At 56.1% G+C, this 55,543-nt stretch carries 50 protein-coding genes; 31 read left to right on the top strand and 19 right to left on the bottom strand.

The features are described from left to right. Positions 1-557: 557 nt before the first annotated feature. The 4 genes from hemY to hemC are packed head-to-tail and all read right to left on the bottom strand — an operon-like array spanning position 558 to position 4,651. Positions 558-1,754: a protoheme IX biogenesis protein HemY gene (gene hemY, locus NNN71_RS05010; RefSeq protein WP_163448165.1), complete on the bottom strand. Its 1,197-nt coding sequence runs from the start codon at positions 1,752-1,754 to the stop codon at positions 558-560. 3 nt (positions 1,755-1,757) lie between these two features. Next, positions 1,758-2,951 carry a uroporphyrinogen-III C-methyltransferase gene (hemX, locus tag NNN71_RS05005; RefSeq protein ID WP_271458003.1) on the bottom strand — a complete coding sequence of 398 codons (1,194 nt, stop codon included), beginning with the start codon at positions 2,949-2,951 and terminating at the stop codon, positions 1,758-1,760. 21 nt (positions 2,952-2,972) lie between these two features. Next, positions 2,973-3,713 carry a uroporphyrinogen-III synthase gene (hemD, locus tag NNN71_RS05000; RefSeq protein WP_223803527.1) on the bottom strand — a complete coding sequence of 247 codons (741 nt, stop codon included), beginning with the start codon at positions 3,711-3,713 and terminating at the stop codon, positions 2,973-2,975. Further along, a complete protein-coding gene (gene hemC, locus NNN71_RS04995) occupies positions 3,710-4,651 on the bottom strand; it encodes a hydroxymethylbilane synthase (RefSeq protein ID WP_163448168.1) in 942 nt (313 codons plus the stop codon). Before hemC ends, hemD begins: the two co-directional genes overlap by 4 nt. Positions 4,652-5,058: 407 nt before the next feature. Between hemC and cyaA the strand changes: the two genes are divergently transcribed. After that, positions 5,059-7,605, top strand: coding sequence for a class I adenylate cyclase (gene cyaA / locus NNN71_RS04990; RefSeq protein ID WP_064546437.1), 2,547 nt, complete (start codon positions 5,059-5,061; stop codon positions 7,603-7,605). A 43-nt stretch (positions 7,606-7,648) separates the two neighbouring features. Here the strand turns inward: cyaA and cyaY are convergent, their stop codons facing one another. Beyond that, the gene (cyaY, locus tag NNN71_RS04985; protein WP_163448169.1) at positions 7,649-7,969 is read right to left on the bottom strand and encodes an iron donor protein CyaY; all 321 of its coding nucleotides are present in this window, start codon (positions 7,967-7,969) and stop codon (positions 7,649-7,651) included. A 139-nt stretch (positions 7,970-8,108) separates the two neighbouring features. Here cyaY and lptM point away from each other — a divergent pair, with 139 nt between their 5' ends. The 8 genes from lptM to corA all read left to right on the top strand — a co-directional run bounded on the left by lptM (position 8,109) and on the right by corA (position 15,024). Beyond that, entirely contained in the window at positions 8,109-8,312 is a 204-nt protein-coding gene (gene lptM / locus NNN71_RS04980) for an LPS translocon maturation chaperone LptM (RefSeq protein ID WP_163448170.1), read from the top strand. Positions 8,313-8,344: 32 nt separating this feature from the next. Then, positions 8,345-9,169: a diaminopimelate epimerase gene (dapF, locus tag NNN71_RS04975; RefSeq protein WP_271458002.1), complete on the top strand. Its 825-nt coding sequence runs from the start codon at positions 8,345-8,347 to the stop codon at positions 9,167-9,169. Then, positions 9,166-9,873: a DUF484 domain-containing protein gene (locus NNN71_RS04970; protein WP_167577159.1), complete on the top strand. Its 708-nt coding sequence runs from the start codon at positions 9,166-9,168 to the stop codon at positions 9,871-9,873. Before dapF ends, NNN71_RS04970 begins: the two co-directional genes overlap by 4 nt. Beyond that, entirely contained in the window at positions 9,870-10,775 is a 906-nt protein-coding gene (xerC, locus tag NNN71_RS04965) for a tyrosine recombinase XerC (protein ID WP_167577158.1), read from the top strand. Before NNN71_RS04970 ends, xerC begins: the two co-directional genes overlap by 4 nt. Next, positions 10,775-11,491 carry a 5-amino-6-(5-phospho-D-ribitylamino)uracil phosphatase YigB gene (yigB, locus tag NNN71_RS04960; RefSeq protein WP_167577157.1) on the top strand — a complete coding sequence of 239 codons (717 nt, stop codon included), beginning with the start codon at positions 10,775-10,777 and terminating at the stop codon, positions 11,489-11,491. Before xerC ends, yigB begins: the two co-directional genes overlap by 1 nt. A 63-nt stretch (positions 11,492-11,554) precedes the next feature. Further along, a complete protein-coding gene (gene uvrD / locus NNN71_RS04955) occupies positions 11,555-13,717 on the top strand; it encodes a DNA helicase II (RefSeq protein WP_163448175.1) in 2,163 nt (720 codons plus the stop codon). 147 nt (positions 13,718-13,864) lie between these two features. Next, entirely contained in the window at positions 13,865-13,921 is a 57-nt protein-coding gene (gene ysgD, locus NNN71_RS25225) for a YsgD/CorL family protein (RefSeq protein WP_368301982.1), read from the top strand. Positions 13,922-14,073: 152 nt separating this feature from the next. Then, on the top strand, positions 14,074-15,024 hold the full coding sequence (gene corA / locus NNN71_RS04950; RefSeq protein ID WP_064546451.1) for a magnesium/cobalt transporter CorA: 951 nt from the start codon (positions 14,074-14,076) through the stop codon (positions 15,022-15,024). A gap of 42 nt (positions 15,025-15,066) precedes the next feature. On the opposite strand, the gene rarD is transcribed toward corA, so the two are convergent. Both rarD and yigI read right to left on the bottom strand, forming a co-directional pair. Then, the gene (gene rarD / locus NNN71_RS04945; RefSeq protein WP_163448176.1) at positions 15,067-15,960 is read right to left on the bottom strand and encodes an EamA family transporter RarD; all 894 of its coding nucleotides are present in this window, start codon (positions 15,958-15,960) and stop codon (positions 15,067-15,069) included. A gap of 50 nt (positions 15,961-16,010) precedes the next feature. Continuing rightward, entirely contained in the window at positions 16,011-16,478 is a 468-nt protein-coding gene (gene yigI, locus NNN71_RS04940) for an acyl-CoA thioesterase YigI (protein ID WP_106929870.1), read from the bottom strand. Positions 16,479-16,639: 161 nt separating this feature from the next. Between yigI and pldA the strand changes: the two genes are divergently transcribed. The 3 genes from pldA to rhtC all read left to right on the top strand — a co-directional run bounded on the left by pldA (position 16,640) and on the right by rhtC (position 20,159). Further along, complete coding sequence (pldA, locus tag NNN71_RS04935; protein WP_163448177.1) at positions 16,640-17,506, top strand: phospholipase A; 867 nt, start codon at positions 16,640-16,642, stop codon at positions 17,504-17,506. Positions 17,507-17,624: 118 nt separating this feature from the next. Continuing rightward, complete coding sequence (recQ, locus tag NNN71_RS04930; protein WP_163448178.1) at positions 17,625-19,454, top strand: ATP-dependent DNA helicase RecQ; 1,830 nt, start codon at positions 17,625-17,627, stop codon at positions 19,452-19,454. An 81-nt stretch (positions 19,455-19,535) separates the two neighbouring features. After that, entirely contained in the window at positions 19,536-20,159 is a 624-nt protein-coding gene (gene rhtC, locus NNN71_RS04925) for a threonine export protein RhtC (protein WP_065357470.1), read from the top strand. Between the two features lie 47 nt (positions 20,160-20,206). On the opposite strand, the gene NNN71_RS04920 is transcribed toward rhtC, so the two are convergent. Next, the gene (locus NNN71_RS04920; RefSeq protein WP_271458001.1) at positions 20,207-21,103 is read right to left on the bottom strand and encodes an Rpn family recombination-promoting nuclease/putative transposase; all 897 of its coding nucleotides are present in this window, start codon (positions 21,101-21,103) and stop codon (positions 20,207-20,209) included. Between the two features lie 154 nt (positions 21,104-21,257). Further along, positions 21,258-21,878 carry a homoserine/homoserine lactone efflux protein gene (gene rhtB, locus NNN71_RS04915; RefSeq protein ID WP_064546461.1) on the bottom strand — a complete coding sequence of 207 codons (621 nt, stop codon included), beginning with the start codon at positions 21,876-21,878 and terminating at the stop codon, positions 21,258-21,260. A gap of 109 nt (positions 21,879-21,987) precedes the next feature. Here rhtB and pldB point away from each other — a divergent pair, with 109 nt between their 5' ends. From pldB to NNN71_RS04900, 3 genes are all read left to right on the top strand, one after another. Continuing rightward, on the top strand, positions 21,988-22,980 hold the full coding sequence (pldB, locus tag NNN71_RS04910) for a lysophospholipase L2 (RefSeq protein WP_163448181.1): 993 nt from the start codon (positions 21,988-21,990) through the stop codon (positions 22,978-22,980). A 41-nt stretch (positions 22,981-23,021) separates the two neighbouring features. After that, a complete protein-coding gene (gene yigL, locus NNN71_RS04905; protein ID WP_163448182.1) occupies positions 23,022-23,822 on the top strand; it encodes a sugar/pyridoxal phosphate phosphatase YigL in 801 nt (266 codons plus the stop codon). Between the two features lie 85 nt (positions 23,823-23,907). Next, a complete protein-coding gene (locus NNN71_RS04900; RefSeq protein ID WP_271458000.1) occupies positions 23,908-24,807 on the top strand; it encodes a carboxylate/amino acid/amine transporter in 900 nt (299 codons plus the stop codon). Here the strand turns inward: NNN71_RS04900 and metR are convergent. Then, on the bottom strand, positions 24,695-25,648 hold the full coding sequence (gene metR, locus NNN71_RS04895) for an HTH-type transcriptional regulator MetR (RefSeq protein WP_163448184.1): 954 nt from the start codon (positions 25,646-25,648) through the stop codon (positions 24,695-24,697). The genes NNN71_RS04900 and metR overlap by 113 nt on opposite strands. A gap of 117 nt (positions 25,649-25,765) precedes the next feature. Between metR and metE the strand changes: the two genes are divergently transcribed. Further along, positions 25,766-28,027 (top strand): 5-methyltetrahydropteroyltriglutamate--homocysteine S-methyltransferase, encoded by a 2,262-nt coding sequence (gene metE / locus NNN71_RS04890; protein ID WP_271458004.1) that lies wholly within the window; start codon positions 25,766-25,768, stop codon positions 28,025-28,027. Between the two features lie 50 nt (positions 28,028-28,077). Here metE and NNN71_RS04885 read toward each other — a convergent pair whose 3' ends face one another. Both NNN71_RS04885 and NNN71_RS04880 read right to left on the bottom strand, forming a co-directional pair. Continuing rightward, positions 28,078-29,541 (bottom strand): glycoside hydrolase family 1 protein, encoded by a 1,464-nt coding sequence (locus NNN71_RS04885; protein ID WP_271457999.1) that lies wholly within the window; start codon positions 29,539-29,541, stop codon positions 28,078-28,080. Positions 29,542-29,974: 433 nt separating this feature from the next. Then, positions 29,975-30,787 carry a dienelactone hydrolase family protein gene (locus tag NNN71_RS04880; protein WP_163448186.1) on the bottom strand — a complete coding sequence of 271 codons (813 nt, stop codon included), beginning with the start codon at positions 30,785-30,787 and terminating at the stop codon, positions 29,975-29,977. 237 nt (positions 30,788-31,024) lie between these two features. On the opposite strand from NNN71_RS04880, the gene udp reads away from it, so the two are divergent. The 9 genes from udp (at position 31,025) to tatD (ending at position 38,899) form a co-directional block, all read left to right on the top strand. Continuing rightward, on the top strand, positions 31,025-31,786 hold the full coding sequence (gene udp, locus NNN71_RS04875; protein WP_064546475.1) for a uridine phosphorylase: 762 nt from the start codon (positions 31,025-31,027) through the stop codon (positions 31,784-31,786). Positions 31,787-31,926: 140 nt separating this feature from the next. Beyond that, the gene (rmuC, locus tag NNN71_RS04870) at positions 31,927-33,336 is read left to right on the top strand and encodes a DNA recombination protein RmuC (protein ID WP_271457998.1); all 1,410 of its coding nucleotides are present in this window, start codon (positions 31,927-31,929) and stop codon (positions 33,334-33,336) included. A 100-nt stretch (positions 33,337-33,436) separates the two neighbouring features. After that, entirely contained in the window at positions 33,437-34,192 is a 756-nt protein-coding gene (ubiE, locus tag NNN71_RS04865; RefSeq protein WP_064546477.1) for a bifunctional demethylmenaquinone methyltransferase/2-methoxy-6-polyprenyl-1,4-benzoquinol methylase UbiE, read from the top strand. 16 nt (positions 34,193-34,208) lie between these two features. Next, positions 34,209-34,814: a ubiquinone biosynthesis protein UbiJ gene (ubiJ, locus tag NNN71_RS04860; protein WP_163448188.1), complete on the top strand. Its 606-nt coding sequence runs from the start codon at positions 34,209-34,211 to the stop codon at positions 34,812-34,814. After that, complete coding sequence (gene ubiB, locus NNN71_RS04855; protein WP_271457997.1) at positions 34,811-36,451, top strand: ubiquinone biosynthesis regulatory protein kinase UbiB; 1,641 nt, start codon at positions 34,811-34,813, stop codon at positions 36,449-36,451. Before ubiJ ends, ubiB begins: the two co-directional genes overlap by 4 nt. Before the next feature lie 76 nt (positions 36,452-36,527). Continuing rightward, positions 36,528-36,782: a Sec-independent protein translocase subunit TatA gene (gene tatA / locus NNN71_RS04850; RefSeq protein WP_064546483.1), complete on the top strand. Its 255-nt coding sequence runs from the start codon at positions 36,528-36,530 to the stop codon at positions 36,780-36,782. 3 nt (positions 36,783-36,785) lie between these two features. Further along, positions 36,786-37,310, top strand: a complete 525-nt coding sequence (gene tatB, locus NNN71_RS04845; protein ID WP_167577151.1) for a Sec-independent protein translocase protein TatB — start codon at positions 36,786-36,788, stop codon at positions 37,308-37,310. A gap of 2 nt (positions 37,311-37,312) precedes the next feature. Beyond that, complete coding sequence (gene tatC, locus NNN71_RS04840) at positions 37,313-38,077, top strand: Sec-independent protein translocase subunit TatC (protein WP_064546487.1); 765 nt, start codon at positions 37,313-37,315, stop codon at positions 38,075-38,077. Between the two features lie 27 nt (positions 38,078-38,104). After that, on the top strand, positions 38,105-38,899 hold the full coding sequence (tatD, locus tag NNN71_RS04835) for a 3'-5' ssDNA/RNA exonuclease TatD (RefSeq protein WP_271457996.1): 795 nt from the start codon (positions 38,105-38,107) through the stop codon (positions 38,897-38,899). A gap of 1 nt (position 38,900) precedes the next feature. Here the strand turns inward: tatD and rfaH are convergent, their stop codons facing one another. Continuing rightward, positions 38,901-39,389: a transcription/translation regulatory transformer protein RfaH gene (gene rfaH / locus NNN71_RS04830; protein WP_163448192.1), complete on the bottom strand. Its 489-nt coding sequence runs from the start codon at positions 39,387-39,389 to the stop codon at positions 38,901-38,903. A 162-nt stretch (positions 39,390-39,551) separates the two neighbouring features. Here rfaH and ubiD point away from each other — a divergent pair, with 162 nt between their 5' ends. Together ubiD and fre are read left to right on the top strand one after the other, a co-directional pair. After that, the gene (gene ubiD, locus NNN71_RS04825; protein ID WP_065357458.1) at positions 39,552-41,030 is read left to right on the top strand and encodes a 4-hydroxy-3-polyprenylbenzoate decarboxylase; all 1,479 of its coding nucleotides are present in this window, start codon (positions 39,552-39,554) and stop codon (positions 41,028-41,030) included. An 86-nt stretch (positions 41,031-41,116) separates the two neighbouring features. Next, a complete protein-coding gene (gene fre / locus NNN71_RS04820) occupies positions 41,117-41,818 on the top strand; it encodes an NAD(P)H-flavin reductase (RefSeq protein WP_064546498.1) in 702 nt (233 codons plus the stop codon). Between the two features lie 33 nt (positions 41,819-41,851). Here fre and NNN71_RS04815 read toward each other — a convergent pair whose 3' ends face one another. The 6 genes from NNN71_RS04815 to fadB all read right to left on the bottom strand — a co-directional run bounded on the left by NNN71_RS04815 (position 41,852) and on the right by fadB (position 51,028). Continuing rightward, positions 41,852-42,499, bottom strand: coding sequence for a hypothetical protein (locus NNN71_RS04815; RefSeq protein ID WP_271457995.1), 648 nt, complete (start codon positions 42,497-42,499; stop codon positions 41,852-41,854). An 8-nt stretch (positions 42,500-42,507) separates the two neighbouring features. After that, complete coding sequence (locus NNN71_RS04810; RefSeq protein ID WP_271457994.1) at positions 42,508-44,658, bottom strand: hydantoinase/oxoprolinase family protein; 2,151 nt, start codon at positions 44,656-44,658, stop codon at positions 42,508-42,510. A gap of 9 nt (positions 44,659-44,667) precedes the next feature. Then, on the bottom strand, positions 44,668-45,963 hold the full coding sequence (locus NNN71_RS04805) for a hypothetical protein (protein ID WP_223803514.1): 1,296 nt from the start codon (positions 45,961-45,963) through the stop codon (positions 44,668-44,670). A 9-nt stretch (positions 45,964-45,972) separates the two neighbouring features. Further along, on the bottom strand, positions 45,973-47,319 hold the full coding sequence (locus tag NNN71_RS04800; RefSeq protein WP_223803513.1) for an FAD-dependent oxidoreductase: 1,347 nt from the start codon (positions 47,317-47,319) through the stop codon (positions 45,973-45,975). 346 nt (positions 47,320-47,665) lie between these two features. Continuing rightward, positions 47,666-48,829 (bottom strand): acetyl-CoA C-acyltransferase FadA, encoded by a 1,164-nt coding sequence (gene fadA / locus NNN71_RS04795; RefSeq protein ID WP_064546509.1) that lies wholly within the window; start codon positions 48,827-48,829, stop codon positions 47,666-47,668. A 9-nt stretch (positions 48,830-48,838) separates the two neighbouring features. Continuing rightward, positions 48,839-51,028, bottom strand: a complete 2,190-nt coding sequence (fadB, locus tag NNN71_RS04790; protein ID WP_163448200.1) for a fatty acid oxidation complex subunit alpha FadB — start codon at positions 51,026-51,028, stop codon at positions 48,839-48,841. 191 nt (positions 51,029-51,219) lie between these two features. On the opposite strand from fadB, the gene pepQ reads away from it, so the two are divergent. Genes pepQ through hemG form a run of 4 tightly spaced genes read left to right on the top strand, consistent with a single transcriptional unit; the run spans position 51,220 to position 55,205 of the window. Further along, on the top strand, positions 51,220-52,551 hold the full coding sequence (pepQ, locus tag NNN71_RS04785) for a Xaa-Pro dipeptidase (RefSeq protein ID WP_271457993.1): 1,332 nt from the start codon (positions 51,220-51,222) through the stop codon (positions 52,549-52,551). Continuing rightward, on the top strand, positions 52,551-53,165 hold the full coding sequence (locus tag NNN71_RS04780) for an IMPACT family protein (protein WP_271457992.1): 615 nt from the start codon (positions 52,551-52,553) through the stop codon (positions 53,163-53,165). The genes pepQ and NNN71_RS04780 overlap by 1 nt, the downstream gene beginning before the upstream one ends. Positions 53,166-53,207: 42 nt before the next feature. Then, a complete protein-coding gene (trkH, locus tag NNN71_RS04775; RefSeq protein ID WP_064546515.1) occupies positions 53,208-54,659 on the top strand; it encodes a Trk system potassium transporter TrkH in 1,452 nt (483 codons plus the stop codon). 12 nt (positions 54,660-54,671) lie between these two features. Then, complete coding sequence (gene hemG / locus NNN71_RS04770) at positions 54,672-55,205, top strand: menaquinone-dependent protoporphyrinogen IX dehydrogenase (protein ID WP_271457991.1); 534 nt, start codon at positions 54,672-54,674, stop codon at positions 55,203-55,205. Positions 55,206-55,543 lie beyond the last annotated feature (338 nt).

The raw sequence follows: 55,543 nt of genomic DNA, 5'->3' as shown, positions 1-55,543 counted from the left end.
GGCGTTGCCTGTGAAGAATCGTATACCTTAATTTCTTCTGCTGTAAATATAATGACAGCGCAGGTGCGATAATGGATTAATAATCAATTGTTACTAATTTCTAAATAATTTGCCGCATGAATGAGGCCGATATTGGTATCTGGTTTTATTATTTATATATTGCCGTGGATTATTATTATGGTTAAATAAAACGGCAAAGTGAAATGACTGCGATGGCATGTTTTTTGATGAGTTAAAAAAGAAGATATTGTCTTTAACCAGACATGTCATTTCTCAAAATTTTATGACATAATGCGCCGCGTAGATGCTCATTCCATCTCTTATGTTCGCTTTGTGCCTCATAAACTCAGGAATGACGCAGAGCCATTGACGGTGCTTATCGTCCACTGACAGATGTCGCTTTTGCCTCATCAGACACCATGGACATAACGTTGAGTGAAGCACCCATTAGTTGTCGAATTAAACCTGTATTGGCGCCTGCTCCCACAAAGAGCAGGCGTTTTTTTATGGGTAAAAAAGAAAAGGGGCCATTCGGCCCCTTTTTGCTAGCGCGTAGATTACGCTGGCGGGTTGTTCTGCAGCGTCAGCATCAGCCCGTCCCGGCGCATGGCAGCGGCTTCTTCCGGCTGTTTCAGGCGGTCAAGCGTGTCAGCCAACCAGGCATAGTCGAAAGCATCCGGACGCTGCTTAAGCGCGGCGCGAAACGCCAGACTCGCTTCCTGCCACTCGCCGTGCTTCATCAGCGACTGGCCCAGCGTGCTCCACAACAGCGGGCGGTCGCCCACGGTTTTGATCTGCTGGCGCAGCAGTTTTTCCATCTGCTCCGGATTATTGGTGTGCAGACGTGGAATCAACATCACCAGACGATCGTCATACTGACGCTTCAGGCCATCGATGATGATCTGCTGTGCGGTGTCATGATCGTCACACTCAATGAGGTGATCCGCCATGGCAACCTGCAGGGCCACCTGATGACGCGTTTTACGGCTTTGATTCTTCCACCAGTCACGCAGCCCTTCGCTGCCCTGGTCGGCGCGTACCTGGTCCATAAGACCAATCCACGCCTGCTGCTCCAGCGCCGCGCGATGGGCGTCATCGCCGACGTTGGCTTTCGCCATTGACGGGATGATATCCAGCAGCGAACTCCAGGCCCCGGTCTGAATATAGGCCTGCTCGGCCAGACGCAGGACTTCCGGATGGCGTGGGGCGATTTCCAGCAGCTTATCAATACCGTGGCGCGCCGCGTGGGTTTCATGACGCGCCAGCTGTAGACGGACGCGAGTGATCTCAACCGGGATCAAATCGTTACCGGCATTTTCCGCTGCACGCTGTAGGTGTTGATTGGCGCGCGCTTCGTCACCGCGCTGCTGCGCGGCTTCAGCCGCCAGCAGGTAGTTGACGACAGGCTGTTCCGCGTGATCGGCATTTTTCGACATCAGCTTTTCAACCTGCTGATAGTCGCCTTCCGCCAGTTTCAACAGCGCCTGCTCGGTCTGCTTGCGTGCGCGACGGCGTTTACGGCCCACGAACCAGCCGCGGGTATGGGCGCTGGTACGGAAAATGCGGCGCAGAATCCATTCCAGCGCGAACAGGACCACCATGATCAGAATCATGATGATGACCAACCCGGTGACGCTGGTTTCAATGTTGTAATTGTCGGTCTGAATTAGCACGTACCCCTGGTGACCTGCAATCATCGGGCCGACTACCACGCCGGCAATCAGCAGTGCGAAGAGTAATAAGACTTTAAGCATCGATTACTCTCCTTGCGCCGGGGCTGGCGCAGGCTCTGTGGCGGCCGGTTGCTCTGCCGTAGGCTGAGCGGCAGCGGGCTGCGCCATCAGGTTACGCACGCGGGTCTGCATCAGTTTTTCCAGAATCGGCTGGCTTTGCAGGGTGTCCGGAACGTCCATGGCGATACTCTGCTGGCTGAGTTGATCGATATCGTTCAGGAACGTTTTCGTGGCGGCATCATCGGTATCATAGTAGGCACGTACCCAGGTCGAGACGTTATCCAGCGCCTGCTTGTAGGTTTCCTGCTGATGACGTGGCACTGCCTGCGAGGCGGCAAGCAGTTGAGCGCGGATGTTCTCGCGCAGGTAGATATCCTGGTTCGGCGCCAGCAGCGGAACGGCGGTCTCGTCGCGGCGGCGAATGGTAATAAAGCTGTCCATAAAGTTCTGCCAGCTTTTTTGCAAATTGACGCGCCACTCGCTGAGCGAAGCCGACAGTTCGCCATCGTCGCTGTCCATCGGCGAATCGTCAGTATTGTTGTCCGCCAGACGCAGGTTATCCACCTGATTGGCGAGCTGGTTCACCTTCAGAATGATGCCGTCGAAATCAACCTGCGACACGGCGGAGAGGCTGGCGATATCTTCGGTAATTGCCCGGCGCGCGGTAATCAGACTGGGGTCGTTCATGTCCGCGAGACTGGCATCCGCGCTTTTCAGCAGTGCGGCAGCGGTGGTCACGTCCTGATCACTCCACAGCTTGCGCCCGGCCAGCTTCACCAGGAAATCGGACTGGGCCAGCAGCCAGGTTTTTGAATCGGTGCCGGAGATAGCAGCCACTTTTTGCTGCACTTCATCCAACTGTTTGGCCATTTCGCTCTGCTGGGCTTTCGCCGCATCAAGCTGTTCGGCCTGTTGTTTAATGGTGGTTTCCAGCGCCTCTTTCTGCGCATCCTGCGCTTTTTGCAGCGCGATGAGCTGATTGGCGAGAGTATCGCTGGTGGTGGATTGGTTGACGGCCTGCTGTTTACCCCAGCCGTACAGACCGATGCCCGCCGCCAGCGCGATGGCGATAGCAACGGCGCTTAGCACCAGACTGGTTTTCCCGCCGGTATTTTTCTTCTCAGCATTTTCTGGCTTACGGACCTCGGGTTGCGGCGTGGTGTTCACGACGTCCCCGGATTCTTCAACCACGGCGGAGTTTTCTTTTTGTTCCGTCATTATGGCTTCCAATTTTGAGAGTTATTGTAATGCGCGCAGCAGCGCATCGTTGTCTGCGCTATCGGCAACCTGAATTTCCTGCCAGCCCATCTCCCGGGCCAGTTTTGCAATGCGCTCACTCACCACCAGTAACCGACACTTGAGCAACCAGCTCTCCCGGTACCAGAGGGGAATCAGCGTCCAAAGCTGTTGCAGCATTTCGCCGCTGGTGACCACTATCGTCGAGACGCCTCGCGACTGCCAGCGCATGGCTTCTTCCGCGCCATCGTAGTGAATGGCGCTGCGCTGATAGCATTCACACAGCGTCACGTCGGCGCCACGGGCGGTAAGCGTTTCAGCGAGCAGCTCACGGCCACCGTTGCCGCGCAGAATAAGCGCCTTCTTTCCCGCAATATTTTGTAATTCAGGTAATTGTAGCAATACTTCGCTGATTTCCCGATCTAAAGGGTAGCGTACGTCGGCTCCGCTGACCTGATGCAGAGCCAGCGCCGTAGTGCGACCAATGGCAAAATAGCGGGGAGCCGTCGGCCAGCAAAGGCGCTGCTGCTGCAACTGCGATTGGGCAAAGCTCACCGCATGCTGCGACAACGCGAACGCTAAATCCCCATCGTCCAGCGCGCCAAGCGCCTGACCGAGCGTATTAAGTTCGCGACCGGGGGTGAATTCAATCAGCGGGAAACTCCAGGCTACTCGCCCCAGCGCGCGCAAACGGCTCACGAGCGCTTCACTTTGCGGGGCGGGGCGGGTAACCAGAATGGTCATACTGAGGCGTCTCCGTCGTAGACCGCGGCAAGAATTTCTCGCGCGCCGTTATCGAGCAGCTCTTCAGCCAGCGCAATGCCCATTTTCTCGGCCTCTTCCGGCTGGCCGCGACGCTCGCCGCAAACCATTTGACTGCCGTCCGGCGCGCCAACCAGCGCGCGCAGCCAGAGTTCTCCATCAATGAGTTCCGCATAGCTGCCGATAGGCACCTGACAGCCGCCTTCCAGCCGCGTGTTCATCGCCCGTTCGGCGCGCACGCGGACAGCAGTGTCGTCATGATTCAACGGCGCCAGCAGCGCACGCGTTTGTTCGTCGTCGAGGCGGCACTCAATGCCGACGGCGCCCTGGCCAACGGCCGGGAGCGACTCTTCCGGCGACATCGGCTGGCGGATGCGGGCATCCAGTTCCAGACGTTTAAGGCCAGCAACGGCGAGGATGATCGCATCGTAGTCGCCGTTGTCGAGTTTGCTCAGCCGCGTGCCGACGTTGCCGCGCAGCGAACGAATCACCAGGTCCGGGCGGCGTTTGGCCAACTGGCACTGGCGACGCAGACTGGAAGTGCCGACGACGCTGCCTGCCGGGAGGTCATCCATGCTGGCGTAATGGTTCGAGACGAAGGCGTCACGTGGGTCGTCGCGCTCGCAGATGGTCACCAGCCCCAGCCCTTCAGGGAATTCCACTGGCACATCTTTCATCGAATGCACGGCGATATCCGCGCGATTTTCAAGCAGTGCCAGCTCCAGTTCTTTGACAAAAAGCCCCTTGCCGCCCACTTTGGCCAGCGGCGTATCAAGGATCACATCACCGCGCGTGACCATCGGGACAAGCGTCACCGTCAGCCCAGGATGGCAGGCCTCCAGGCGTTCTTTTACATAGTGCGCTTGCCAGAGCGCGAGCGGGCTCTGACGTGTGGCAATTCTCAAAACTTTGTCTAACATGCTTGTTACCGTCATCTATCGTCCGTTGTCCATCCTAACATTGTTGCCTTAATGATGTTAGTTTTCAGGGATTCATACCCTGAACAATTCGCGATGCAGGAAACGTGCCTTCAGCCTAAACGGAGACAAGCATAAACGGGGTTGTGTTTACCGTTCATTACTGGCACTGTCTTGATCGTATGCCGGGGTTTACAGCAGCATTCAATGCTACACTTGTTGTAGTGCAACATTCTTTACGGTCAACCGGCAAGGTGTTAAATTGATCACGTTTTAAACCATTTTTTGTCCAGAATTCGATAATGACAACGGCGGACGAAAAACGGTAACGGTTCTTCTTGTTGAAATATTAAAACCTCCGTACCGCTTGAACAGGATACGTCGAGGTTTTGAACATCAGGCGATATGTCTTGTACCTCTATATTGAGACGCTAAAACAGAGACTGGATGCCATCAACCAACTGCGCGTGGATCGCGCGCTTGCAGCCATGGGCCCTGCTTTCCAGCAGGTATACAGTCTACTGCCGACATTATTACATTATCATCATCCGCTGATGCCGGGTTACCTTGACGGTAACGTTCCCAAGGGCATCTGCCTCTACACGCCTGATGAAACCCAACGCCATTACCTCGACGAACTCGAGCTGCATCGCGGCATGCCGCCGCAGAGCACTGCCAAGGGCGAACTGCCGATTACCGGCGTTTACACCATGGGCAGCACCTCGTCCGTTGGCCAGAGCTGTTCCTCCGATCTGGATATCTGGGTCTGTCACCAGTCGTGGCTCGACAATGATGAACGCCAATTGTTACAGCGCAAATGCAGCCTGCTGGAAAGCTGGGCGGCATCGCTGGGCGTGGAAGTCAGCTTCTTCCTGATCGACGAAAACCGTTTCCGTCATAACGAAAGCGGCAGCCTCGGTGGGGAAGACTGCGGTTCAACGCAGCACATTTTACTGCTCGACGAATTTTATCGTACGGCGGTGCGCCTGGCGGGCAAACGTATTCTGTGGAATATGGTGCCGTGCGAAGAAGAAGATCATTACGATGACTACGTGATGACGCTCTACGCCCAGGGCGTGCTGACGCCGAACGAATGGCTTGACCTCGGCGGATTGAGCTCGCTCTCCGCCGAAGAGTACTTTGGCGCCAGCCTGTGGCAGCTGTATAAGAGTATCGACTCGCCGTACAAAGCGGTGTTGAAAACCCTGCTGCTGGAAGCCTACTCGTGGGAGTATCCCAACACGCGCCTGTTGGCGAAGGACATTAAACAGCGCCTGCATGATGGCGAGATCGTCTCTTTCGGTCTTGATGCCTACTGCATGATGCTGGAACGCGTGACCGAATACCTGAAGGCCATCGACGACGAAACCCGTCTCGACCTTGTGCGTCGCTGCTTCTACCTGAAAGTGTGCGAAAAGCTCAGCCGTGAACGCGCTTGCGTTGGCTGGCGTCGCGAAGTGGTTGGGCAACTGGTGAAAGAGTGGGGCTGGAGTGAAGAGCGTCTGGCGATGCTCGATAACCGCGCCAACTGGAAAATCGACCAGGTCCGTGAAGCACACAACGAACTGCTCGACGCGATGATGCAGAGCTACCGCAACCTGATTCGCTTCGCCCGTCGTAACAACCTCAGCGTTTCCGCCAGCCCGCAGGATATCGGCGTGCTGACGCGTAAGCTGTACGCGGCGTTTGAAGCGCTGCCGGGCAAAGTGACGCTGGTGAACCCGCAGATCTCCCCGGACCTGTCCGAACCGAATCTGACCTTTATCTATGTTCCGCCAGGACGCGCCAACCGTACAGGTTGGTATCTTTACAACCGCGCCCCGAACATGGAATCCATCATCAGCCATCAGCCGCTGGAATATAACCGCTATCTCAACAAGCTGGTGGCCTGGGCCTGGTTTAACGGCCTGCTGACTTCACGCACGCGCCTGTTTATTAAGGGCAATGGCATTGTCGACCTGGCGAAACTGCAGGAGATGGTTGCTGACGTATCGCACCACTTCCCGCTGCGCCTGCCCGCGCCAACGCCGAAAGCGTTGTACAGCCCGTGTGAAATTCGCCATCTGGCGATTATCGTCAACCTCGAATATGACCCGACGGCGGCCTTCCGCAATCAGGTGGTGCACTTCGATTTCCGTAAGCTGGATACTTTCAGCTTCGGTGAAGACCAAAAATGCCTGGTTGGCAGCGTTGACCTGCTGTATCGCAACTCGTGGAACGAAGTGCGTACGCTGCACTTCAACGGCGAGCAGGCGATGATTGAAGCGCTGAAAACCATCCTCGGTAAAATGCACCAGGACGCCGCGCCGCCGGACAGCGTCGAAGTATTCTGCTACAGCCAGCACCTGCGCGGCTTGATTCGTACCCGCGTGCAGCAGCTGGTTTCCGAGTGTATTGAACTGCGCCTTTCCAGTACCCGTCAGGAAACCGGCCGCTTCAAAGCGCTGCGTGTCTCCGGGCAAACCTGGGGCCTGTTCTTTGAGCGTCTGAACGTGTCGGTACAGAAGCTGGAAAACGCCATCGAGTTTTACGGCGCGATTTCGCATAACAAGCTGCACGGTCTGTCGGTGCAGGTTGAGACCAACCATGTAGAATTGCCGCCGGTGGTGGATGGTTTTGCCAGCGAAGGGATTATCCAGTTCTTCTTCGAGGAGTCGGGGGAAGATCAGGGCTTTAATATCTACATTCTTGACGAGAGTAACCGCGCCGAGGTGTATCACCACTGTGAAGGCAGCAAAGAGGAGCTGGTGCGCGACGTCAGCCGCTTCTATTCCTCGTCGCACGATCGCTTCACCTACGGCTCAAGCTTTATCAACTTCAACCTGCCGCAGTTCTATCAGATTGTGAAGGTTGACGGCCGTGCGCAGGTGATTCCGTTCCGCAGCCAGGCGATTGTGCCGCCGCCGTCGAATCACGACAACAATAACGCGCCGCTGTTACAGCAGTACTTCTCTTAACTATGATGCCGGATGGCGGTTTCGCCTTATCCGGCAATCAGTCTTAGCGGAAGCTTACTTCCTCACCCGCCTGCTGCGTCGCCGCCTGTTCCAACAGATCCCAGAACGTTTCGCCGCTGCGATCGCAAACCCACTCGTCGCCTTTCAGGTCAAAGTGATAGCCGCCCTGTTTGGTCGCCAGCCACACCTGGTGCAACGGCTCCTGACGGTTAATAATGATTTTACTGCCGTTTTCAAAGCTGATGGTCAACACGCCGCCGTTGATTTCACAGTCGATATCGCTGTCGCCATCCCAGTCGTCCAGACGTTCTTCGATGGCTAACCACAGAGTGTCGGCAAGGCGATGAAATTCACTGTCGTTCATTGTTTTATCCCGCTATTTAGTGATAGCGGCAGTATAGCGTGAAACAAATCACGTTGCAGTCAGGCGCTTAACGCTTGCTTTTGCGCCTTCTCCTGCGATGATAGAAAATAGAAAGCATTGAACTACAGGCATCTTAAGAATGAATAAGATTTTTCGACCGCTGGCTTTGTTACTTGCACTGTTTAGCCTTGCAGGCTGCGGCCTGAAGGGCCCGCTCTATTTCCCTCCGGCTGATAAGACGGCGGCACCGCCGACCAAACCCGTGACGCCGCCTGTGCAGAGCGCATCGCCGGACCGTAACGATCGTGGCGACGACGGCGGCCCGACGCAGGTTAACTACTGATTCCGTTCTGTACCGCGCAACTGGAGTAGATAATGCAGTTCTCTAAAATGCATGGCCTCGGCAACGATTTTATGGTCGTCGACGCGGTAACGCAGAATGTGTTTTTTTCGCCTGAGCTGATCCGCCGACTGGCGGACCGGCATCTGGGCGTGGGCTTCGATCAACTGCTGGTTGTCGAGCCGCCTTACGATCCGGACCTTGATTTCCACTACCGCATTTTCAACGCCGACGGCAGCGAAGTTTCTCAGTGCGGCAACGGCGCGCGCTGCTTTGCCCGCTTTGTGCGCCTGAAAGGCCTGACCAATAAACGTGATATTCGCGTCAGTACGGCTAACGGCCGTATGGTATTAAGCGTCACGGAAGATGACCTGGTACGCGTCAATATGGGCGAGCCGAACTTTGAGCCCTCGCAGGTCCCGTTCCGCGCCAACAAAGCGGAAAAGACCTATATTATGCGTGCGGCCGAGCAGACAGTATTGTGCGGTGTGGTTTCAATGGGGAACCCGCACTGCGTGATTCAGGTCGACGACGTCGATACGGCGGCCGTTGAAACGCTGGGCCCGGTGATGGAAAGCCATGAACGTTTTCCAGAACGCGCTAACATTGGTTTTATGCAGGTCGTGAAACGCGATTACATCCGCTTGCGCGTTTACGAACGCGGCGCGGGTGAGACGCAGGCCTGTGGAAGCGGTGCGTGTGCGGCGGTTGCTGTCGGTATTCAGCAGGGTTTGCTGGCGGAAGAAGTGCGCGTGGAATTGCCGGGCGGGCGTCTTGATATCGCCTGGAAAGGCCCGGGCCAACCGTTGTTTATGACTGGCCCGGCGGCACATGTCTATGACGGATTTATTCATCTATGAAACAGGTTGGGGAAGAACAGCAGGACGCCATCACCGCGCTGAATGACGGCGCGGTGGTAGACTATCTGTTGCAACATCCTGAATTCTTTATTCGTAATGCCGCTGCCGTCGAGCAGATGCGCGTCCCGCACCCGGTGCGGGGCATGGTCTCGCTGGTCGAGTGGCATATGGCGCGCTCGCGCAACTATATCGCGATGCTCGAAGAGAATATGAGCCAGCTGATGGAGCAGGCGACGGCCAACGAAGGGCTGTTCTATCGCTTGCTGCATCTGCAAAACCGGCTGGCGTGTGCCGAAAGCCTCGACGATCTGCTGCTGCGTTTTCACCGCTGGGCGCGTGAGCTGGGGCTGGCGGGGGCGTCGATACGTCTGTTCTCCGACCGCTGGCGGCTTGGCGCTCCCTCTAAACACACCGACCTGGTGCTCTCTCGTCAGGCGTTCGAGCCGCTGCGTATCCAACGCTTAGGCCAGTCAAACCACTATCTGGGTACCCTCAATGGTCCGGAACTGCTGCTGGTATTGCCGGAGGCGAAAGCAGTAGGCTCGGTAGCCATGTCGATGATGGGCAGCGATGGCGACCTCGGGGTGATTCTCTTCAGCAGTCGTGACCCGCACCACTATCAGCCTGGACAGGGAACGCAGCTGTTGCAGGAAATCGCCTTGATGCTGCCTGGCCTGTTGGAACGATGGATTGAACGCGAATGACCGGCGATATCGCATTGGGGCAAGACGTTACCCGTTTCCTGCGCTATCTGGGCGTTGAGCGGCAGCTAAGCCCCATTACCCTCCTGAACTATCAGCGTCAGCTTGATGCCATTATTGAACTGGCCGAAGGTATGGGCCTGCAGAATTGGCAACAATGTGATGCTGCGATGGTGCGTAGCTTCGCCACCCGCAGCCGTCGTAAGGGGCTGGGAGCGGCAAGCCTGGCGCTGCGCCTGTCGGCCTTACGCAGCTTCTTTGACTGGATGGTCAGCCAGGGCGTGCTACCGGCTAACCCGGCGAAAGGTATTGCCGCGCCAAAAGCGCCGCGCCACCTGCCGAAAAATATCGACGTCGACGACGTTAACCGCCTGCTGGATATTGACCTTAACGACCCGCTGGCGGTGCGCGACCGCGCGATGCTGGAAGTGATGTACGGTGCGGGTCTGCGTCTGTCCGAGCTGGTCAATCTGGATATCAAGCATCTGGATCTCGACACCGGCGAAGTCTGGGTCATGGGCAAGGGAAGCAAAGAGCGCCGGTTGCCGATTGGCCGCAACGCTGTCGCGTGGATCGAACATTGGCTCGACCTGCGCGGGCTGTTTGGCGGCGACGAAGACGCGCTGTTCCTCTCAAAGCTCGGCAAGCGTATTTCGGCCCGCAACGTACAAAAACGTTTTGCCGAATGGGGTGTGAAGCAGGGGCTGAACAGCCACGTCCATCCCCATAAACTGCGCCATTCGTTCGCCACTCATATGCTTGAGTCGAGCGGCGATTTGCGCGGTGTGCAGGAACTGTTGGGGCACGCCAACCTCTCGACCACCCAAATCTATACCCATCTTGATTTTCAACACCTTGCTTCGGTGTACGATGCGGCGCATCCGCGCGCCAAACGGGAGAAATAATGCGTTTTTATCGACCACTGGGCACGATTGCCGCGTTGACCTTTGACCTTGACGATACCCTTTACGATAACCGCCCGGTGATTGACCGCACGATGCAGGAGTCGCTGAATTTTGTTCGCGGCTATCACCCGGCACTGGCCAATTTTGACGCCCACACGCTTCAACAGTGGCGCGATGCGTTGCTGAAGACCGAGCCGGAGATTTACCACGACGTCACCGAATGGCGCTGGCGTGCGCTGGAGTCCGGTATGCGGCAGTTGGGGTTAACGGCCCAGGAAGCGAAAGCCGGTGCCGATGCGGCGATGGCCAACTTTGCCCACTGGCGTAGCCGGGTTGATGTGCCGCAGGAAACCCACGATACCCTGAAAAAGCTGGGCGAAAAGTGGCCGCTGGTGGCGATTACCAACGGTAACGCACAGCCAGAACTATTTGGTCTGAGTGGCTATTTTGAGTTTGTGCTCCGCGCCGGGCCGGACGGGCGTTCTAAGCCGTTTGCCGATATGTATCACCTGGCGGCAGAAAAGCTCAACGTACCGCTCGGCGAGATTTTGCACGTGGGTGATGACCTGACCACCGATGTCGCGGGCGCCGTGCGCTGCGGGATGCAGGCCTGCTGGATCAAGCCGGAAAACGCCGATCTGATGCAGACCGCCGACAGCCGTTTGTTGCCGCACATTGAGATTTCCCGGTTGGCATCTCTGACCTCGCTGATATAATCGTCATAACTCTGTATAAATTCCCAGGGGTTCGTTAGAGCCCTCATTTTTCCGGCGGTGCCAATGGACGTTTCTTACCTGCTCGACAGCCTCAACGATAAACAGCGCGAAGCCGTCGCGGCGGAGCGAACCAACATGCTGGTGCTCGCCGGGGCAGGCAGCGGTAAGACGCGCGTACTGGTGCACCGCATCGCCTGGCTGCAAAGCGTCGAGAACTGCTCGCCGTACTCGATTATGGCGGTGACCTTCACCAACAAAGCGGCGGCGGAGATGCGCCACCGTATTGCCGAACTGATGGGCACCTCGCAGGGCGGCATGTGGGTCGGCACCTTCCACGGGCTGGCGCACCGTTTGCTGCGTGCGCATCACCTGGACGCCGGGTTGCCGCAGGATTTCCAGATTCTCGATAGCGAAGATCAGCTGCGCCTGCTCAAACGCCTGATTAAGGCGATGAACCTTGATGAAAAACAGTGGCCGCCACGCCAGGCGATGTGGTTTATCAACAGCCAGAAAGACGAAGGGCTGCGTCCACACCATCTGCAAAGCTACGGCAACCCGGTCGAACAGACCTGGCAGAAGGTCTATCAGGCCTATCAGGAAGCGTGCGACCGCGCGGGGCTGGTGGATTTCGCTGAACTGCTGCTGCGCGCCCACGAGCTGTGGCTCAATAAGCCGCACATCCTCCAGCACTACCGCGAACGCTTTACCAATATCCTGGTGGATGAATTCCAGGATACCAACAACATTCAGTACGCCTGGATCCGCCTGCTGGCGGGCGACACCGGTAAGGTCATGATCGTTGGCGACGATGACCAGTCGATCTACGGCTGGCGTGGGGCGCAGGTGGAGAACATCCAGCGCTTCCTCAACGATTTCCCCGGTGCCGAAACCATCCGCCTGGAGCAGAACTACCGTTCGACCAGCAACATTCTGAGCGCGGCCAACGCCCTGATTGAAAACAACAACGGGCGTCTGGGCAAAAAGTTGTGGACCGACGGCGCCGATGGCGAGCCGATTTCGCTCTACTGCGCGTTCAACGAACTCGACGAAGCCCGCTTCGTGGTCAACCGTATTAAAACCTGGCAGGACAACGGCGGCGCGCTGGATCAGTGTGCCATTCTCTATCGCAGCAACGCCCAGTCGCGCGTGCTGGAAGAGGCCTTGTTGCAAGCCAGCATGCCGTATCGTATCTATGGCGGGATGCGCTTTTTCGAACGTCAGGAAATCAAAGATGCGCTCTCGTACCTGCGCCTGATTGCCAACCGTAACGACGATGCGGCATTCGAACGTGTGGTGAATACGCCAACCCGCGGCATCGGTGACCGTACGCTGGACGTGGTCCGTCAAACTTCGCGCGATCGCCAACTGACCTTGTGGCAGGCCTGTCGCGAGCTGCTGCAAGAGAAAGCGCTGGCAGGCCGCGCTGCGAGCGCTTTACAGCGCTTTATGGAGCTGATTGACGCGCTGGCGCAGGAAACGGCCGATATGCCGCTGCACGTGCAGACCGATCGGGTGGTCAAAGATTCCGGCCTGCGCATGATGTACGAGCAGGAAAAAGGCGAAAAGGGCCAGACGCGTATCGAAAACCTGGATGAACTGGTGACGGCAACGCGCCAGTTCAGCTACAACGAAGAAGACGAAGATTTAATGCCGCTGCAGGCGTTTTTGTCTCATGCGGCGCTGGAAGCCGGGGAAGGTCAGGCCGATACCTGGCAGGATGCGGTACAGCTGATGACCCTACACTCGGCCAAAGGTCTGGAGTTCCCGCAGGTGTTTATCGTCGGGATGGAAGAGGGGATGTTCCCAAGTCAGATGTCGCTGGATGAAGGCGGCCGTCTGGAAGAAGAGCGCCGCCTGGCCTACGTTGGCGTCACCCGCGCGATGCAGAAGCTGACGCTAACCTATGCCGAAACCCGCCGTCTGTATGGTAAAGAGGTTTATCATCGCCCGTCGCGTTTCATCGGCGAACTGCCGGAAGCCTGCGTGGAAGAGGTGCGTCTGCGCGCGACCGTCAGCCGTCCGGTGAGCCATCAGCGGATGGGGACGCCGATGGCCGAGAATGATACTGGCTACAAACTTGGCCAGCGCGTGCGCCACGCCAAGTTTGGCGAGGGCACCATCGTCAACCTGGAAGGCAGCGGTGAACACAGCCGTTTGCAGGTCGCATTCCAGGGGCAGGGAATTAAATGGCTGGTGGCGGCCTACGCCAGGCTGGAAACTGTATAACTTTCAGAAAAATATCATTATTTTGTAACGATCTGCTAGCCTTACGGAAGAGAAGGTAATTAATCCTGGTTAGCGTTTCGTTGCGTGTTGACGCCGTTTTTTTGCTGGCGTAACATGCGCGCACGATTACGCTAAGAGGACAAAGCCTTGGACACACCCAGTAGATGCTGGCTCACCTTCCTGTCATTCAGGAACAACTCCTAAGGCTATCCTCATATGCTGATAGCCTTAGCGGTTGTCAGCGACCCGTATTTTATCCCGTCGCATTGAGTCAGGCTGTTTAATGGTCTGAAACCCCTGTAGTTTCTGTGTGCCCACCGGCTGTCCGATAATTTTTTGCATTGGGAGTCCCGGTCATGCTGAGCGCATTTCAACTGGAAAATAATCGTTTAACGCGTCTGGAAGCGGACGAAATCGAACACCTCGCCAGCTCGGTGTGGGTCGATTTAGTCGAGCCTGACGACGACGAACGAAACCGTGTGCAAAAGGATTTGGGCCAGAACCTGGCCACGCGCCCCGAACTGGAAGACATCGAAGCATCCGCACGTTTTTTTGAAGACGAAGACGGCCTGCATATTCACTCCTTCTTCTTTTACGAAGATGCGGACGATCACGCCGGTAACTCCACCGTTGCTTTCACCATCCGCGAAGGGCGACTGTTTACCCTGCGCGAGCGCGAGCTGCCGGCGTTCCGCCTGTATCGTATGCGCGCACGTAACCAGGCGATGGTCGATGGTAACGCCTACGAGCTGTTGCTGGACCTGTTCGAAACCAAAATCGAACAGCTGGCGGATGAAATTGAAAACATCTACAGCGACCTGGAAAAGCTGAGCCGCGTGATTATGGAAGGTCACCAGGGTGACGAGTATGACGAAGCGCTGTCCACGCTGGCTGAGCTGGAAGATATCGGCTGGAAGGTTCGTCTTTGTCTGATGGATACCCAGCGCGCACTGAACTTCCTCGTGCGCAAGGCGCGTTTACCGGCCAGCCAGCTGGAGCAAGCGCGCGAAATCCTGCGAGATATCGAATCCCTGTTGCCACACAACGAATCGCTGTTCCAGAAGGTTAACTTCCTGATGCAAGCGGCGATGGGCTTTATCAACATCGAGCAGAACCGCATCATCAAGATCTTCTCGGTGGTATCCGTGGTGTTCCTGCCGCCAACGCTGGTGGCTTCGAGCTATGGGATGAACTTTGAGTTTATGCCGGAATTGAAGTGGAGCTTTGGCTACCCAGGGGCAATTATCTTTATGATTCTGGCAGGGCTTGCGCCGTATCTGTACTTTAAGCGCAAGAACTGGCTGTAATGGTTGTGCCGGAGAAGGCGTCGCCGCCCTCCGGCCACTTCTTTAACCTCGACGACCGCGTCTCTGCGTATAAATCGCATCCATCACGAAAATCGCTAGCGCCACCCAGATAAAGGCAAAGGTCACCATCTTATCCGCTCCCGGTACCTCACCGTAGAACATCACCGCCAGCAGGAACATCAGCGTTGGACCGATGTACTGGAAAAAGCCCAGCGTGGAAAGGCGCAGACGTGTAGCCGCACCGGTAAAGCACAGCAACGGAATGGTGGTCACCACGCCGGCGGCAATCAGCAGCAGATTCAACGACCACGGGTTGTTACCCATGTGGCTGGTGGCGCTGTCGGCGATGCCGAACAGATAAATGGCTGCCACCGGCAGCAGCCAGAGCGTTTCGAACAGCATCCCGGTTTGCGCATCGACGGCAATTTTCTTACGTACCAGGCCGTAGAAGGCGAAACTGAACGCCAGGCCTAGCGCGATGATCGGCAGCGAGCCGAAGGTCCACAGCTGTACCAGCACGCCACAGATAGCCAGAATCACCGCCAGCCACTGCATGCGGCGGAAGCGCTCGCCGAGGAAAATCATTCCCAGCAGAATATTCACCAGCGGGTTAATGAAATAACCTAGGCTGGCTTCCAGCATGTGGTGGTTGTTCACCGACCAGATAAACAGCAGCCAGTTACCGCCGATCAGCACCGCCGACAGCGCCAGCAGAAAGACCTTTTTCGGGGTTTTCAGCAGTGTGCGCACCTGCGGCCATTGGCGGCTGATGCTAATCAAGGCCACCATAAAGAAAAACGACCAGATGACGCGGTGGGTCAGGATCTCATCGGCAGGGACGTAGTAAATCAGCTTGAAGTAGGCTGGAGCGATGCCCCAGATGAAATAGGCGGCAAGAGCGAGAAGTACGCCCTGACGCGTTTGTTTGGGATCCATGTGAAACATCCATTACGAAAAAGTCATGTAATGTTACGCGATTCTGGCGGTTATCCCACCATATAAGTCGCCGTCGCGCTGGCAATATGCGTTTTCTCTTCGTTGTGTAGCTCAACGCGCGCCACGGCAACCTTGTTCCCGGCGCGCAGCAGCGTACTGCTGGCGGTAAAGCGCGTGCCGCGACCTGGACGCAGATAGTCGACGCGTAGATCGATGGTGCCCATTTTCGACAGCCGCTGGCGCAGCTCGTCTTCATTAATGGTGTCGTGACGCGTCAACGTGCTGCCTACGCACACCAGCCCGGCGGCAACGTCCAGCGCTGAGGCGATCACACCGCCGTGCAGAATGCTTTGCGCCCAGTTTCCTACCATCATCGGTTGATTGTTAAAGCTCAGCTGCGCAAAGGCTTTTTCGTAGACTTCCAGCTCCAGATTCAGCGCGCGGTTAAACGGCATATGGTAGACAAAGATTTCCCCAACCAGCTTGAGTGCGTCGGCGGCGGTGAGTTCGGCAGACATAATGACCTTACTTTTGTTTGTTAATGAAATGTTGATTTTATGCCGAATGAATGTTGATTTCTACTTTCGGAAAGGTTTGATGAGCAAGAACAACGTAAAAAGGTAGAATGAATGTCATTTTGTTATTCATTGTTTTTATATATCTCAGGGGAAAGTGACTGATGCGATTCTCAAGGAGTGGGTTACTGGCGTTGCTGCTGCCTGCCTCGGCGCTGGCGCAGGAAGCGACGATTAAGGAAGTACATGATGTGCCGGCGGTGCGTGGCAGTATTATTGCCAACCTGCTGCAGGAGCATGACAATCCGTTCACGCTCTACCCTTATGAAAGCAACTATCTGCTGTATACCTGGACCAGCGACCTCAATAAAGAGGCGATTCGCTCCTACGACTGGGCTGAGAACGCGCGTAAGGACGAGGTGAAGTTTCAGCTGAGCCTGGCTTTCCCGCTGTGGCGCGGCATCCTGGGAGATAACTCGGTGCTGGCGGCGTCCTACACGCAGCGCTCCTGGTGGCAGCTTTCTAACAGCGGCGAATCTGCACCGTTCCGCGAAACCAACTACGAGCCGCAGATGTTCCTCGGCTTTGCCACCGACTATCGCTTTGCCGGCTGGACGCTGCGAGACGTAGAGTTCGGTTTTAACCATGACTCGAATGGCCGCTCTGACCCGACCTCGCGCAGCTGGAATCGCCTGTATACGCGGCTGATGGCGCAAAACGGCAACTGGCTGGTGGAAGTCAAACCCTGGTATGTGATCGGCGAAACCGACGATAATCCGGATATCACCAAATATATGGGATACTACCGGCTGAAAATTGGTTATCAGTTAGGCGATGCGGTGCTGAGCGCGCAAGGCCAGTACAACTGGAACACCGGCTACGGCGGCGCGGAACTGGGCGTCAGCTACCCCATCAGTAAACATGTGCGCGTCTATACTCAGGTCTACAGCGGCTACGGTGAATCGCTTATTGATTACAACTTCAACCAAACCCGCGTTGGGGTGGGTGTGATGCTTAACGACCTGTTTTAACAGGGTATCCGACGGTTTGTTGCGAGCATGACCGAAGGATTTCGTCTAAAACATTGCAGTTTGGCACGCAGGCGCTGAAAATAGCGCCTGTTTTTATTTTCAGGTAAATGGGGTCAACGTGGCACAGGCGGAAGTTATCAATCAGGAATCGCTGGCTAAACAGGTTTTGCAGGAGACCTTTGGCTATCAGCAATTCCGCCCGGGCCAGGAGACCATCATCGATACCGTGCTCAGCGGACGCGACTGCCTGGTCGTGATGCCGACTGGCGGCGGAAAATCCCTTTGTTATCAGATTCCTGCGCTGGTAATGGACGGCCTGACGGTGGTGGTTTCACCGCTGATCTCGCTGATGAAAGACCAGGTCGATCAGCTGCTGGCAAACGGCGTGGCGGCGGCGTGCATTAACTCCACGCAGACCCGTGAACAGCAGCAAGAGGTGATGGCCGGCTGCCGCACCGGGCAGATTCGCCTGCTCTATATCGCCCCCGAACGCCTGATGCTGGATAATTTCCTTGAGCATCTGGCGCACTGGAACCCGGTGATGCTGGCGGTCGATGAAGCGCACTGTATTTCGCAGTGGGGACACGACTTCCGTCCGGAATACGCCGCCCTGGGACACCTGCGCCAGCGCTTCCCGGCGCTGCCATTTATGGCGCTGACTGCCACCGCCGACGACACCACCCGCAGCGATATCGTGCGTCTGCTGGGGCTTAACGATCCCCTGATTCAAATCAGTAGCTTTGACCGGCCTAACATTCGCTACATGCTGATGGAGAAGTTTAAGCCGCTCGACCAGCTGATGCGCTATGTGCAGGAGCAGCGCGGTAAATCCGGCATTATCTACTGTAATAGCCGCTCGAAGGTGGAGGACACCGCCGCGCGTCTGCAAAGCCGGGGAATTAGCGCCGGAGCCTATCATGCCGGGCTGGAAAATGACGTGCGCGCTGACGTGCAGGAGAAATTCCAGCGCGATGACCTGCAAATCGTGGTCGCGACCGTCGCGTTTGGTATGGGCATCAACAAGCCTAACGTGCGCTTTGTGGTGCACTTTGATATTCCTCGCAACATCGAATCCTACTATCAGGAGACTGGCCGCGCCGGGCGTGATGGCCTGCCTGCGGAGGCGATGCTGTTTTACGATCCGGCGGATATGGCATGGCTGCGCCGCTGTCTGGAAGAAAAGCCAGAAGGCATGCTGCAGGATATCGAGCGGCATAAGCTTAATGCGATGGGGGCTTTTGCCGAAGCGCAAACCTGCCGTCGCCTGGTGCTGCTGAATTACTTCGGCGAAGGGCGTCAGGAGCCGTGCGGCAACTGCGATATCTGCCTCGACCCGCCAAAGCAGTACGACGGCGTGCAGGATGCGCAGATTGCGCTGTCGACCATTGGCCGGGTGAACCAGCGCTTTGGCATGGGCTACGTGGTGGAGGTGATTCGCGGCGCGAACAGTCAGCGTATCCGCGAGTTCGGCCACGATAAGCTGAAGGTCTACGGGATGGGGCGTGATAAAAGCCATGAGCATTGGGTTAGCGTCATTCGCCAGCTGATCCACTTAGGCTTTGTCACGCAAAATATCGCCCAACACTCAGCTCTCCAGCTCACGGATGCCGCGCGCCCGGTGCTGCGCGGTGAAGCGCCGCTGCAGCTTGCCGTGCCGCGTATTGTGGCGCTGAAGCCGCGCGTGATGCAGAAAGCGGCGGTCGGCAACTATGACAAGCAGCTGTTCGCCAAGCTGCGCAAGCTGCGTAAAGCCATTGCCGATGAAGAAAATATCCCACCGTACGTTGTCTTTAACGATGCGACCTTGATTGAAATGGCCGAGCAGATGCCGGTTTCGCCGAGCGATATGCTCAGCGTCAACGGCGTGGGAACGCGTAAGCTTGAGCGTTTTGGCCGCGAGTTCCTGGCGCTGATTCGCGCTCACGTTGATGGTGACGATGAAGAGTAGTCAGTTGACGGAAAAAGTGTCAGGATAGTCACTCACTGTACTATTTTCCGCGAATTTATCGTCCCGTTGGGTAGGTCTATCATGATAACGCTATTTCTTACCGTGGCGCTGGTGCACATCATTGCGTTGATGAGCCCGGGTCCAGACTTCTTTTTTGTCTCGCAGACTGCTGTCAGCCGCTCGCGTAAAGAGGCGATGATGGGCGTGCTGGGGATTACCTGCGGCGTTATGGTCTGGGCGGGCGTGGCGCTGCTTGGCCTGCATTTAATTATCGAGAAGATGGCGTGGCTGCATACCATTATCATGGTCGGGGGCGGCCTGTATCTGTGCTGGATGGGCTACCAGATGCTGCGCGGGGCGTTGAAGAAAGAGAAAGCATCGACGGAATCCGAACCGCAGGTTGAACTGGCGCAGGGTGGACGCAGCTTTATGAAGGGGCTGCTGACCAACCTGGCGAATCCGAAAGCGATTATCTACTTTGGCTCGGTGTTCTCACTGTTCGTCGGCGACAGCGTCGGTGCCGGGGCTCGCTGGGGCATTTTCCTGTTAATTATCCTGGAAACGCTGGCGTGGTTCACCGTGGTTGCCAGCCTGTTTGCGCTGCCGGCGATGCGTCGCGGCTATCAGCGCGCGGCGAAGTGGATTGACGGCGTGGCAGGGACATTGTTTGCCGGGTTTGGCATTCATTTGATTATTTCGCGCTAACCATGTTGGCCCACTCGACGACGTGTTTCCGGGTGGGCTGCGTTATTTCAGCGCTTGAGCTGCTGTAGCTCATCCACTGAAAGGCCGGTAATTTCCATGATCATGCTATTGTCTAGACCTTTAGCTAGCATTGCTTTTGCAACATCCTGCATGGCGGCAAATTTACCTTCCTGAATACCTTCCTTTCGCCCAATCATCTTCAACTCTTCTGCCATGGTCATGAATTTATCTCCATGCTCCGGCACGCGCTGTGCCAGCCCATACAATAGTTTCTGAACGTTTCGAGCTTGTCCCGCCCGCACCATGTAGTTTACCAGGACGATTATTTGTTGTCCGCTTAACAGTCCTGATACGAACAAACTGGCGAGTTTGTCCTCCAACTGCGCCATGTCCCGGAGACGGATATGCTTTTGGACTAGCGTAAGCGCGGCCATACTGCGATGTTGCATAATTTCTTCGTCAGGAATGGTAGTGATATCGACGAGTGGAAAAGCATGGCTGTAAAGCTGGCGCGCCGCATTCGGATCGTGAAATTCATCCAGCCAGTTCAGCGTCCAGGGATAGGGGCTGCGCTTGCCGTGATAGAACAGAATAGGGATGACCAACGGTAGTTTCTTATGACCTGCATTGAGATGCTGCTGCATCGCCGCTACGGCGTAGCGTAGCAAGCGAAAAGCCATATGTTTGTCCGGCGAGCTCTGGTGCTCGATAAGAACATGGATATAGCCGCGCCCGGTTGTGGTTTGCAGGGAATAGATAATATCGTTGAAGTAAGGACGCAGGTCGTCTTCAATAAAACTCCCTGACTCTAAGCGCAGCGTCTCCAGTTTGCATAGTTTTATCAGCGCTGGCGGTAGGTGAATTTCGATAAAATCCCGCGCGGTTTCCACGCGGGAAAGAAACGTTTTGAAGACCGCACCATGCGGTGAGGCAGCTTCCGCCATCGTTCGTCATCCTTGAATGAGAAGGTCTGGCGGCATTCTGGCACTGACGCGTCCGCGCCAATAGCGGAGATCTAAAACCGTTTTCGGCTATGCGTGCGGCCTCGTGCCAATTTGTCGGCTGGCAACGTTGATGACAAAAAACTGCGAGCGGCTTTCACGCATGTCTTGCCGAAGCCAGCAGCGCGCCAACCAGCATAAACAGCGAACCGAACACCTTATTCAGCGCCTTCATTTGTTTCGGCCCTTTAATCCATGCCGAAATGCGCTGCGCCAGCGTGGCGTAGCCGATCATCACAATGATGTCGACCACGATGGTGGTGACCCCAAGGACGAGGTACTGCATCACCTGCGGCTGGTGCGGCACGATAAACTGGGGGAACAGCGCAGCCAGGAACACAATGCTCTTTGGGTTGGTCAGGTTAACGAACACCGCGCGCTGGAACAGCTTGCCGCGCGATTGCGTTTTGGCCAGCGTTTTCAGGTCAATAGAGCCTGCCGCGCGCCACTGCTGGATACCCAGCCAGATAAGATATGCCGCGCCCGCCCATTTCAGTACTTCAAAGGCCAGCACCGAGCGGGAGAACAGGGTGCCCAGACCGATACCTACCAACACGATATGGATAGCCAACCCGGCCTGCAACCCGGCAATTGATGCCGCTGCGCCGCGGTAGCCGTGATTGATGGAGGTGGTCATCGTATTGATCGCCCCTGAGCCCGGTGAGAGGCTAAGAATTATGGATGTTAGCAGGTAGGCGAACCACCATTCGAAGGTCATGAGAAACTCCCTGATTGTCTGTTTTTATGCCACAATACGCTATTGTCCAGACGTTGTGTGAGACGTCACGAAAAAACAATTTTCAGCGGTTAACAGGGGTGGAAGCCCGATGTTTCAACAGCAAAAGGATTGGAATACAAGAGAAAACGCGTTTGCTGCGTTTACCACCGGCCCGTTGATGGATTTCTGGCGTGGACGGGAAGAGGCGGAGTTTGTCGGCGTCGATCGCGTTCCGGTACGATTCGTACGTTTCAGCTTGCCCGCGCACGACCGGGTTATCGTGGTTTGCCCGGGGCGAATTGAAAGCTACGTGAAGTATGCTGAACTGGCATACGATCTTTTCCACAGCGGTTTTGATGTCCTGATTATCGACCACCGCGGCCAGGGGCGTTCCGGGCGTATGTTGTCCGACACCCATCGTGGCCACGTGGCGAAATTCAGCGACTACGTCGACGATCTTGCCGCCTTCTGGCAGCAAGAGGTTATGCAGGGGCGTTGGCGTCAGCGGTTTATTCTCGCCCATTCCATGGGAGGGGCGATTGCGACGCAGTTTTTACAGCGCAATCCGCAGGGCTGTGATGCCCTCGCGCTTTGTGCGCCGATGTTCGGTATTATCATGCGTCTGCCAGAATGGGTTGTGCGGCCGCTTCTCGATTGGGCTGAGGGCCATCAGCGTCTTCGTGAAGGGTATGCAATGGGAACAGGCCGATGGCACGCGCTGCCGTTTAGCCTTAACGTATTGACCCATAGCCGCGAACGTTATCGTCGCAACGTGCGTTTTTACGCCGATGAACCCCGGCTGCGCGTGGGCGGGCCGACGTACCACTGGGTCAGAGAAGGCATTCTGGCAGGAGAACAGATCCTTGCCGACGCTGCAAACGACGCGTTTCCTGTGCTGCTGATTCAGGCAGAAGAAGAACGCGTGGTGGATAACCGCATGCACGATCGTTACTGCGCCCTTCGCGCGGAGGCGGGCCACCCTTGTGAGGGCGGTAAACCGCTGGTCATCGAAGGCGCCTATCATGAGATCCTTTTTGAAAAGGACGCTATGCGCTCAGTAGCACTCAATGCCATCGTCGATTTTTTTGGTCGACACCCTTAATTCGGCGCCAGCGCCGCACTTTTTAGAGGTTAAATTCGAATATGTACCAGGTAGTCGCATCTGATTTAGATGGCACCTTACTCTCTCCTGACCACCACTTAACGCCGTACGCTAAAGAGACCTTGAAGCTACTGACCGAGCGTGGCCTGAACTTCGTGTTCGCCACTGGCCGTCACTACATTGACGTCGGCCAGATTCGCGATAATCTGGGGATCAAATCCTACATGATTACCTCCAACGGCGCGCGCGTGCACGATGCCGACGGCAAGCAGGTCTTCGCTCACAACCTCGATCGCGATATCGCGGCCGATCTCTTCGGCATCGTCAATGCCAACCCGGATATCGTGACTAATGTCTATCGTGATGACGAATGGTTTATGAACCGCCATCGTCCGGAAGAGATGCGTTTCTTCAAAGAAGCGGTATTCAACTACACCCTGTATGAACCGGGTCTTCTGGAACCGGAAGGTGTGAGCAAGGTGTTCTTCACCTGCAACGACCACGAAACGCTGCTGCCGCTGGAGCAGGCGATCAACGCCCGTTGGGGAGACCGCGTGAACGTGAGCTTCTCGACGCTGACCTGTCTGGAAGTGATGGCGGGAGGCGTGTCGAAAGGTCACGCGCTGGAAGCGGTGGCGAAGGCGATGGGCTATACGCTGAAAGACTGTATCGCCTTTGGCGATGGCATGAATGATGCCGAAATGCTGTCGATGGCGGGTAAAGGCTGCATCATGGCGGGCGCGCACCAGCGTCTGAAGGATCTGCATCCGGACCTCGAAGTGATCGGGTCAAACGCCGATGATGCGGTACCGCACTACCTGCGCGATATGTACCTGCGATAAAAATTGACGACTGGCTATTTAGTGGTCAGTTGTCAACCTCCAACTCCGCTACAATGCATGTTCATTTTCCAATCGGACATTCATTGTGGCGCTCCTGATTATTACTACGATTCTGTGGGCCTTTTCGTTCAGCTTTTACGGCGAATACCTTGCCGGGCATGTGGACAGCTATTTTGCGGTGCTGGTGCGCGTGGGCCTGGCAGCGCTGGTGTTCCTGCCGTTCCTGCGTACGCGCGGACACAGCCTGAAAACCGTCGGGCTATATATGCTGGTGGGGGCGATGCAGCTGGGCATCATGTACATGCTGAGCTTCCATGCCTATCTCTATCTGACGGTCTCCGAGCTGCTGCTGTTTACCGTGCTGACGCCGCTCTATATCACGCTGATTTATGACCTGATGAGTGGGCGCCGTCTGCGCTGGAGCTACGCTTTTAGCGCACTGCTGGCGGTGATCGGCGCGGGCATTATTCGTTACGACCACATCACCAGCCACTTCTGGACCGGTCTGATTCTCGTGCAGTTATCGAACATCGTCTTTGCCATCGGTATGGTGGGCTATAAACGCCTGATGGAGACCCGACCGATGCCGCAGCATAACGCCTTTGCCTGGTTTTATCTCGGGGCGTTTCTGGTCGCGGCGGTGGCCTGGATGCTGCTCGGCAACGCGCAGAAAATGCCGCAAACCCTGCCGCAGTGGGGAATTCTGGTATTCCTGGGCGTCGTTGCGTCGGGGATTGGTTACTTTATGTGGAACTACGGCGCCACGCAGGTGGATGCGGGCACCTTAGGGATTATGAACAATATGCATGTGCCTGCGGGGCTGCTGGTTAACCTGGCAATCTGGCACCAACAGCCTCACTGGCCGAGCTTCCTCACAGGTGCGGCTGTGATCCTGGCCTCGCTGTGGGTGCATCGGCACTGGGTCGCTCCGCGTTCTTCACAAACGGCAGATGATCGCAAGCGTGGTTCCGTGCTGAACGAATAAACGCATCCATCACCGGCTGACGCTGCTCGCCATCGCGCACGGCGGCGTACAGTCGGCTCCATAGACCTTCGCCCAGGGTTTTGGTCACCACCAGACCCTGGCGCTCAAAACTCTCCACCACCCAGTGCGGCAGGGCGGCAATGCCCATCCGCGCGGCCACCATCTGAATCAGCAGTAACGTGTTATCCACGCTTTTCAGCTGTGGGCTAATACCTGCTGGCTGGAGGAAATGACGCCAGATATCCAGACGCTGACGCTGTACCGGATAAATCAACAGCGTTTCTGCCGCCAAATCTTCTGGCGTAATGCGTGCTTTGGCCGCTAATGGGTGATCCGGCGCCAGAATCAGGCGCACTTCATAATCAAACATCGGCGAATAGTGCAGACCGCTGCGCGGCAGAATATCGGAGGTCAGCACGATATCCAGTTCGCTTTGTTGTAGCGCCGGCTGTGGGTCGAAGGTGACGCCGGACTTAAAATCCATCTCCACCTGTGGCCACTGCTTATGGAAGTTTTCCAGCGCGGGCGTCAGCCATTGAATACAGCTATGGCACTCAATGGCGATGCGCAGCGTTGCCTGCTGCGGTTCGTTACAGGCCTGAAGCGCCTGGGTAATTTGTGGCAACACCTGATTGGCCAGTTGCAGCAGAATCTCGCCCTGCGGCGTAAACCGTAGTGGCTGGCTCTTGCGGACAAAAAGTCGAAAGCCGAGGCGCTGCTCCAGATCGCTGAACTGGTGGGAGAGGGCGGATTGCGTCTGATGCAACGTCGCCGCTGCTGCTGCGAGCGACCCGCAGCTCCGCAACGCCTGGAGCGTTTTCAGATGTTTAATTTCAATCATGAAAGTCCTTCACTTCGGCATGAACAATTTGCGCTTGAGGATTATACAGTACATTCACATTATGGATGTGTAAACATCTGGACGGCTAAAACACAAAAAATCCATGAGAGGCATATGATGACTATCCTGAACCACACCCTCGGTTTTCCTCGCGTTGGCCTGCGTCGCGAGCTAAAAAAAGCGCAAGAAAGCTACTGGGCGGGTAACGCCTCCCGTGAAGAACTGCTGGCTGTAGGCCGCGAGCTGCGTGCCCGCCACTGGGATCAGCAGAAGCAGGCGGGCGTTGACTTGCTGCCGGTGGGCGATTTCGCCTGGTATGATCACGTGCTGACCACCAGCCTGTTGCTCGGCAACGTTCCGCTTCGTCATCAGAATCAAGATGGCTCTGTCGATATCGACACCTTATTCCGCATTGGCCGTGGCCGCGCACCAACGGGGGAACCCGCGGCGGCGGCAGAAATGACCAAATGGTTTAACACCAACTATCACTACATGGTGCCGGAGTTCACCAAAGGTCAGCAGTTCAAACTGACCTGGACCCAACTGCTGGATGAAGTGGACGAAGCGCTGGCGCTCGGTCACAAGGTCAAGCCTGTGCTGCTGGGGCCGGTCACTTATCTGTGGCTGGGGAAAGTGAAGGGTGAACCGTTTGACCGCCTGAGTCTGTTGAACGATATTCTGCCGGTTTACCAGCAGGTGCTGGCTGAGTTGGCGAAACGCGGTATTGAGTGGGTGCAGATTGATGAACCTGCGCTGGTACTGGAGCTGCCGCAAGCGTGGCTGGATGCTTTTAAACCGGCTTATGACGCCCTGCAAGGCCAGGTGAAGCTGCTACTGACCACCTACTTCGAAGGTGTAACGCCAAACCTGGATACCATTACCGCGCTGCCGGTGCAGGGGCTGCACGTTGACTTCGTGCACGGCAAAGATGATGTCGCCGAGCTGCATAAACGTCTGCCTGCCGACTGGCTGCTGTCAGCGGGTCTGGTGAACGGTCGCAACGTCTGGCGTGCCGATCTCAGCGAAAAATATGCGCAAATTAAAGATATCGTCGGCAAACGTGACCTGTGGGTGGCTTCCTCCTGCTCTCTGCTGCACAGCCCAATCGATCTCAGCGTGGAAACCCGCCTTGATGCAGAAGTGAAGAGCTGGTTTGCCTTCGCGCTGCAAAAATGTGGCGAGCTGGCGCTGCTGCGCGATGCGTTGAACAGCGGCGATACGGCGGCAATTGTGGAATGGAGCGCACCGATCCAGGCGCGTCGTCACTCTACCCGCGTACACAACGCCGCAGTGGAAAAACGTCTGGCGGCGATCACCGCCCAGGACAGCCAGCGCGCCAACGCTTACCCGGTTCGTGCCGAGGCACAGCGTGCCCGTTTTAATCTGCCGGCATGGCCGACCACGACTATCGGCTCATTTCCGCAAACTACCGAAATTCGCGGCCTGCGTCTGGACTTCAAAAAAGGCAATCTTGATGCTGCCCACTATCGCACCGGTATTGCGGAGCATATCAAACAAGCGATCGTTGAACAGGAACGTCTGGGGCTCGATGTGCTGGTGCACGGTGAAGCCGAGCGTAACGACATGGTGGAATATTTTGGTGAACACCTGGACGGTTTCGTCTTTACCCAAAACGGTTGGGTACAGAGCTACGGCTCTCGCTGCGTGAAGCCGCCGGTGGTGATTGGCGACGTCAGCCGCCCGGAAGCAATTACTGTTGAGTGGGCGAAGTACGCGCAGTCACTGACCGACAAACCGGTAAAAGGCATGCTGACTGGTCCGGTGACCATTCTCTGCTGGTCCTTCCCGCGCGAAGACGTGACGCGTGAAACCATCGCGAAGCAGATTGCGCTGGCGCTGCGTGATGAAGTGGCGGATCTGGAAGCTGCGGGCATCGGTATTATTCAGATTGACGAACCGGCGCTGCGCGAAGGTCTACCGCTGCGTCGCAGCGACTGGGCCGCGTATCTGGCGTGGGGCGTGGAAGCCTTCCGCATTAACGCGGCGGTGGCGAAGGACGAAACCCAGATCCACACCCACATGTGTTACTGCGAGTTCAATGACATCATGGATTCCATTGCCGCGCTGGACGCGGATGTGATCACCATTGAGACCTCACGCTCCGACATGGAACTGCTGGAATCGTTTGAAGAGTTCGACTATCCGAACGAAATCGGGCCGGGCGTCTACGACATACACTCGCCGAATGTCCCGAGCGTGGAGTGGATTGAAGCCCTGCTGAAGAAAGCCGAGCAGCGTATTCCCGCTGAGCGTCTGTGGGTGAATCCGGATTGCGGTCTGAAAACTCGCGGCTGGCCGGAAACGCGGGCGGCGCTGGCTAACATGGTCAAAGCGGCGCAGAATCTGCGTCAGGCGTAAGTCACGGCGGGCAGGCGTTATGCCTGCCCGTCCATCAACCGGCAGGTCGCTTAGCTCATGTCAGCGCCATTGCTGGCAATCACTCTCTGATACCACCAGAAAGAGTCTTTGCGCAGACGCTGGAGAGATCCGTTGCCTTCGTCGTCCTGATCAACATAGATAAAACCGTAACGTTTTGACATCTGCGACGTGCCAGCGCTGATGATATCGATGCAGCCCCAGGTGGTGAATCCCATCACCTCCACCCCTTCATGAATGGCGGCCAACGTTTGCTCAAAGTGGGCGCGGAAATAGTCGATGCGGTAATCATCGTGAATTTTACCGTCCACCACCACGTCTTTCGCGCCCAGGCCATTTTCAACGATAAATAGCGGCTTCTGGTAGCGGTCATACAGCTCAAGCAGCGAAATTTTCAGGCCAAGGGGGTCAATCTGCCAGCCCCATTCCGAGGCGGGCAGGTAGGGATTTTTCACGCCCAGCACGGTGTTGCCGGGAATACGTTCAGCATCGGGCTGCGTTGATTCGGTCATCGACATGTAGTAGCTAAAAGAGACGAAATCGACGGTATGCTGTTTTAAAATGTGGCGATCTTCATCATGCATGACAATCTCAATGCCGCGACGTTCAAGATCGCGCAGGATCAGCGGCGGATATTCGCCAAACACCTGTACGTCGGCATAGAAGTAATTTTCGAGATTCTTCTTCAGCGTCGACTCGACATCCTCCGGGCGGCAGCTGTGCGGATAGGTGGTGAGCTTGGTCAGCATGCAGCCGACCTTGCTACCGGGGATAATTGCATGGCAGTCGCGGGTGACCAGCGCGGACGCGACAAACTGGTGATGTAGTGCCTGGTAGATATCTTGTTTTGCCTTGCCCGGCGCGCTTTTCTCTTCGCGGATCCCGGCGGTGGTAAACGGGTGGCGATGAATACTGTCGATTTCGTTAAACGTCAGCCAGTAGCGCACCAGATCTTTATAGCGCTCGAAGCACACCTTGCTGAAGCGTACGAAGGCATCCACGACGTTTCGGTGCACCCAACCGTTATACTCTTCACTGAGCGCCAGCGGCATTTCATAGTGCGAAAGCGTAACCAGCGGCTCGATGTGATGGCGGCGCAGCTCACGGAACAGGTCTTCATAAAATTGCAGCCCCGCCTCGTTCGGCTCGGCGTCTTCGCCGGTGGGGAAGATGCGCGACCAAGCGATGGAGACGCGCAGAACCTTAAAGCCCATTTCGGCGAACAGCGCGATATCCTCTTTATAGTGATGATAAAAATCAATGCCGCGACGTTTCGGATACAACGCATCGTTTCGGCCCAGCAGCGCATCCTGTACGTTTTCATCCGTCAGAGCAGCGTGGCCGGCATAGTCCTTCAGCGACAGGTTGGGTTTCCAGGAGATGGCATCGGCGACCGATGGCCCTTTACCCGCCACGTTCCATGCCCCTTCGGCCTGATTTGCGGCGATCGCGCCGCCCCATAAAAACCCCTGCGGAAACGAGAGAGATTTTGCCATTACACGAACTCCTTAAGCGTCATAATAATCTGCGGGTTGGAATGTTTTTCGTCGTGGCCGTTCTGCGACAGTGTGAAGCGTTCGCTGTTGGTTACCACCATCACAAACATGTGGGTCACCGTCCCGCTCGCAGGCCCCTGTGGAGGAGATGATTTTGCGAGAGAAAACATCGTCGTTAACTTTTTCAGGGGAATAATTTGCCCTTCAACGGGGCGAATAAACGTGAGCGGAGCCGCTTTTTTGGCAGTCTTGCCGCGCCGCCCACCAGGGCGATGATATCCAGTGCCGTCTGTAAAGGGGTGATGTCGGGTCCCTGCCAGCAGAGCAAAAAAGACCTGAAGCCGAACGTCTCTTGAAAGAGAAGATCGACTTCAGGTCTTGCCTGTGGAGCATCGTGATACGCCTGTGCTTACCACGCTGAACGGCGAGCGGCTTAACCCTTTTTACCGTTGTACTGCGCGAACCACGCTAGCATGCGCTGCCAGCCATCTTTGGCTGACTCTTCATGATAGCTGGGACGGTAATCGGCGTTAAATGCGTGCCCGGCCTCGGGATAAACCACGATTTCCGCTTTCGCGTTCGCTGCACGTAGCGCATGGCGCATGGTTTCCACGGTATCAAGTGGAATGCCGGTATCTTCGCCGCCGTACAGACCGAGCACCGGGGCGCTGAGATCAACCGCCACGTCGACCGGGTGTTTCGGGCTGTTCAGCGATTTATCGCCCACCAGTCGGCCATACCAGGCGACAGCGGCCTTAAGCTGCGGGTTATGCGCGGCGTACAGCCACGCAATGCGCCCGCCCCAGCAGAAGCCGGTAATTGCCAGTCGGTTGGCGTCGCCGCCGTTGCGGGCCGCCCAACTGGCGACATGATCGAGGTCAGCCAGCACCTGCGCGTCGGGCACTTTGCTGACCAGACCGCTGAACAGCGACGGAATGTCGTCATAATCGTTCGGATCGCCCTGGCGGAAATAGAGCTCCGGCGCAACGGCCAGATACCCCTCCAGAGCCAGACGTCGGCAGATATCACGGATGTGTTCGTGGACGCCAAAAATCTCCTGCACTACGATGATTACCGGAAGCGGCGCATCGCTGTGTTTTGGTCGAGCGTGGTAGGCGGGCAGCAGATCGCCTTGTGACGGAATGGAGGTTTCTCCCGCCGTAATCGCTTCTTCGGGCGTATGAACGATGGTCGAGGCATGAGGTGAAGCCGCCGGGGCAAATCCAGGTTGTTTGTTGGTTGTCATGGCATTCTCCGTACCCTTTAAATGAACGCATAGCCGAATTACAGTGCCTTAATGCGGCGCATTTTTGTTCAGCAGGAATTAACAATAACTTGTTAATGTGATGTGAATCACTAATTGCGTGGAATTTAATGTAATATTTTTAATTCTTAGTGATGGTAATCACGAAAAAGAGTTGTGGTCTTCTATAAAGTACATTTTTGCTTCTTCTGACAAAACTGAACCACAGAGGAGTTCTTTATGTCCAAGTCTGATGTTTTTCATCTCGGTCTCACTAAAAATGACTTACAAGGGGCCACGTTAGCGATTGTCCCTGGTGACCCGGAGCGTGTGGAAAAGATCGCCGCGCTGATGGAAAAGCCGGTCAAACTGGCATCTCATCGTGAATTTACCTCCTGGCGTGCCGAACTCGACGGCAAGCCGGTGATCGTGTGCTCTACCGGTATCGGTGGCCCATCAACGTCTATCGCCGTGGAAGAGCTGGCGCAACTGGGTATCCGTACCTTCCTGCGCGTGGGCACCACCGGGGCGATTCAGCCGAACATCAACGTCGGTGACGTGCTGGTGACGACCGCTTCCGTCCGTCTGGACGGCGCGAGCCTGCACTTTGCGCCGATGGAATACCCGGCCGTTGCTGATTTCGCTTGTACCACCGCGCTGGTTGAAGCGGCGAAATCTGTGGGTGCAACCACCCACGTGGGCGTAACCGCCTCTTCCGACACCTTCTACCCGGGGCAGGAACGTTACGACACCTTCTCTGGCCGCGTGGTGAAAGCCTTCAAAGGCTCCATGGAAGAGTGGCAGTCTATGGGTGTAATGAACTACGAAATGGAATCGGCCACGCTGCTGACCATGTGTTCCAGTCAGGGTCTGCGTGCGGGGATGGTTGCCGGCGTTATCGTTAACCGTACCCAGCAGGAAATTCCAAACGCAGAGACCATGAAGCAGACCGAAAGCCACGCGGTGAAAATCGTGGTGGAAGCGGCGCGCCGCCTGCTGTAATTTCCCCTCCCTTTGCGAAAGGCCGACTTGTTCGGCCTTTTTCTTTTTGCGTAGACGCTCGCAGGAAACTGCTTTAAAACTGGACGTTTATACAGCACAATCCTATTTTTTGCAGATAACCGGTTTATGCAGGGGGCATTGTGGATATTGCCGTGGTGATTTATGCGCTGGTGGCGCTGGCGGGGATCGCGATTGGCTGGCTGGCGGCGAGCTATCGCGTGGCGCAGCAGCGCGCGGAGCAGTTAGCGGAAGAGCGTGATGTGTACGGTGAGCTGAGCGCGGCGAAACAGCAGATTGCCCAGAATGCCCACTGGCGCGAAGAGTGTGAGTTGCTCAATAACGAGCTGCGTAACCTGCGGGAAATCAACTCGTCGCTGGAGGTCGATCTCCGGGAAGTGACCACGCTGCTGGAAACCACTCGCCAGCACGGCGATGAAAAATATCGGCTGATGCTCAACAGCGAGCAGCGCCTGAGCGAACAGTTTGAAAACCTCGCCAACCGCATCTTTGAACAGAGCAACCGCCGCGTTGATGAACAGAACCGGCAGAGTCTGCACGGCCTGCTTACGCCCCTGCGCGAGCAGCTCGACGGTTTTCGCCGCCAGGTGCAGGAGAGCTTTGGCCAGGAGGCGCGTGAACGCCACACCCTGGCGCACGAAATTCGTAACCTCCAGCAGTTAAACGCTCAGATGGCGCAGGAAGCGGTCAACCTGACCCGAGCGCTGAAGGGTGACAACAAAACCCAGGGCAACTGGGGCGAAGTGGTGCTGACCCGCGTGCTGGAGGCTTCCGGCCTGCGGGAAGGGCACGAATACGAAACCCAGGTGAGCATCAATACCGATGCCAATTCGCGCATGCAGCCTGATGTGATCGTCCGTCTGCCGCATCGCAAAGACGTGGTGGTCGACGCCAAAATGACGCTGGTGGCCTACGAGCGCTACTTTAACGCTGATGATGACTATACCCGCGAAGTCGCGTTGCAGGAACACATTGCCGCGGTGCGTAACCATATTCGCCTGCTGGGGCGCAAAGACTACCAGCAGTTGCCGGGCCTGCGTTCGCTGGACTACGTGCTGATGTTTATCCCCGTCGAGCCGGCGTTCCTGCTGGCGCTGGACAGGCAGCCAGAGCTGATCAGCGAAGCGCTGAAAAATAACATTATGCTGGTGAGCCCCACCACGCTGCTGGTGGCGCTGCGTACCATTGCTAACCTGTGGCGCTATGAACATCAAAGCCGCAATGCGCAACATATTGCTGAACGTGCCAGCCGCTTATATGACAAAATGCGCCTTTTCGTGGACGACATGTCGGCCATCGGCCAGAGCCTCGATAAAGCCCAGGATAACTACCGTCAGGCGATGAAAAAACTGACCAGCGGGCGCGGCAACCTGCTGACGCAGGCTGAAGCCTTCCGCCACCTTGGCGTAGAGGTGAAGCGCGAGATTAATCCGGATTTGGTTGAGCAAGCGACGGCGCAAGACGATGATTTTCGTCTGCGTGACGACACCGACATGAATGATGACAATCCGTTAGCGGCAGAACGCCGTTAATCCGGCGTCGGAACGGATTTCGTAACGGGGTGGAATCGTAGGGCAATTGCGCCCAATCTGTTACACTCCATGAACATTTTCTTGATAAGCAGGCATAGAGATGGTTGAGGATTCACAAGAAACGACGCACTTTGGCTTTCAGACAATCGCCAAATCACAGAAAGAAGACATGGTGGCGCATGTATTCCATTCTGTCGCCGCAAAATACGATGTAATGAACGATCTGATGTCATTCGGGATTCATCGTCTATGGAAGCGTTTTACCATTGATTGCAGCGGCGTGCGCCGTGGACAGACGGTTCTTGATCTGGCGGGCGGCACCGGCGACCTGACGGCGAAATTCTCGCGCATGGTGGGTGAAACCGGCCGTGTGGTGCTGGCGGACATCAACGACTCCATGCTGAAAATGGGGCGTGAGAAGCTGCGCAATATCGGCGTGGTCGGCAACGTGGAATATGTGCAGGCCAACGCGGAAGCGCTGCCGTTCCCGGATAACACCTTTGACCTGATCACCATCTCTTTCGGTCTGCGTAACGTCACCGACAAAGACAAAGCGCTGCGTTCCATGTACCGCGTGCTGAAGCCGGGCGGACGCCTGCTGGTGCTCGAATTCTCCAAGCCGGTTTTCGACCCGCTGAGCAAAGCCTACGACGCCTATTCGTTCCACATTCTGCCGCGTATTGGCGAAGCGGTGGCTAATGATGCCGACAGCTATCGCTATCTGGCGGAATCTATCCGTATGCATCCGGATCAGGACACGCTGAAAGAGATGATGCAGAACGCCGGGCTGGAAAACGTTGATTACTACAACCTGACGGCAGGGATTGTCGCGCTGCACCGTGGCTATAAATTCTGATAAGTGGGGGGCCGCTATGCCTTTAAAACCCTTAATGACCGGCAGTATTGAAACCGCCATAAACGCGCTGCTCTGGCGTGAAAAAGCGTTAAAGCCTGCCCGTCAGCGTCTTATCGGGAAAGTATTACGCGTTGAACTGAAAGAGTTTTCTTCGCCGCTGGTGCTGGTCTTCAGTGAACGTCAGGTTGACGTACTGGGCGCGTGGGAAGGTGAGGCTGATTGCACCGTCATCACCCGGGTTAGCGTGTTGCCGCAGTTGCGCAATCGCCAGCAGCTCACCGCGCTTATCCGCAATAACGATCTGGAAGTGCAGGGCGACCTCCAGGTGGTACAAAACCTGGTGTCGTTGGCCGATCTCGCCGAGTTTGACCCGGCAGAACTGCTGGCGCCGTATACAGGCGATATTGCCGCCGAAGGCGTCAGTAAACTGCTGCGCGGCGGGGCGAAGTTCTTACAGCATGGTCTGGCACGTCAGCAGCGCTATGTGGCTGAAACCCTGACGGAAGAGTGGCGTCTGGCACCGGGCGCGCTGGAAGTCGCCTGGTTTGCGGAAGAGACGGCGGCGGTGGAGCGTGAGCTTGCGGCGCTGACCAAACGGTTGGAAAAACTGGAGGGGAAATGACGCCAGGAGAATTACGGCGCCTGTATTTTATCATCCGCACCTTTTTGAGTTACGGGCTTGATGAGCTCATTCCCAAAATGCGTATCACGCTGCCGCTGCGTATGGGGCGTCGGCTGCTGTTCTGGATGCCAAATCGCCACAAGGATAAGCCGCTGGGCGAACGTCTGCGGCTGGCGTTACAGGAGCTTGGCCCGGTATGGATTAAGTTCGGGCAAATGCTGTCTACCCGTCGCGACCTTTTCCCCCCGCAGATTGCCGACCAATTAATCCTGCTGCAGGATCGCGTTGCGCCGTTTGACGGCAAGCTGGCGAAGCAGCAGATTGAAAAATCGATGGGCGATATTCCCGTCGAGAGCTGGTTCGACGATTTTGACATTGAACCGCTAGCTTCAGCCTCTATTGCCCAGGTGCATACCGCACGTCTGAAAGAGAACGGCAAAGAGGTGGTTATCAAGGTGATCCGTCCGGATATCCTGCCGATCATCAAAGCCGATATGAAGCTGATTTACCGCCTGGCGCGCTGGGTTCCCCGCCTGCTGCCGGACGGTCGTCGTTTGCGCCCGGTAGAAGTGGTGCGCGACTATGAAAAAACGCTGATCGACGAGCTGAACCTGCTGCGCGAAGCGGCGAACGCCATCCAGCTGCGGCGTAATTTTGAAAATAGCCCGATGCTGTACGTGCCAGAGGTGTATTCCGACTACTGTCGCGTCGATATGCTGGTGATGGAGCGCATCTACGGCATTCCGGTGTCCGACATCGAAACGCTTGAGAAGCAGAATACCAACATGAAACTGCTGGCCGAGCGCGGCGTGCAGGTGTTCTTTACCCAGGTGTTCCGCGACAGCTTCTTCCACGCCGATATGCACCCTGGCAACATCTTTGTTAGCTATGAGCATCCGGAAGATCCCCAGTATATTGGCATCGACTGCGGTATCGTCGGTTCGCTAAATAAAGAAGACAAGCGCTATCTGGCGGAAAACTTTATCGCCTTCTTCAACCGCGACTACCGCAAGGTGGCCGAACTGCACGTCGATTCCGGCTGGGTACCGCCGGACACCAACGTCGAAGAGTTTGAATTCGCGATTCGTACCGTTTGCGAACCGATTTTCGAAAAGCCGCTGGCGGAGATCTCCTTTGGTCACGTGCTGCTGAACCTGTTTAACACCGCCCGGCGCTTCAACATGGAAGTGCAGCCACAACTCGTGTTACTGCAAAAGACATTACTTTACGTAGAAGGGGTAGGACGTCAGCTCTATCCTCAGTTAGATTTATGGAAGACGGCAAAACCGTTCCTCGAATCGTGGATTAAGGATCAGGTCGGTATTCCGGCGTTGTTCCGCGCGCTGAAGGAAAAAGCGCCGTTCTGGATTGAAAAAATGCCGGAATTGCCTGAGTTAGTCTACGACAGCCTGCGTCAGAGCAAACAGGTACAGGCTAGCCTTGAGAAGCTTTCTCAGGAGATGGCAACGCACCGTACCCGTCAGGGGCAATCGCGTTATCTCTTTGGTATAGGTGCGGTTTTACTCCTCAGCGGTACCGTATTACTGGTTCAACGCCCTGAATGGGGGCTGGCACCCGCGTGGCTTATGGCCGCAGGGCTGGTGGTATGGCTCGTGGGATGGCGGAAGACGCGCTGAATTATGCGTCGCTAACAGGGCGCCGCATAACGTATAATGCGCGCTGATTAATTCATCATCTATCAGAGGAACATGTATGGGTGGTATTAGTATTTGGCAGTTGCTGATTATCGTCGTTATCGTAGTTCTGCTTTTCGGGACTAAAAAGCTGAGCTCGCTGGGTTCCGATTTAGGCTCGTCCATCAAAGGCTTCAAGAAGGCCATGAGTGATGAAGACGACACCAAACCTAAAGCGGACCAGGATGCAGATTTCACTGCAAAATCAATTGCTGATAAGCAGGAAAGTGCAAAGAAAGACGAAGCGAAACGCCACGACAACGAGCAGGTGTAATTCGTGTTTGATATTGGTTTCAGTGAACTGCTGCTGGTGTTCGTTATTGGCCTCATTGTATTGGGGCCAAAACGTCTGCCGGTAGCGGTGAAAACGGTGGTGGGCTGGATTCGGGCGCTGCGTTCGCTGGCGACTACCGTACAAAATGAGCTGACGCAGGAGCTTAAACTCCAGGAGTTTCAGGACAGCCTGAAGAAAGTGGAGAAAGCAAGTCTGGATAGCCTGACGCCTGAACTTAAGGCTTCCATGGATGAACTGCGTGAAGCGGCTGAGTCGATGAAACGGTCCTATTCGATGCATGATCCTGAAAAGGCGAGCGACGAGGCCAATACCATCCATAACCCGGTGGCGAAGGATAAAGCCGTTGAGCCATCGCAGGCGGCTGAACCGCAGGCGACGCACGCTGAAGAGCCGGTGGCTAAGCCTGCCGAAGTACCGGAGTCCGAGGTGGTGAAACCGGCAGAGAAAGAGAAAGTCTCTGCTGCCGCTGCTCCTGAATCCTCCCCCGCATCGAGTGATAAATCGTAAACATGAGCGTAGAAGATACTCAACCGCTGATCGCTCATTTGATTGAGCTGCGCAAGCGCCTGCTCAACTGCATCATCGCGGTTCTCGTCATTTTCCTGGCGTTGGTTTACTTCGCCAACGATATCTATCAGCTGGTCTCCGCGCCGCTGATTAAACAGATGCCGGTTGGCGCGACGATGATCGCCACCGACGTGGCATCGCCGTTTTTCACGCCGATCAAGCTGACCTTTATGGTTTCGCTGATCCTCTCCGCGCCGGTTATTCTGTACCAGGTATGGGCGTTTGTTGCCCCTGCGCTGTATAAGCATGAACGTCGTCTGGTGGTGCCGTTGCTGGTGTCCAGCACCCTGCTGTTTTATATCGGCATGGCGTTTGCCTACTTTGTGGTGTTCCCGCTGGCCTTTGGCTTCCTGACGCATACCGCGCCGGAAGGGGTGCTGGTCTCAACGGATATCAAGAGCTATCTCGATTTTGTCATGTCGCTGTTTATTGCTTTCGGCGTGTCGTTTGAGGTGCCCGTTGCTATCGTTCTGTTGTGCTGGGTCGGCGTGACCACGCCGGACGATCTGCGCAAGAAGCGCCCTTACGTGCTGGTTGGCGCGTTTGTGGTCGGCATGCTGCTGACGCCGCCGGACGTGTTCTCGCAGACGCTGCTGGCTATCCCGATGTACTGTCTGTTTGAAGTGGGGGTCTTCTTCTCTCGTTTCTACGCGGGCAAGCGACTCACGCGTGACGAAGACGCGGAAGCGGAACAAACTGAAGAATAACCAACCGCCCGTAAGGGCGGTTGTCATATGGGGGCAAGGATGTTTGATATCGGTGTTAACTTGACCAGTTCACAGTTCGCGCGCGATCGTGATGAGGTGGTCGCGCGAGCACGGGCCGCGGGCGTGCACGGCATGCTGCTGACCGGAACCAACCGCCATGAGAGCGAAGAAGCACAGCGGCTAGCGGAACGCTTTGAAGGCTGTTGGTCAACGGCAGGCGTTCATCCACATGACAGCAGCAGTTGGTCGCCGGAGGTAGCGGACGCCATCTATGCGCTGGTGAACAAGCCCGAAGTCGTGGCTGTGGGCGAGTGCGGCCTGGACTTCAACCGCAACTTCTCCACGCCAGCCGAGCAGGAAATCGCGTTTAGCGCTCAGTTGGCGATGGCCGCCGAGCTGGGTATGCCGGTATTTTTGCACTGCCGCGATGCTCACGAGCGTTTCCTCGCGCTGCTGGAGCCGTGGCTCGACCATTTGCCGGGTGCAGTGTTGCACTGCTTTACAGGCACGCGTGAAGAAGCGCAGCAGTGCCTGGACCGGGGCCTGATGATTGGCATCACCGGCTGGGTCTGCGATGAGCGTCGCGGTCAGGAACTGCGAGAACTGCTGCCGACGATCCCCGCGGATCGCCTGCTGCTGGAGACCGATGCGCCGTATCTGTTGCCGCGCGACATGACGCCGAAACCGGCATCGCGTCGTAACGAGCCGGCCTACGTACGGCATATTCTGTCACGCGTGGCCGAATGGCGTGGGGAAGACGCACAGTGGCTGGAAGCCGTTACGGACAGTAACGCCAAACGGCTATTGAAGATCGACTTTTAGTTCAGGCCTTGCGGAAATCGGTGTTTTTGACGCTCTGCTTAATTTGCTTGTTCAGCAGGTTAAGCAGCAGCATAGAGCGTGCTTCGCCGTCAGGCTCGGCAAAGATGGCCTTCAGCCCTTCGAACGCACCTTCGGTAATGACCACGCTGTCGCCCGGATAGGGTGTTTCCGGGTCGGTGATATCATCAGGTTGATAGATTGAGAGCTGATGGATGACCGAAGATGGCACGGTTGCCGGACTCATCCCAAAGCGGACAAAATGGCTGACGCCGCGGGTGGCGTTAATTGTGGTGGTGTGAATCACCTCCGGGTCAAATTCCACGAACAGATAGTTCGGGAACAGCGGCTCACTAACCGAGGTGCGCTTGCCGCGCACTATTTTTTCCAGGGTGATCATCGGCGTCAGGCAGTTTACCGCCTGTCTCTCAAGATGTTCCTGGGCGCGCTGAAGTTGCCCGCGTTTGCAGTACAGTAAATACCAGGCTTGCATAATGACTCTTTCCACTCGTTAGCGCGGAAGCATAGCAAAAGTGCGGGCAGATCGCGATGTTGATTATGACAGCTTTAATTCACGCTAATTTAACAAAAATACAGCATCGAAGGACCATTCGCCGTATACTAAGGCGCTTACCAGGAGGCCAAGAATTACCCCATGAAATACCATGACCTACGCGACTTTCTGACCATACTCGAACAGCAGGGTGAACTAAAACGTATTAGCCTCCCGGTTGATCCCCATCTGGAAATTACCGAAATTGCCGATCGCACCCTGCGTGCGGGTGGGCCAGCGCTGCTGTTTGAAAATCCTAAAGGTTATGACATGCCGGTGCTGTGCAACCTGTTCGGCACCCCCAAGCGCGTGGCGCTGGGTATGGGGCAGGAAGACGTCAGCGCGTTACGTGAAGTGGGTAAACTCTTAGCCTTCCTGAAGGAACCGGAGCCGCCAAAAGGTTTCCGCGACTTGTTCGACAAATTGCCGCAGTTCAAACAGGTGTTGAACATGCCGACTAAGCGCCTGCGCGGCGCGCCTTGCCAGCAGAAAGTTCTCTCCGGCGACGATGTCGATCTCTCGCGCATTCCGGTGATGACCTGTTGGCCGGAAGATGCGGCACCGCTCATTACCTGGGGTCTGACGGTGACCCGTGGTCCGCATAAAGAGCGGCAGAACCTGGGCATCTATCGTCAGCAGGTGATTGGCAAAAACAAATTAATTATGCGCTGGCTGTCGCATCGCGGCGGCGCGCTGGATTTCCAGGAGTGGTGCGCTGCACATCCGGGCGAACGTTTCCCGGTATCGGTCGCGCTGGGCGCAGACCCGGCAACCATTCTTGGCGCGGTGACGCCGGTACCGGACACGCTTTCTGAGTACGCGTTCGCGGGTTTGCTACGCGGGACGAAAACGGAAGTGGTGAAGTGTCTTTCCAACGATCTGGAAGTGCCAGCCAGCGCCGAGATTGTCCTCGAAGGCTACATTGAGCCTGGCGAAATGGCGCCGGAAGGCCCCTATGGCGATCACACCGGTTACTACAACGAAGTGGACAGCTTCCCGGTGTTTACCGTCACCCACATTACCCAGCGTGAAGACGCGATTTACCACTCCACCTATACCGGGCGTCCGCCGGATGAGCCGGCGGTGCTGGGCGTAGCGCTGAATGAAGTCTTCGTGCCTATTTTGCAAAAGCAGTTCCCGGAAATCGTTGATTTTTATCTGCCGCCGGAAGGGTGCTCATATCGCCTTGCCGTCGTGACGATGAAAAAACAGTATGCTGGGCACGCAAAACGCGTAATGATGGGCGTGTGGTCGTTTTTACGCCAGTTTATGTACACAAAATTCGTGATTGTCTGCGATGATGACGTCAACGCGCGTGACTGGAACGATGTGATATGGGCGATCACTACTCGTATGGACCCCGCGCGGGATACCGTGCTGGTAGAGAATACGCCGATTGATTATCTGGATTTCGCCTCGCCGGTTTCCGGCCTGGGGTCGAAAATGGGGCTGGACGCCACCAACAAATGGCCTGGGGAAACCCAGCGCGAATGGGGCCGTCCAATTAAGAAAGATCCCGCCGTTACGGCGCGTATTGATGAGATCTGGGACGAGCTGGCCATATTTTCCGACAATAAATGATAACCCACCCCGGAAGATTTCACGCCGTGGGCGTTGCGCCGACCGCGTGAATGAGGATGGGGGAAAAGACCCGACAGAGGGAGCGCATGACAACCTTAAGCTGTAAAGTGACCTCGGTGGATGCCATTACCGATACGGTATATCGCGTTCGTTTAGTACCCGAAGCTGCCTTCTCATTTCGTGCCGGACAGTATCTGATGGTGGTGATGGACGAGCGCGATAAGCGTCCGTTCTCCATGGCCTCAACGCCGGATGAAAAGGCGTTTATCGAGTTGCACATTGGTGCTTCTGAGCTGAACCTGTACGCAATGGCCGTGATGGACCGCATCCTCAAAGACCGCGAAGTGGTGGTAGATATCCCGCACGGCGAGGCCTGGTTACGTGATGAAGACGATCGTCCGCTGGTGCTGATTGCCGGCGGTACGGGCTTCTCCTACGTACGCTCCATTCTGCTGACCGCGCTGGCGCGTAACCCGAATCGCGACGTGGCGATCTACTGGGGTGGCCGCGAAGAGAAGCATCTTTACGATCTCTCCGAGCTGGAAGCACTGTCGGTGAATCATCCTAACCTGCGCGTGGTGCCGGTGGTTGAGCAGCCTGAAGAAGAGTGGCGTGGGCGTTCTGGTACGGTGCTCACTGCGGTGCTGCAGGACTACGGTACGCTGGCGGAGCACGATATCTATATCGCTGGCCGCTTTGAAATGGCGAAAATCGCGCGTGACCTGTTCTGCAATGAACGTCAGGCGCGTGAAGACCGCCTGTTCGGCGATGCGTTTGCGTTTATTTAACGCTCCTCAGGCCGGTTCGATGAATCGGCCTTGTCATATTTGCTGTAGTTCGTTCCACGCTGCTGCCAGCAGCGCATCTCGTTGTTGCGCAGTGCATTTACCGTTATCAATTAACCATAGCCAATCAAACCAGCTCGGGTAAAACGGCAGACCGTTCAGATGCTGGCAAAATCGATGGGCAGCAATCTCCGAAGTGGCCATAACCGTTGTATAGCTACGCCAGGGGCCAAACGCAAAATGACAGACTTTGTCCAGCGTGGCGGGCACGGGTTGATAATGGTGATGCTCAAGAAAATGAAAGAATTCGTGAGCGAGGTGAATATGGATAATTTCCCGTTCGCTCATGGCGTATCCCATTTGCGCGCAGCTGGCTCGTAGGCTGTCCAGGGAGGGCTGATATAACGTCACCTGGCGTCGGCGCTGAGCTTTGCTGTACTCCAGTTGAGCGCGTAAGCGGGCGCTAAAAAAGACGCCGCCGTGCGTTGCCAGTTTGATACTGATGTCATTTTCCGCGTATAGCCGCTCAAGATCCCGATGCGGCAGATTAGCTGCCGCTTTTTCGCCCGCCGCCAGCGCGTGCTCTAAATAATAGCGACGCCTGGCGATGGGTATTTTGTTGAATACGGCATCGCGCCGCAGATCCAACCAGGCGAGCGCCCGATCGCGGTGTTCCGCTTCCATTTCTCTCCTTATTGCCAGGCAATCGCGACGATGGATTGCTGCGGCTCTTCCATTTCCAACTCCATCTCGATAATCGACAACATCTGATCTTTGGTTTGCATACCGCTCAGGTCGAGCATCTTTTCTTTCCAGAAGAGATATGCGCGGGGGATAGCGGCATTGGCCTCGGAATAGCGCGTGTTGTTATCAATAAACTCGGCGAAGTGCGAGGCGATTTCTCCGCGCTGGAAAAGTAGCCAATTGGCGTTCTCCTTTTTCAGACGTACAACGCCCTCCCGGTCGACAACGCTCAGGCGGGCGATTCGTTTCTTCAGTAGGCCAAAACAGCTTTTTTTCTCATAGGTGCCGCAGAACAATGACCAGCGCCCGGTCTGGCAGGTGATGATCATGGCGTGAGCTTCAAGGTTGACGGATTCAGCGGCGATCTGCCGTAGCTGTTCGACGGACAGCGTTTTATTCAACGCGGTTTTGTGTCGAAGTTCGGTGGCGCCAGTGGCAATGGCGCGCAGGATGTTTTTCTGTTGATCAATTTCAATGCTGATATCGACTGTCGCTTCGTTTGCGCCTGATTGCACAATGCGCTCCAGCACCTCCGCGCGAATTTTTTTGATCGCAGTGTCATCAGGGTTTACGACGCTTTTTTCCAGTGTCTCCCGCACCATCGCCATGCCAACGCCGATAGTTGAGATATAGGGCGCGTTGCGGGCGAGATTGTATTTCATGGCGGTTTTCTCCGCCATTGCCGGTATCAGCACAGACCCGCTCCCTCCGCCGCCGACCAGAGTAATGAAGTGTCGATCGAGCTGGTACTCCCGTATCATTTCATCCACCACAACCATCACGTTGGCGATGGCGATATCCAGCGCCTGACGCGCGGTCTGCTCTGCGCTTAACCCCAGCGATTGGCCCAGGAGTTGCCAGGCAGCCCGTGTACAGGTCTGGTTTCCCGCAGCGTAATCACCGGCGGGAATATAGCCCAGCAGGTTCGCGGCACCCGCCAGCGTTAGTGCGTAACGCTTGCCCTGAGAGGTCTGGATGGCTGCATAGGTTGGCGGGTCGCCGGGCAGTGGGGCGATAAACTCAAGCGTAGGCGAGTTATCGAAGGTTCCTTCTGCGGCAAAGCATTCGTAATCGCACCCTGCAATGTGCGCGCTGCGCGGACCGGTCATGGCGAGCCTACCATTTTCGACAACGATCATGCTGCCGCCCGCAATCGCCAGCGTGCGCACATCCAGTGAACGCAGGTAGGTGCGATGCCCGCCGACTTGGGCATTCTGAATCATGACTTTACCGTTTTTGATCACCGAGATATCAATACTGGTGCCGCCAACCTCAAAGAAAATGCCGTCGGAGACTTTCTCATACATCAGCGCGCCAGCCACGCCAGCGGCCAGTCCTGATAGCATAGTCAGAATGGGGCGTTTACGGACTTCGTCAATGTTCATCACCCCGCCATCACAGCGCATGATCATCAATGGCGAGCTAATACCGGCGGCCTTTATCGCCTGTTCGGTCATATTGGCTGTTTCCAGCATGCGGGGGATCAGGCTGGCATTGACCACGGCGGTACGGGTGCGAGTTTTCAAACCGTACAGTTGGCTAATCTCGTGCCCGGCGGTGGCGCAAAGCCCCATTTGCGTGGCGAGCGCCATGACGCGTAGCTCATTGCGGGGATCGTCTACGCTGTAGGCTTCAGAGGCAACAATGACCTCCGCCCCCTGGTGGCGCAGTTCGTCAATCGCAGCCCGAATCGTGTTATCGTCCATTTGCCGGGTGTCGAGAAAGCAATTGCAGGTCTGAAGATACTTGTTGTTCGCCAGAGGGATATTCTCAATCGTCGCTTCTTTGCGCGCGCTTTTACCCTCCAGGCCGCTGCCCATCGCCAGAATACCCACTTTGGCGACATCCCCCTCCAGCAAGGCGTTGGTTGCCTGCGTGGTACCATGGGCGATAAAGCTGACTTCCTGCGGTGAAAGGTGGTTTTCCGCCAGCAACTGCTGAATGATGACAATAATGCCATGCGCTACGCCATGCGGATGATGGTGCGTAGTGGGGATCTTTTTTTTCGCGACCAGTTCAAACGTGTCGTTATCAATGACCGCTGCATCCGTAAATGTGCCACCCACATCAATGCCGATGCGGTATTTTTTTGTCGCCATAGCGGCTCCTTAATAGGCGATGACGCCCGCCATAACCATGGAGATCAGTACTGCGACCATCGCCCACGGCAGGGTCTGGCGCAGAATGCTGTTTACGTCGACCTTAGTGAAGTCAGAAGCCCAGACGTTGTGGGTATTGGTGGGATCGGAAAGCCCCTGTACCAGCGATGTCGCCCGTAGTGCGAGCATGGTGGCCAGCGGAGAGAGTCCGCCATGCATCATCAAGACGCCGATGCCGCTGCCAAGACCGTAGCTATTGAGCGGGCCGCGATAGAGCGCGAGCGGGCTGAGCAGGGAAAAGAGCAGGATATACATCCACATCGAGCCGGGGACAATCCCGCCGATAAGCGGTTTGAGCAACGCACTGACCTGCGGCGCGGTCACCGCATTGAGTAATATGCCAATTCCGACCATTAAACCGATGGCTCCCGCCACATTCTGAATCCCTTCAATAAGGCTGCCGACCAGCACATGCGTGGGGCGTTTGGGGCGAGCCAGCAGCAGACAAATCAACAGACTCAGGCAGATAGCCGGTATGACATCAAGGCTAAAACAGAAGATCAGCGCGACGGGCACCAGGGGGGAGATCAGTGCAATATCGCTGATACGTTTACGCTCACCCAGCGTTTCGGTAGTTGGCATTGCCCAGGCTTTACGCACTACAGCGTCGCGTTTGACCAGCCAGATAACCATCCCCAGATACACCACCGTTGGCGGGATAATAAACAGCATGGTGTAACGGACGATGTCGGCGATGGGAATACCGTATAAATCGTGCATCATCGCCCAACTGCCGACGGAGAATAGACCGCCGATAGAGTGAGAAGAGAGCAGCACAACGCAGCAGGACATTGGCGACAGACCGGCGGTCAGCAAAATGGGAATGACAATGCTACCGACCAGAATCACCATACCGAGGCCATCGCTGGAGGAGAAAATCACGGTGCTAATGGCGAAGAAAATAATCGCCATCACCAGAGGTTTGTCACCGGATAGCTCTGCGGCTTTACGTACCAGCGCTTCGGTAATGCCAACTTTTTTCAGCGCTTCGCCAAACCAGGCGCCAAAAATCAGCGCCATGATGGTTGCGCCAAGGCGCAGCGAGCCCTGAGTCAGAACGTTATTGGCGATCGTGTAGGTCGTTGGGTCCTTACTGAAAAGTGGAACGCCCGCGACCAGCGGCATCAGAATAGCCATCAGCGGCAGTGCCAGAATCGCGGGCATTCTGCGGCTCATCATCAGCCCGGAGAAAAGCAGGAAGATCAGCAATAATGCACAAACCTGGATGAGATATAACGTCTCCATAGCGGGTCCTTAAAAGTCGAGATATCCGTGCTGCTGGCGAATGGTATCCTGCAACTGGGCGATGGGAAGTTGATGGACGCTGAGCCGTTGCTGTACCGAGAGGGCTGCGGCGATGCCGCCTGCCTGACCGATAGCGCCAACGGTCGGGGTCGTGCGAATGGCCGCCTGGGCTTCAAAAGTGGCGGATATACAGCGGCCGACCACGATCAGGTTATCCAGTGATGGGGTAATCAGTGTGCGCCATGGAATACCGTACATCCCCCCTTCGGGCAATTTGCCATGCTGTGTTCCTTCGCCGTCAGGACTGTGAATATCAATGGGGTAGCCTGATATTGCGATGGTGTCGGCGAAGCGAGTTTGCGCCAGCAGGTCGTCGGCGGTGAGCTGATAGCAGCCTTGAATCTGGCACGAGCTGCGGATACCAACGCTGGGACCGGTCTGGACAACGGTTGCTTGCTCAAAACCGGGAAGCCGCTTGCGGGCAAATTGTTCTAGCTGTCGACATTGTTGACGGCCGATAAACTCGGCATCGCTCAGGCTCCAGGGGTCGGTGGCGTCGTGGTCAAGAATACGGCTGGTATTGAAAACAAACTCACCGGGCGTATTGGTTTCAAAAATCAGCACGTCTTCGCGCGGGATATCGAGCTCCCCAGCAGCCTTAGCGGCGGCAAATTCAGCCACAAAACCATGGCAGGCGAGTCGGGGGGCGAGTTCGATGCAGTCTCTCTGGTAGTGGTTATTCAGCGTAACGATGTTCGCCAGCATATAGCGGCGGAGCTTTTCCCGATCAACGTTGACCATTTTCATGGTCATTGTCATCGGCTGCGCTTTGCCATCGGAGGGGCGACCTTTGTCCAGTGGAACGCCCGCTTTTGCCGCCAGCGCAGCGTTTCCGCTGGCGTCGATGAACATGTTACCGCTGAGGTGCATGAGTCCGGACTGCGTGCAAACCGTAATGCCGTGTAGCCGTCTGTCGGACTGAGATACATCCGCGAGCATGGCATGGTAGAGAATCTGGCCTCCGGCTTCGGTAATCATCAGCTCCAGTTCGTGCTTCATCGCTTCGGCGTCGAACGGTGTGTAGGTGGGGGTGAAACGGCTTGGGTCCGGGAGGTGTCCAGGGGATTTTCCCTGCCGTTTGAGCCGCGAAATCAGTTCTTCCGTAATACCGCGGATAACCTGATTATCACCGGCATGAAAGGTCATCATCGGATTCACGCCATTGGTGGTTAGCGATCCGCCTGGGCAGGCGCTGGCTTCAACGACCACTGTCCTGGCTTGGTTGCGCGCGGCGGCGATGGCGGCGATACAGCCGGAGAACCCACCGCCAACAATGATTACATCAATGTTTTCCATAACATCACCTTGAATAAATATTATTCGATGCGGGCAATCCTGCACGTGGCGATGCCTTTCTGTACAGATGAGACAGGGGAGATTGTGAGGACGTTCGCGAATTTAGCTATAAATGTAATTGACTGATTTAAATGATGTTATTACATTTTTCATTACTATTTCGCACCGTGCGATAGGTAAAAAACCCGCCCCTGACAGGCGGGAAGAACGGCAACTAAACTTTGTTGTGTTGTAGGCCGGATAAGACGTTTTGCGTCACCATCCGGCGTTATTTGCCGGGGGCGCTTCGCTTGCCCGGCCTACAATAGCGATATACTGCGCGCCCCAGTTTCCGGGGCGCGTTTTTTTATACGCGCTCGATAACCGTCGCGATCCCCTGACCTAAACCGATACACATTGTCGCCAGACCAAACTGAGCGTCTTTGCGTTCCATCAGGTTAAGCAGGGTGGTGGTGATGCGCGTACCGGAACAGCCTAACGGGTGACCCAGGGCGATCGCGCCACCGTTGAGGTTGATCTTCTCGTCGATCTGCTCCATCAGCCCCAGATCCTTAATACACGGCAGGATCTGCGCGGCAAAGGCTTCGTTCATCTCAAACAGATCGATATCACTTGTGCTCAGACCCGCTTTTTTCAGCGCCAGCTTTGAGGCCGGAACCGGACCGTAGCCCATGATCGACGGATCGCAGCCGACCACCGCCATTGAGCGGATGCGCGCGCGCGGGGTTAATCCCAGCTCGCGGGCGCGGCTTTCGCTCATCACCAGCATGGCAGAGGCGCCATCGGAGAGAGCGGAAGAGGTCCCTGCGGTCACGGTACCGGTAACTGGGTCAAACGCGGGACGAAGAGTGGATAACGCCTCAACGGTGGTTTCCGGACGGATCACTTCGTCGTAGTTAAACTGCTTGAGCACACCATCCGCATCGTGGCCACCGGTAGGAATGATTTCATTCTTAAAGGCACCGGACTGCGTGGCTGCCCAGGCGCGGGCGTGGGAACGCGCGGCGAAGGCATCCTGCATTTCACGGCTGATGCCGTGCATACGGGAAAGCATTTCCGCCGTCAGGCCCATCATCCCCGCGGCTTTCGCCACATTGCGGCTCATCCCCGGGTGGAAATCAACGCCATGGCTCATCGGCACGTGGCCCATGTGTTCTACGCCGCCGACCATACAGACCTGCGCATCACCGGTCATGATCATCCGCGCCGCATCGTGCAGCGCCTGCATTGAGGAACCACACAGACGGTTAACGGTGACTGCCGGTACTGAATGCGGGATTTCCGCCAGCAGAGACGCGTTACGGGCGATGTTAAAACCCTGCTCCAGCGTCTGCTGTACGCAGCCCCAGTAGATGTCGTCGATGGCCGCCGCTTCCAGCGCCGGGTTACGCGCCAGCAGGCTACGCATCAGGTGCGCGGAGAGATCCTCCGCACGCACGTTACGGAACGCGCCCCCTTTCGAGCGGCCCATCGGGGTACGAATTGCATCAACAATAACAACCTGTTCCATCGTGACTCCTTAAGCCGTTTTCAGCTCACCAGCCGGGCGGGCTGGCTCAACCGGGGGATAATACGCTTCGTTATGGCGCGCCTTGTCTCGCAGACCGGCCGGTACTTCGTACAGCGGGCCAAGGTGCTGATACTGCTGAGCCATATCGAGATACTTCGCGCTGCCAAGCGTATCCAGCCAGCGGAACGCGCCACCGTGGAACGGAGGGAAGCCCAGGCCGTAGACCAGCGCCATATCGGCTTCCGCCGGGCTGGCGATGATGCCTTCTTCCAGGCAACGCACCACTTCATTGACCATCGGGATCATCATACGAGCAATAATCTCGTCGTCGCTGAAGTCGCGCTTCGGCTGGCTAACGTCGGCCAGCAGGCCGTCCACTGCAGCATCTTCTTCTTTCTTCGGCTTGCCTTTGCTGTCTTCTTTATAGCGCCAGAAGCCCAGACCATTTTTCTGGCCGTAGCGGCTTGCTTCAAACAGCGCGTCGATAGCGTCGCGGTAATCTTTCTGCATACGCTGCGGGAAACCGGCTGCCATGACTGCCTGTGCATGGTGGGCGGTATCAATACCCACCACGTCGAGCAGATAAGCCGGACCCATCGGCCAACCGAACTGTTTCTCCATCACTTTATCAACCTTGCGGAAGTCCGCGCCGTCGCGCAGCAGCTGGCTGAAGCCAGCAAAGTACGGGAACAGCACGCGGTTGACGAAGAAACCGGGGCAGTCGTTGACCACGATCGGCGTTTTGCCCATCTTGCTCGCCCAGGCGACGACTTTCGCAATGGTGCTTTCTGAGGTTTTCTGGCCACGGATGATCTCAACCAGCGGCATACGGTGCACCGGGTTAAAGAAGTGCATGCCGCAGAAGTTTTCCGGGCGTTCCAGCGCATCGGCCAGCTCGCCGATGGGAATGGTCGAGGTGTTAGAAGCTAGCACGGTATCCGGGCGCACCTTCTGCTCGGTTTCTGCCAGCACCGCTTTCTTGACCTTCGGGTTTTCCACGACGGCTTCAACAACCACGTCAACGCGATCAAAACCGGCGTAATCCAGCGTCGGCTGAATGGTGGAGATCACTCCGGCCAGCTTCAGACCGTCGATTTTGCCGCGCTCCAGCTGTTTGTTGAGCAGCTTGCTGGCTTCCGTCATTCCGAGAGTCAGCGATTTTTCATTGATATCCTTCATGATCACCGGCACGCCCTTCCAGGCGGACTGGTAAGCGATCCCGCCACCCATGATGCCCGCGCCAAGCACGGCAGCATGTTTCGGCGGTTCGGTGTTTTTGGTCAGTTTCTTTGCCTGACCTTTTACGTATTGGTCGTTGAGGAAAATACCGACCAGCGCACGGGCTTCATTAGAATGGGCCAGTGGAACAAAACTTTTGTTTTCCAGATTCAGCGCTTCTTCGCGGCCAAAGCGGGCCGCCGCCTCGATGGTTTTCACCGCCGTGATCGGCGCCGGATAGTGTTTGCCCGCAGTTTGCATCACCATGCCTTTAGCAATGGTGAAGCTCATGGTGGCTTCAATTTTGCTGAGCTTGAGCGGTTCCAGTTTCGGCTGGCGTTTTGCTTTCCAGTCGAGGTCGCCGTTAATCGCCTGACGCAGGACCGCCAGCGCGCCGTCGAACAGTTTTTCCTGTTTAACGATGCCGTCGACCAGACCGATTTTCAGTGCCTGTTCGGCACCGACGTCTTTACCGGCGGCGATGATTTCCAGCGCGCTGTCGGCTCCTAACAGACGCGGCAGACGCACGGAGCCGCCGAAGCCCGGCATAATGCCCAGCTTGGTTTCCGGCAGGCCGATGCGCAGGTCAGGCGTGGCCAGACGATAGTCGGTCGCCAGTACGCATTCGCAGCCGCCGCCCAGCGCATAGCCGTTAACGGCGGAAATCGTCGGGACCGGCAGATCTTCCAGACGGTTAAACACGCTGTTGGCGAAATGCAGCCACTGGCTGAACTGTTCTTCTGGTACCAGGAACAGCGAAAGGAATTCGGTGATATCCGCGCCGACAATAAAGGCCGCCTTTTCAGAGCGCAGCAGCAGCCCCTTCAGCTCTTTTTGTTTTTCGAGGACGTCGAGCGCCTGGCCGAGGCTGGCTACGGTTGCGGTATCTAACTTGTTAACTGAGCCAGGGGCATCGAACACCAGTTCGGCAATGCCATCTTCCAGCCAGTTGAGGTACAGGGTGTCGCCTTTGTAGAGCATGTCAGTCTCCTGAATCCAGCAATATGATCTGGTCATACCAGATAAACTCGAGTGTGTATTTTGTGTTAAATAAATGCAAATAAGACTTTAAATATTTGCTGGTCGGATCACGTCCGGGGGAAATCACGCAGGATCAATGAGGTGTGCTACTATGCGGGGACTAAAGGGCAATAAATTCAGAAGGGTAAATAATGGAATCACTGGCCGCACTTTATAAAAATCATATTGTTACCTTACAAGAGCGGGCGCGTAACGCACTCGAGCGTTTTAAGCTTGATGCGCTGCTTATCCACTCTGGCGAGCTGATGAATGTTTTTCTGGATGACCACGCGTACCCGTTCAAGGTTAACCCGCAGTTTAAAGCCTGGGTGCCCGTGACTCAGGTACCTAACTGCTGGCTGCTGGTGGACGGCGTCAATAAACCTAAGCTGTGGTTCTACCTGCCGGTCGATTACTGGCATAACGTTGAACCCCTGCCGACCTCATTCTGGACGGAGGATGTTGAGGTTATCGCACTGCCGAAAGCAGACGGTATCGGCAGCCAACTGCCCGCTGCCCGTGACAATATCGGCTATATCGGTCCGGTTCCGGAGCGTGCGCTGGGCTTAGGTATTGCGGCGAACAACATTAACCCGAAAGGGGTTATTGATTACCTGCACTACTATCGCTCCTATAAAACAGATTACGAACTGGCGTGCATGCGCGAAGCGCAGAAGATGGCGGTTAATGGCCACCGTGCGGCGGAAGAAGCGTTCCGTTCCGGCATGAGCGAGTTTGATATCAACCTCGCGTATCTGACCGCTACCGGCCACCGTGATACCGATGTACCGTACGGCAACATCGTGGCACTGAACGAACATGCGGCTGTGTTGCACTACACCAAGCTGGATCACCGCGCGCCATCGGAAATGCGCAGCTTCCTGCTGGACGCAGGCGCGGAATACAACGGTTATGCCGCTGACCTGACCCGTACCTGGGCTGCGCACAGCGATAACGACTACGCGCACCTGGTAAAAGACGTCAACGCCGAGCAACTGGCGCTGATCGCCACCATGAAAGCGGGGACCAGCTATGTGGATTACCACATTCAGTTCCATCAGCGCATTGCCAAACTGCTGCGTAAACATCAGATCGTCACCGACATGAGCGAAGAAGCAATGGTCGAGAACGATCTGACCGGGCCATTTATGCCACACGGTATTGGTCACCCGCTAGGTCTGCAGGTGCATGATGTTGGGGGCTTTATGCAGGATGATAGCGGTACCCACCTGGCAGCGCCGTCCAAATATCCGTATCTGCGTTGTACCCGAGTGCTGGAGCCGCGCATGGTGTTGACCATCGAGCCCGGTATCTACTTCATTGAATCACTGCTTGCGCCGTGGCGCGAAGGCCAGTTCAGCAAGCACTTCAACTGGCAGAAAATCGAAGCGCTGAAGCCGTTTGGCGGCATTCGTATTGAAGATAACGTGGTGATCCACGAGAACAACATCGAAAATATGACGCGTGACCTGAAGCTGGCGTAATGGAAAGCTGGCGAATACCGGCGGAGCCGGTCACCTTCGTTGAAGAGATCAAGAAGAGCCGTTTTATCACCCTGTTGGCACATACCGACGGGGTGGAAGCGGCCAAAGCGTTCGTCGAGTCGGTTCGCGCTGAACACCCGGATGCCCGTCACCATTGCGTGGCGTGGGTAGCGGGTAGGCCGGACGACTCGCAGCAACTGGGTTTCTCTGATGACGGTGAACCGGCGGGCACGGCCGGTAAACCGATGCTGGCTCAGCTGATGGGCAGCGGCATCGGTGAAATTACCGCCGTAGTGGTGCGCTACTACGGCGGTATCTTATTGGGCACCGGTGGGTTGGTGAAAGCCTATGGCGGTGGGGTGCAGCAGGCACTGAATCTGCTGTCGACGGAGATCAAAACGCCGTTAACCGAATATACTTTGCTATGCGAATACGGACAGTTGGCGGGCGTTGAGGGGCTGGTGGAGCAATATGCGGGCCTGATAGTCGACAGCGACTATCAGGCCTCGGTACAGCTTCGCGTGGCGCTTCCGCAGGCGAAAGTGGCGGATTTTTCCGCAAGGCTGGCCGATTTTAGCCGTGGTTCATTGCATTTGTTAGCGATTGACGAATAATCCCCCTCCTGACTTTATTGATTATCAAAGGACGCGCCGGACATGCAGTTTCGTGCCATTACTCGAATTGTTGGACTTCTGGTCATCTTATTCTCGGGGACAATGATCCTGCCGGGATTAGTGGCTTTGATTTACCGCGATGGCGCCGGGCGCGCATTTACCCAGACCTTTTTCGTCGCGCTGGTGATTGGTTCCCTGCTGTGGTGGCCAAACCGTCGTGAAAAACGCGAGCTGAAATCGCGCGAAGGCTTTCTGATTGTCGTCCTGTTCTGGACGGTACTGGGCAGCGTGGGTGCGCTGCCGTTTATATTCTCCGAGCAGCCGAACCTGACGGTGACCGACGCGTTCTTTGAATCGTTCTCGGGCTTAACCACGACCGGGGCGACCACGCTGGTGGGGCTGGATTCATTACCTCACGCGATACTCTTCTATCGGCAAATGCTGCAATGGTTCGGTGGGATGGGGATCATTGTGCTGGCGGTGGCGATTCTGCCTATCCTCGGCGTCGGGGGGATGCAGCTCTATAGAGCCGAAATGCCCGGGCCGCTAAAAGACAACAAGATGCGCCCGCGTATCGCTGAAACGGCGAAAACCCTGTGGCTTATCTATGTTCTGCTGACCGTAGCCTGCGCGTTGGCACTGTGGTTTGCCGGGATGCCGGCGTTTGATGCGATCGGCCACAGTTTTGCCACTATCGCGATCGGCGGCTTCTCGACGCATGATGCCAGCGTGGGTTTCTTTGATAGTCCAACCATCAACACCATTATTGCCATCTTCCTGCTGATCTCTGGCTGTAACTACGGCCTGCACTTCTCTTTATTAAGCGGGCGGAGCCTGAAGGTGTACTGGCGCGACCCGGAATTCCGTATGTTTATCGGTGTGCAGCTGACGCTGGTGGTGATCTGTACGCTGGTGCTGTGGTTCCATAATATCTATGCCTCGGCGGTCACGACGCTCAACCAGGCCTTCTTCCAGGTGGTGTCGATGGCGACTACCGCCGGCTTTACGACCGATAGCATCGCGCGCTGGCCGCTATTCCTGCCGGTTCTTCTTTTGTGTTCGGCATTTATTGGTGGTTGCGCCGGTTCAACCGGTGGTGGTCTGAAGGTGATTCGTATTCTGTTGCTGTTCAAGCAGGGGAACCGTGAGCTGAAGCGCCTCGTCCACCCGAATGCGGTTTATAGCATTAAGCTCGGCAACCGTGCGCTGCCAGAACGTATTCTTGAAGCCGTATGGGGATTCTTCTCCGCTTACGCGCTGGTCTTCATTATTAGCATGCTGGCGATCATCGCCACCGGCGTCGACGATTTCTCGGCGTTTGCTTCCGTCGTGGCGACGCTTAATAACCTGGGGCCTGGGCTGGGCGTGGTGGCGGATAACTTCGCCAGCATGAACCCGGTGGCGAAGTGGATCCTGATCGCGAACATGCTGTTTGGTCGTCTGGAAGTCTTTACGCTGCTGGTGCTGTTTACCCCAACATTCTGGCGCGAATAACAGGAGTCAGCGTTGAAAACATTAATGCTCTTTTCTACCCGTGATGGGCAGACGCGCGAAATCGCTGCTTATCTCTGTTCACAACTGAGTGAGCTGGACGTCGAGACGGCAATGGTGGATCTGAATCGGACGGATCATGTCGACTGGACGCAGTACGATCGCGTCATTATTGGTGCGTCTATTCGCTATGGGCATTTTCATCCTGCCCTTGATCGCTTCGTGAAAAAACATGCGGCGGCGCTGCAGGCGATACCGAGCGCTTTCTTCGCGGTGAACCTGGTGGCGCGTAAGCCGGAGAAACGTTCACCGCAGACGAACAGCTATACACGTAAGTTCCTGTTACGTTCGCCATGGCAGCCGGATGCCTGCGCGGTTTTTGCCGGGGCGCTGCGTTATCCACGCTACGGCTGGTTCGATCGCTTCATGATTCGTCTCATTATGAAGATGACCGGTGGTGAAACGGATACCAGTAAAGAAGTGGTTTATACCAATTGGGGGCAGGTGGCCGATTTTGCCAAAGAAATCGCGCGACTTTCGCACAAATAGGGCGTGAATTCGGCGCATTGCCTGGAAAATGAGCGAACGAAAAGTTTTTTTATATTTCTGCTTGCGGGTTCTCAATTTCTCCCTATAATGCGGCCCCACTGAGACGGAACAACGGCAAACAAGCCGCCGGGTCAGCGAGGATTCTCCTGAGAATCTCGACAGAGAAAAGCGAAATAAACGCTTGACTCTGAAAGAGGAAAGCGTAATATACGCCACCTCGCGACAGAGCGCTAAAGCGCGTCGCAACTGCTCTTTAACAATTTATCAGACAATCTGTGTGGGCACTCGAAGATACGGATTCTTAACGTCGCAAGACGAAAAATGAATACCAAGTCTCT

Source organism: Kluyvera sp. Awk 3, from assembly GCF_028069715.1.
Taxonomy (GTDB): Bacteria; Pseudomonadota; Gammaproteobacteria; order Enterobacterales; family Enterobacteriaceae; genus Kluyvera; species Kluyvera georgiana_A.
Note: the sequence above shows the minus strand (reverse complement) of the source record. Positions and strands in the feature narration are given on the sequence as shown.

What these genes read in the sequence shown, in the direction of transcription:
- hemY (WP_163448165.1), bottom strand. Translation starts at nt 1,754, where the DNA reads ATGCTTAAAGTCTTATTACTCTTCGCACTGCTGATTGCCGGCGTGGTA.
- hemX (WP_271458003.1), bottom strand. Translation starts at nt 2,951, where the DNA reads ATGACGGAACAAAAAGAAAACTCCGCCGTGGTTGAAGAATCCGGGGAC.
- hemD (WP_223803527.1), bottom strand. Translation starts at nt 3,713, where the DNA reads ATGACCATTCTGGTTACCCGCCCCGCCCCGCAAAGTGAAGCGCTCGTG.
- hemC (WP_163448168.1), bottom strand. Translation starts at nt 4,651, where the DNA reads ATGTTAGACAAAGTTTTGAGAATTGCCACACGTCAGAGCCCGCTCGCG.
- cyaY (WP_163448169.1), bottom strand. Translation starts at nt 7,969, where the DNA reads ATGAACGACAGTGAATTTCATCGCCTTGCCGACACTCTGTGGTTAGCC.
- lptM (WP_163448170.1), top strand. Translation starts at nt 8,109, where the DNA reads ATGAATAAGATTTTTCGACCGCTGGCTTTGTTACTTGCACTGTTTAGC.
- dapF (WP_271458002.1), top strand. Translation starts at nt 8,345, where the DNA reads ATGCAGTTCTCTAAAATGCATGGCCTCGGCAACGATTTTATGGTCGTC.
- NNN71_RS04970 (WP_167577159.1), top strand. Translation starts at nt 9,166, where the DNA reads ATGAAACAGGTTGGGGAAGAACAGCAGGACGCCATCACCGCGCTGAAT.
- xerC (WP_167577158.1), top strand. Translation starts at nt 9,870, where the DNA reads ATGACCGGCGATATCGCATTGGGGCAAGACGTTACCCGTTTCCTGCGC.
- yigB (WP_167577157.1), top strand. Translation starts at nt 10,775, where the DNA reads ATGCGTTTTTATCGACCACTGGGCACGATTGCCGCGTTGACCTTTGAC.
- uvrD (WP_163448175.1), top strand. Translation starts at nt 11,555, where the DNA reads ATGGACGTTTCTTACCTGCTCGACAGCCTCAACGATAAACAGCGCGAA.
- corA (WP_064546451.1), top strand. Translation starts at nt 14,074, where the DNA reads ATGCTGAGCGCATTTCAACTGGAAAATAATCGTTTAACGCGTCTGGAA.
- rarD (WP_163448176.1), bottom strand. Translation starts at nt 15,960, where the DNA reads ATGGATCCCAAACAAACGCGTCAGGGCGTACTTCTCGCTCTTGCCGCC.
- yigI (WP_106929870.1), bottom strand. Translation starts at nt 16,478, where the DNA reads ATGTCTGCCGAACTCACCGCCGCCGACGCACTCAAGCTGGTTGGGGAA.
- pldA (WP_163448177.1), top strand. Translation starts at nt 16,640, where the DNA reads ATGCGATTCTCAAGGAGTGGGTTACTGGCGTTGCTGCTGCCTGCCTCG.
- rhtC (WP_065357470.1), top strand. Translation starts at nt 19,536, where the DNA reads ATGATAACGCTATTTCTTACCGTGGCGCTGGTGCACATCATTGCGTTG.
- NNN71_RS04920 (WP_271458001.1), bottom strand. Translation starts at nt 21,103, where the DNA reads ATGGCGGAAGCTGCCTCACCGCATGGTGCGGTCTTCAAAACGTTTCTT.
- rhtB (WP_064546461.1), bottom strand. Translation starts at nt 21,878, where the DNA reads ATGACCTTCGAATGGTGGTTCGCCTACCTGCTAACATCCATAATTCTT.
- pldB (WP_163448181.1), top strand. Translation starts at nt 21,988, where the DNA reads ATGTTTCAACAGCAAAAGGATTGGAATACAAGAGAAAACGCGTTTGCT.
- yigL (WP_163448182.1), top strand. Translation starts at nt 23,022, where the DNA reads ATGTACCAGGTAGTCGCATCTGATTTAGATGGCACCTTACTCTCTCCT.
- metR (WP_163448184.1), bottom strand. Translation starts at nt 25,648, where the DNA reads ATGATTGAAATTAAACATCTGAAAACGCTCCAGGCGTTGCGGAGCTGC.
- metE (WP_271458004.1), top strand. Translation starts at nt 25,766, where the DNA reads ATGACTATCCTGAACCACACCCTCGGTTTTCCTCGCGTTGGCCTGCGT.
- NNN71_RS04885 (WP_271457999.1), bottom strand. Translation starts at nt 29,541, where the DNA reads ATGGCAAAATCTCTCTCGTTTCCGCAGGGGTTTTTATGGGGCGGCGCG.
- NNN71_RS04880 (WP_163448186.1), bottom strand. Translation starts at nt 30,787, where the DNA reads ATGACAACCAACAAACAACCTGGATTTGCCCCGGCGGCTTCACCTCAT.
- udp (WP_064546475.1), top strand. Translation starts at nt 31,025, where the DNA reads ATGTCCAAGTCTGATGTTTTTCATCTCGGTCTCACTAAAAATGACTTA.
- ubiE (WP_064546477.1), top strand. Translation starts at nt 33,437, where the DNA reads ATGGTTGAGGATTCACAAGAAACGACGCACTTTGGCTTTCAGACAATC.
- ubiJ (WP_163448188.1), top strand. Translation starts at nt 34,209, where the DNA reads ATGCCTTTAAAACCCTTAATGACCGGCAGTATTGAAACCGCCATAAAC.
- ubiB (WP_271457997.1), top strand. Translation starts at nt 34,811, where the DNA reads ATGACGCCAGGAGAATTACGGCGCCTGTATTTTATCATCCGCACCTTT.
- tatA (WP_064546483.1), top strand. Translation starts at nt 36,528, where the DNA reads ATGGGTGGTATTAGTATTTGGCAGTTGCTGATTATCGTCGTTATCGTA.
- tatC (WP_064546487.1), top strand. Translation starts at nt 37,313, where the DNA reads ATGAGCGTAGAAGATACTCAACCGCTGATCGCTCATTTGATTGAGCTG.
- tatD (WP_271457996.1), top strand. Translation starts at nt 38,105, where the DNA reads ATGGGGGCAAGGATGTTTGATATCGGTGTTAACTTGACCAGTTCACAG.
- rfaH (WP_163448192.1), bottom strand. Translation starts at nt 39,389, where the DNA reads ATGCAAGCCTGGTATTTACTGTACTGCAAACGCGGGCAACTTCAGCGC.
- ubiD (WP_065357458.1), top strand. Translation starts at nt 39,552, where the DNA reads ATGAAATACCATGACCTACGCGACTTTCTGACCATACTCGAACAGCAG.
- fre (WP_064546498.1), top strand. Translation starts at nt 41,117, where the DNA reads ATGACAACCTTAAGCTGTAAAGTGACCTCGGTGGATGCCATTACCGAT.
- NNN71_RS04815 (WP_271457995.1), bottom strand. Translation starts at nt 42,499, where the DNA reads ATGGAAGCGGAACACCGCGATCGGGCGCTCGCCTGGTTGGATCTGCGG.
- NNN71_RS04810 (WP_271457994.1), bottom strand. Translation starts at nt 44,658, where the DNA reads ATGGCGACAAAAAAATACCGCATCGGCATTGATGTGGGTGGCACATTT.
- NNN71_RS04805 (WP_223803514.1), bottom strand. Translation starts at nt 45,963, where the DNA reads ATGGAGACGTTATATCTCATCCAGGTTTGTGCATTATTGCTGATCTTC.
- NNN71_RS04800 (WP_223803513.1), bottom strand. Translation starts at nt 47,319, where the DNA reads ATGGAAAACATTGATGTAATCATTGTTGGCGGTGGGTTCTCCGGCTGT.
- fadA (WP_064546509.1), bottom strand. Translation starts at nt 48,829, where the DNA reads ATGGAACAGGTTGTTATTGTTGATGCAATTCGTACCCCGATGGGCCGC.
- fadB (WP_163448200.1), bottom strand. Translation starts at nt 51,028, where the DNA reads ATGCTCTACAAAGGCGACACCCTGTACCTCAACTGGCTGGAAGATGGC.
- pepQ (WP_271457993.1), top strand. Translation starts at nt 51,220, where the DNA reads ATGGAATCACTGGCCGCACTTTATAAAAATCATATTGTTACCTTACAA.
- NNN71_RS04780 (WP_271457992.1), top strand. Translation starts at nt 52,551, where the DNA reads ATGGAAAGCTGGCGAATACCGGCGGAGCCGGTCACCTTCGTTGAAGAG.
- trkH (WP_064546515.1), top strand. Translation starts at nt 53,208, where the DNA reads ATGCAGTTTCGTGCCATTACTCGAATTGTTGGACTTCTGGTCATCTTA.